This is a genomic window from Erythrobacteraceae bacterium WH01K, from assembly GCA_027941995.1.
Classification (GTDB): domain Bacteria; phylum Pseudomonadota; class Alphaproteobacteria; order Sphingomonadales; family Sphingomonadaceae; genus CAJXSN01.
Genome location: CP115966.1, coordinates 971,364 through 1,027,593, shown reverse-complemented (window position 1 = coordinate 1,027,593; position 56,230 = coordinate 971,364). Strand labels below are relative to the sequence as shown.

The window sequence follows — 56,230 nt, the reverse complement described above, 5'->3', positions numbered from 1 at the left end:
GGAACAGCTGGAAGCCCAGGATGATTGGCAGCACCGCCAGCATCACCGTGCCCGTGCTGGCCGGTGCGCCGGTGCTGATGGAGATATACCACTCGATTGCCCCGAACACGCCGCCAAAAGCGAGCAGGATCAGGCCGAGCAGCAATTGGGCGGAAGCGAGATTGAAGTCGCGCAGGAAGTAGGTGTAGAAAATCCGCTTCGACAGTTCGCGCATATGCTTGGTGAAGAACTGGCCCAGCACGCTGCGGATGTGGAGATTGCTGGTCTCGTCGCCATAGACCGCTTCCATCGGCACATCGGCAACCACGGCGCGCGCATTGCCCAGGTTGATGAGCATGTCGGTCTCGAAGAAATACCGCTCCGAAATGTTGCGGAATTCCAGCGCCTGCGCGGCTTTTGCATGGATCGCGGTATAGCCGTTGGTGGGATCGAACACGCGCCAGTAGCCGCTCGACAGCTTGGTCAGGAACGACAGCGCGGCATTGCCCCACAGGCGCACGCGCGGCATCTGGCGCACGTTCCACAGCGAATGGAACCGGTTGCCCTTGGCATAGTCGGCATGGCCTTCCAGCACGGGGCGGGCGATGGTTTCGATCAGCGCGGGGTTCATCTGCCCGTCGCCGTCCAGTTTGACGATGACATCCACCCCGGCCGCTATCGCGGCGGTATAACCGGTCATCACCGCCCCGCCGACGCCCTTGTTCTCCTCGTGCCGGATCACGGTCACGCGCGGGTCGGTGCAGCGCTGCTCGACCAGGGCGCCCGATCCGTCGGGACAGCAATCGTCGACCACGTAGATGGAGTGGACTTCGGGCCCGATCGCCTCGATCACGCCGAGCACGTGATCGGTCACCTTGTAGCTGGGAATGACCACAGCCAGGCGTTTGTCGAAGCGTACGGGAGCGATGCGGCTCATGTTTCAGGCGGTTCCGATGCGAATGGCTCGGCCCCGCCCTAATCGGGCCACGTAAACAAACCGTGTGGAAGGGTTAATGCAGGGGGAAGGATGGGGCCGGCGCGGGCCTGCCGGCATTCATCGCCGGGCGCGCACCCAGCGTTCGGTCAGCCAGAGGACGAAAGCGTAGGAGAGGACCATCACCACTCCGGCGAATATCACGCCCGGTACGAGACTGCCGTTCTGGTTTTCCGGCGGAACGAGCAAAGGTGTCAGCGAGATTGCGACGAGAAACAGCACGAAAAGAAAGGGCATCACAAGCGTTATCAGACGGCGCGGACCCATACGAGTGACGTGGCCGCCGAAACCGTAATGGCCGGGGAGCTCGGCAAAATCGCCATAGCGCCGCTCCGCCCAGATACCGGCGGCGAGCAAAATGGCGGCGAAGGGCAGTGTCACCACGAATGGCAACCACTGCCCTGCCATGTCAGGCCGCTTCTTCTTTCTTGCCCTTGTCCGCGCTGACCACGCGGACCGGTTCCTTGCGCCCGTCGACCACGTCCTTGTCGATCACGACTTCGGTCACGTCGTCGAGATCGGGCAGGTCGAACATCGTGTCGAGCAGGATACCCTCGACGATGGAGCGCAGGCCGCGTGCGCCCGTCTTGCGCTTGATCGCCCGTTCGGCAATCGCGCGCAAAGCCTCGTCGGTGAAGGTCAGTTCGGTGTCTTCCAGCTCGAACAGCTTGCCGTACTGCTTCACGATCGCGTTCTTCGGCTCCTGCAGGATCGTGACCAGCGCATCGACATCGAGGTCGTGCAGGGTCGCGATGACCGGCAGGCGGCCGACGAATTCGGGGATCAGGCCGAATTTCAGCAAGTCTTCCGGCTCGCTCTTCTCCAGCAGCTCGCCGACGCGGCGCTTGTCCGGATCGGCGACATGCGCACCGAAGCCGATCGAACGCTTCTGCAGACGGTCGGCGATGATCTTGTCCAGCCCGGCGAACGCGCCGCCGCAGATGAACAGGATGTTCGTCGTGTCGACCTGCAGGAATTCCTGCTGCGGATGCTTGCGCCCGCCCTGCGGCGGGACGCTGGCCGTGGTGCCTTCCATCAGCTTGAGCAGGGCCTGCTGCACGCCCTCGCCCGACACGTCGCGGGTGATGGAGGGATTTTCCGCCTTGCGCGTGATCTTGTCGATCTCGTCGATATAGACGATGCCGTGCTGCGCCTTGTCGACATTGTAGTCGCTGGCCTGCAGCAGCTTCAGGATGATGTTTTCCACGTCCTCGCCCACGTAACCCGCTTCGGTCAGCGTGGTGGCGTCGGCCATGGTGAACGGCACGTCGAAGGTGCGCGCCAGCGTCTGCGCCAGCAGCGTCTTGCCGCAGCCGGTGGGACCGACCAGCAGGATGTTCGACTTCGCCAGTTCAACATCGCCGGATTTCCCGGCGTGCTTCAGGCGCTTGTAATGGTTGTGTACGGCAACGGACAGCACGCGTTTCGCGCGTTCCTGCCCGATCACGTAGTCGTTCAGCGTGGCGAAGATTTCGGACGGCGGGGGAACCTCGCCTTCCTTGCGGCCGGTCATTCCGGCCTTCGTTTCCTCGCGGATGATGTCGTTGCACAGTTCCACGCATTCATCGCAGATGAACACGGTAGGTCCGGCAATCAGCTTGCGCACCTCGTGCTGCGACTTCCCGCAGAAGCTGCAGTAAAGGGTGCTCTTGCTATCGGTTCCGCTCAATTTCGTCATATCCTGTATCGTCCCCGATCCGGCAGCAGATGGTGCGCGCGGATTCGGCCAACCTATCGCTGGTTTTCCATATTACAACCTGCCCCGTAGTAGCAGGCGCGCCTTAGCCACGCCTGAAGGGGCCAGGTTGCCAAGTTCTTATGCGCCCGTCCCGATGCGGGGCGGAAGCGCGCGGGCCGCCCCTTTCTTACGAAGGAGCGCCGCCCGAACCCTTGTCCTCGTCAGCCGTCGGCTCTTCGCCTTCGGGACGGGTTTCGAAGACCTTGTCGACGAGGCCGAACTTCATCGCCTCTTCCGCCTCGAGGAAGGTATCGCGGTCCATCGCCTTCTCGATTTCGTCGAGGCTGCGGCCGGTATATTTCACGTAGAGGTCGTTCATGCGCTTCTTGATGCGCAGGATCTCGCGGGCCTGGATCTCGATATCGGAGGCCATGCCGCGTGCGCCGCCGGACGGCTGGTGGACCATGATGCGCGCATTGGGCAGCGCGATCCGCATGCCCGGCTCGCCCGCGGCCAGCAGGAAGCTGCCCATCGATGCGGCCTGCCCCATGCAGACGGTGGAAACGCGCGGCTTGATGTACTGCATCGTGTCGTGGATCGCCATGCCGGCCGTCACCACGCCGCCGGGCGAGTTGATGTACATGCTGATAGGCTTGGACGGGTTCTCGCTTTCCAGGAACAGCAGCTGGGCGGTGATGAGCGATGCCATGCCGTCTTCCACCTGCCCGGTGACGAACACGATGCGTTCGCGCAGCAGGCGGCTGAAAATGTCGAAGCTGCGTTCGCCGCGGCTCGTCTGCTCGACAACCATCGGGACCAGCGCGCCGGTCAAGGGATCGCGGGTGAACTGTCCCTGGGTTGCATGTGCGTCGGAGCCGAAAAGATCGATCATGGGGTCAAGTGTCCTTGGGAAAACATGGGAATGCGAACAGCCATGTCGGACCTCGCGCGCCGATGTTCAAGGGGCTTAACCTTCCCCCATCGGTGACGGTGTCGGGGACGGTGTGAAGTCACGCCGATTTCGCCCGAGGTTTCGGTTGCATCCTGCCATCGGTATCGACACTGGTCGCGGCGACGGGCCGCTACGTCGAACAGGCGGTGACGCAGCGTTCGCGCGCGTCCAGAGCGTCCGCCAATTCCGGGAGAGAATGTTTGCGATTTCGTGTGCCGACCTGCGTGCTTGCCAGCGCATCCGCCCTGGCGATCGGCGTGACCTGCCCTGCCGCCGCGCAGGATACCGCAGCCGTACCCGAAACGCCGGAGGCAGGGGCGGACGCGGACGACACGGTCCTCCCGACACCGGGCGGCACGGCAGGCGTGTTCGAGCCTGCCTATTTCACCCAGTTCGCCCCGCGCAACGCGCTCGACATGCTGCGCCGGGTTCCAGGCTTCACCATTTCGGACGACGACAATGGCCGCGGGCTGGGGCAGGCCAACCAGAACGTCATCGTGAATGGCGAACGGCTGGCCAGCAAGTCCGACAGCCTGCGCGACCAGCTGCGCCGCATCCCCGCCGACACCGTGCTGCGGATCGAGATCGTGGAGGGCAATTCGCTCGATATTCCGGGCCTCAACGGACAGGTCGCGAACATCCTGACGTCCAGCACCGGCACGTCGGGCCAGTTCACCTGGCGCACCGGCTTTCGCGCCTACAACACGCAGGCCCAGCTTTACGGCGGGGAAGTTTCCGTCACGGGCAGCAGCGGACGTCTCGATTACACCGTCGCGCTCAGCAACGACAATAACCGTTTCGGGGCGGATGGGCCGGTCATCATCACCGATGCCTCGGGCGCGGTGATAGAAGTCCAGAACACGAAGTTTTCCGGCCGGTTCGACAATCCGAAGCTGGCGACGAACTTCAACTACGATTTCAGCGACAGCGTCACGGCGAACCTGAACCTTGCCTATGGCGAGGACTTCTTCACCCGCAGCGAACCGGAAATCGGCACGCCCCTGACCGGCCCCGTCCGCACACGCGATGCGCGGCGCGCGGAAGACGGCCCGGAATACGAGATCGGCGCCGACATCGAATTTCCCGTCGGCCCCGGACAGATGAAGCTGATCGGCCTGGAACGTTTCGAACGCGACAATTTCGAATCCCAGGTCGTGGACAGTTTCGGCGACCTGTCGCCATCCCGCGGGTCCCGCTTCGTCCAGTCGAGCGGAGAGGGCGAACGGATCGGCCGCTTCGAATATGGCTGGTCCCTGTGGGATGCGGACTGGCAGTTGTCGGGCGAGGCGGCCTACAACCGGCTGAACCGCGTCGCCGGCCTGTTCGAACTGGCCCCGGATGGCGAATTCGTGGACCTGAACTTTGCGGACGGCAATGGCGGCGTGACCGAAGACCGCTACGAAGCGATCCTGAGTTTCGGCAAGCAGCTTACCCCCGCCCTCGCCCTGCAACTGACCGGCGGGGCGGAATATTCGAAGATCGCGCAGACCGGGGCCGGAGCCAATGCGCGGTCCTTCCAGCGGCCGAAGGGCTCGGTCTCGCTGTCGTGGAAACCGCGCGAAGACCTCGATATCGCGGGCGAGATACGGCGCAGCGTCGGGCAATTGTCCTTCGGCGATTTCCTCGCCAGCGTATCGCTCGACGATGACAATGAACGGGGCGGCAACAACGAACTGGTCCCGAACCAGAGCTGGAATTTCGATCTCGAGGTGAACAAGGGACTGGGCGCCTGGGGCTCTGCCAAGCTGGAACTCAGCCACGCGCAGTTCGAGGACTTCATCGACTTCTTCCCACTCGCCAATGGCGGGGAAGCGCGCGGCAATATCGGCGATGCGACGCGCACCCAGCTGGAACTGAACACGACGCTGCAATTCGATCCGCTGGGCTGGACCGGGGCGCGGCTGGAAATACAGACGATCAAGCGCTGGATGAGCGTGATCGATCCGTTCACCGGCGAGGACCGCCCGTTTTCGGGCGACCTGATCGACCTCCTCGAAATGGACCTGCGGCACGATGTACCGGGCACGGACTGGGCGTGGGGCGGCGGCATTTTCACGGACAACAACGCTCCCTATTCCCGCCGGTTCGAGACGGGACGCGAGAGCGAGGGGCCGGTGTTCGCCAACCTGTTCGTGGAGCACAAGGACGTGTTCGGTCTGACCGTCAACGCGACCTATGCCAACGTGCTGAACGCCCGCAACGACTTCGTCCGCACCGTCTTCGACGGGCCGCGCCCCACCGCGCCCGTGCTTTTCCGCGAGGTCCAGGATCGCCGGATCGGGCCGATCTTCCGCTTCGCCGTCAGCGGCAGTTTCTAGGGCCTGCAAGCAGCGGCGCCCGCCCGGCGCCCTGACGCCGCGAAACGGGGGAGCAAGTGGGCGGCTCGCACGTTATACCTCCTGCAATCTTGCGCTTTGGGGGGTAACCGGCGTTCATGGAACTCGATCCGCGTATCTTGATGTTCGTGCTGTTCGGCATCGGCCTGATGGCTTCCGTCGGCCTGGAAAAATGGCTGTCGGACCGGTTCCTGTCGCTGCCGATCCTGTATGTCGGCATCGGCTGGGCGGTCTTTTCGCTCCCGCTCGGTCTGCCGGACATCAATCCGACCGACGACGCCTTCGACGCGCAATCGCTGGAATACATCACCGAATTCATCGTGATCGTCTCGCTGATGGGCGCCGGCATCGCCATCGACCGGCCTGTCAGCTGGAAGAACTGGCGGCAGATATGGCCGCTGCTCGCCATTGCCATGCCGATCACCATCGCCGCCATTGCATGGCTCGGCTGGTGGTGGGTCGGCTTTGCGCCTGCCAGCGCCATCCTGCTGGGTGCGGCCCTCGCCCCGACGGACCCGGTGCTGGCGCGCAGCGTGCAGGTGGGTCCGCCCGGTGAGAACGAGCGTCACGACCTGCGTTTTTCCCTGACGGTGGAGGCCGGGCTGAACGACGGTCTCGCCTTCCCCTTTACCTATCTCGCCATTGCAGCGGTGGGCATGACGGCTATCGGCGGCTGGACGCTGGAATGGTTCGCCTTCGACTTCCTTTGGCGCACCTTCGCCGGATGCGCGATGGGCTACATCGTCGGACGGGTCGGTGCCTGGTACGTGTTCGAACGCAAGGCCGACGAGGGCTACAAGGGCATGGACGAGGACGACAGCGTCGAGCGCGACGCCCTGCCGCTCAAATATTCGACCTCGGAAGGGCTGATCGTTCTCGGCATGCTGTTGCTGGCCTATGGAGCGGCCGAACTCGTGGAAGGATACGGTTTCCTCGCCGTGTTCATCGGCGCGGTCACCGCCCGGCAGAGCGAGAATGCCAGCCGTTATCACAAGATCAGCCACCATTTCATCGACCAGATCGAGAAGATCGTGCTGGTCGCCGTGCTGTTCGCTTTCGGGGGAATGCTCGCCAGCGGGGTGCTGGACGCACTGACCTGGCCGGCCGCGATCCTGGCACTGGTGCTGATCTTCGTGATCCGGCCGCTCGGCGGGCTCTTGGCCGAAAGCCTGAGCGGCCTACCCCTGCCTGGCAAGCTGGCGGTCGCCTTCCTCGGCATTCGGGGAATGGGGTCGATCTATTATTTAGCCTACGGGCAGAACCACGCGGTGTTCACCGAATTGTCGCTGCTATGGGCAACGACATCCTTCGCCATCCTCGCCTCCATCGTGGTCCACGGCGTGCTGAGCGCGCCCTTCATCCGCATGGTGGAGGAACGCGGGGCGCACATCCATTTCGGCACCGACGGGACGATGGCCGCCTTCGAGGAGCGTCCGGTAGAGGCGAACGGACAGGCCGACAGGTCCTGAATGCAAGAAGGCCCGGCCTCGCGGATGCGGGGCCGGGCCTCCTGGTGTCTTGCCTGAAGCGGCGGCCTACTTGCTGGCCGGCTTCTTGGCCGGAACCTTCTTCTTTGCCGCGGGCTTCGCGTCGGCCTTGTCGTCGCCAGCCTTGTCAGCGGCAGCCTTCTTGGCGGGCGCCTTCTTCGAGGCGGGCTTTTTCGCCGGAGCCTTCTTGGCCGCAGGCTTCTTCGCCTCGTCCTTGTCGCCGGCGCCCTCTGCCTTCTTGGCCGTCGTATTCTTGGCGGCAGCTTTCTTCGCCGGAGCCTTCTTCGCGGCGGGCTTCTTCGCCTTCGCTGCTTCTTCCTCGGCGTCGGCTTCGATCGCGGCTTCCAGTTCCTCGCGCGTCACTTCGCGGTCGGTGATTTCGGCCTTGTCGAACAGGAAGTCGACGACCTTGTCTTCATACAGCGGCGCGCGAAGCTGTGCTGCAGCCATCGGGTCCTGCTGGACGTACTGGAAGAAACGCTCGCGGTCTTCCTCGCGGTATTGCTGGGCAGCCTGCTGCATCAGCATGTTCATTTCCTGCCCCGAGACCTCGACGCCGTTCTTCTGGCCGATTTCCGACAGGAGCAGGCCAAGACGCACCCGGCGCTCGGCGATCTTGCGGTAATCGTCCTTCTCGGCTTCGATTTCCTTCAGCGCGGCTTCGGTATCTTCCTCGCCCTGCGCTTCCTGCTGGAGCTGGGCCCAGATCTGCTGGAATTCCGCGTCGACCATGCCTTCCGGCACGGCGAAATCGTGGCCGGCGGCCAGCGTGTCGAGCAGCTGGCGCTTCATCTGGGTGCGGGTCAGGCCGGCGGTTTCCTGCTCCAGCTGGCCGCGGACCAGTTCCTTCAGCTTGTCGAGGCTGTCGAGACCGAGCGATTTCGCGAAATCGTCGTCGATCTTGCCTTCCGCCTCGACCTTCACGGCCTGCACGGTGACATCGAATTCGGCTTCCTTGCCGGCCAGGTGCTGCGCCTGATAATCTTCGGGGAAGGTGACGGTGATGGTCTTTTCCTCACCGGTCTTCACGCCCGTCAGCTGCTCTTCGAAGCCGGGGATGAACGTGCCCGAACCGATGACCAGCGGCGTGCCTTCGGCCTTGCCGCCTTCGAATTCGGTCCCGTCGACGCGGCCGACGAAATCGATGATCAGCTGGTCGCCGTCCTTCGCCTTGCGGGTCTTGGCAGCGTCCTTGTAGGTCTTGTTGCCTTCCGCGATGCGGCCCACGGTCTCGTCGACCGCTTCGTCGCTGACCGGGACCGTCAGGCGTTCCAGCGTCAGGCCGTCCGTATCGGGTGCCTCCACGTCCGGGAGCACTTCCAGCTCGACCGTGACTTCGGCATCCTTGCCCTGTTCGTACCCTTCGCCCAGCGAAATTGCGGGCTGCATGGCCGGGCGCAGTTCCTTTTCCTTCATCAGTTCGTCGACGGAACTGCGGATGGTGTCGTTGATGACCTGCGCGTGCAGCTGCTCGCCGTGCATCTTGCGCACCAGGTTGGCCGGGACCTTGCCGGGGCGGAAGCCGGGCATCTTGATCTGCGGAGCCACCTTCTTGATTTCCGCATCGATCTGCTTCTCGATGTCGGCGGCGGGGATGGTCAGCGCATAGGCGCGCTTGAGGCCCTCATTGGTGGTCTCGTTGATCTGCATGGGTCGTGCCTTTGAACCTTCAGGTAAGTATCGATTCGATGCGGGTGGCGTCGCGACCGGGCCTGGGGCGGCGTAACTGGTGCGGGCGAAGGGACTCGAACCCCCACATCTTGCGATACTGGTACCTAAAACCAGCGCGTCTACCAATTCCGCCACGCCCGCATACCCGAACGAAGCCGCGCGCGAACCGACATGGTCCGCACGCGTGAACGAGCGCCTGTAGGCGGCGAGGGCTGAAAGGGCAAGCGCTTGCACGAATGCGCGCGCCCTCGCCTCGTCCCGAACCGTCTCGTACCGGCCTTGGCGCGCGCGTCGCCGGGGAACGCTGTGACCCCGGGCGGCGTTGCAAGGGGTGAAAGGACCACATCATGGGACAATACGACAAACCGCGCATCCCGCCATCCACGCCGCCGGTCATCGCGCCGGACGCGGACGAGGAAGAAGCCGCGCACGCGCCTGTCGATGGAGACAGCGCGAAGAGCGGCAGCGTGGAATCAGCACACTCGCCGCTCGATGCGGATGCAGCAGACAGCACGGGCGACCCGGATGCCCGCAAACTCGCCGGTCGCAATGCCCTCGATGGCGGGGGCGAACAGACCCTGGACGAAACCGACCCCGATCATGAGCCGGTTACCGGCCCGGAAAAGAAATAGAGGAATTCAGCATGGCAACCCAGCCCGATCCCGGTCCCGACACGATCGAACCCGTAGCCCCGCCCGAGCATACGCCGGATTCGCTGCCGGAAGCACCGCCCTCCCATCCGGGCGAAATCCAGCCGCCATCGCCCGATATTGCCGAGCCGGGCGTCCAGCCGCAGGAAACACCGCCTCCGGCGCAGTAGGAAGGCGGGAAAACGGGGTCGCCGCGTAACGCCGGGATTGTCACCGGGCGCCAGCGGCCTTATCCGCGCGGGCCATGAGTGAAGAAAACACCTCCCCCGACACCGACACCGGTCCAGCCGGCAATGCAAGCGACACCCCGCCGATGACCCTCTCGGTGCATCCCCGCAGCAAGTTTTTCGACCAGGAAGCCCTGCAGCGCGGCGTCGCCATCCGCTTCAAGGGCAAGCAGCGCACGGATATCGAGGAATATTCGATTCCCGAAGGCTGGGTCCGGGTGCAGGCAGGCAAGACCGTCGACCGCAAGGGCAATCCCCTGCTGCTGAAGCTGAAAGGCCCGGTCGAGGCGTGGTTTGAAGACCTGGGCGAAGATGCCCCGGTGGCCAAGGCCGACTGAGCGAGCACCGGCCCGCCAGTTGGCGGGCCTCAAGCCTGGTTTCTAGTCGTAGCGCGCAAGGACCTGCGCGATGGGATCGCGTGCCTGCGCCCCGGTCCGCTGGCCCTGCGATTTCCGCTGGCTTTCCTGTTGTTGCGGCGCAAGCGGTTTTGCCTGCCTGTAACCGCGCTGAGGCGGCAGCGGCTTCGCCTGGCGATAGGTGGCGGGCGAAGCACCGCCGCGAATCGCATCGAACGCGCTGACAAACTGTCTGGAAGGCGCCCGCGTCACCGCGACATGGGTCGGCGGGGAAACGACGCGCGGACGGGCGGCGGGCGCGCCATCGCCGTAGATGAAGCCGTGAACCGGCCAGCGCGTCTTGCCCAGAGCCTGAAGCGGGGCATACCAGACACGCACTTCGCTCCAGTCGTTGCCCGGCGACACGTCGATCGCCTTCACATCGCGTTCGATCTGTCCGCGGCGGCCATTGATCGGCGACCAGTTCGCATGATCCAGCAGGACAGTGCGCGAATCGATGACCTTCGACACCGCAGCGACATGGCCCAGCTTCATCTTGCGATGAGGTTGGAATGCCATCACCGCGCCGACACGGGGCCGGTTGCTACGCTCGTACCGCGATGAGGCCTGGCTCCACCAGGTATGGGCATCGCCGAATATCCGCACACCGCTGACCTCGCGGGCATAGGGCACGCATTGGAGGTAGGCGGGCAGTTCCCGGGCCTGCAATGCGCCTCCGCCCGCGCCGGACGGCAGCGGGATCGCGGGCGCGCCGAGCAATGCGGCACCGATGGCTAGGGGTATGATCAGCTTCGACATGGGCGTACCAAATGCGCCGGTAACCTTCACACGCACCTTCGCGTTACGGTTAACGCGATTTTACGATTGGCGACCGATATGCCGCCAGTGCTTGCCAACGGCGTCCGGAGGGGCCACCTGCGGCAGCATAATGCGCCCGACAGTCATCATCATCGGCCGGCCCAATGTCGGCAAGTCCACCCTGTTCAACCGGCTGGTGGGCAAGAAGCTCGCCCTGGTCGACGACCAGCCCGGCGTCACGCGCGACCGGCGCATGGGCGATGCGGAACTGGCGGGGATGAAATTCACCGTCGTCGACACCGCCGGCTGGGAAGACGAGGACCGCGAGACACTGCCCGGCCGGATGCGCGCGCAGACGGAGGTCAGCGTCGAAGGCGCGGACGCTGTCCTGTTCGTCATCGACGCGCGCGCCGGGCTGACCCCGCTCGACGAGGAAATCGGCCGCTGGCTGCGAACCGTGGACGTGCCGGTCGTGCTGGTCGCCAACAAGGCCGAAGGCAAGGCGGCCGAGGCGGGCATCCTGGAAAGCTATTCGCTCGGTCTCGGTGAACCGGCAGGCATTTCGGCCGAACACGGGGACGGCGTGGCCGACCTGTTCGAGGGGCTGTGGCCGCTGATCGGGGAAAAGGCCGACGCCGAGGAAGAGGCAGCCAGCGCGGCCCGCATGGCGGACGATGGAGAGGATGACGAGGTTGCCCCGCTCGGCCCGCTGAAGCTGGCCATTGTCGGGCGGCCCAATGCCGGCAAGTCCACGCTGATCAACCGGATGCTGGGCGAAGATCGCCTGCTGACCGGGCCGGAGGCGGGCATCACCCGCGATTCCATCGCAATCGACTGGAAATGGACCGATCCCAAATCGGGCGAGGAACGCGACATCCGCCTGATCGACACCGCCGGCATGCGCAAGAAACGCAATGTCACGGAAAAGCTGGAGAAGCTGTCCGTCGCCGATGCCCGCCGCGCGGTCGATTTCGCCGAGGTCGTGGTGCTGCTGCTCGATGCGACGCAGGGGCTGGAGCACCAGGACCTGAAGATCGCCAGCATGGTCCTGGAAGAAGGCCGCGCCCTAATGGTCGCGATCAACAAGTGGGATATCGCAGAGGATCCCAGCGCGCTGTTCAACGGGATCCGCGCCGCGCTGAACGACGGGCTGGCGCAGGTGCGCGGTTTGCCGGTGCTGGCTGTCAGCGCGAAGACCGGCAAGGGTATCGACCCGATGCTGACCGCCGCGTTCGAACTGCGCGAAAGCTGGTCGAAACGCGTGCCGACCTCCGCGCTCAACCGGTGGTTCGACGATGCGATGGAGGCGAACCCGCCCCCCGCCCCGGGTGGTCGACGGGTCAAGCTGCGCTATATCACGCAGGCGGGGACGCGCCCGCCGCGCTTCGTCATTTTCGGCACGCGGCTGGAATCGCTGCCTACCAGCTATGAACGCTATCTCGTCAATGGCATCCGCGACAAGCTGGGCTTCGACGCGGTTCCGGTGCGCGTCGTGCTGAAAAGTCCGAAGAACCCCTACAACGCCAATCGCGGCGGGGGCGGCAATTACAGCACCGGGTCGAAGCGGGACTGACCACGCGGGATCAATCGGCCGATCACGGCCAAGCGGAACTGGATATGCTCGAGATACTGGCCGAAATCGGTATTGCCGACGAAATCATCCAGCGCACGTCCAGCACGGCGCGCGTGCAGCAGATCGTGCAGCTAAGCCTTGCGCCGGCCTTCCTGCTGGCAGGTATCGGGGCCATCATGAACGTCATGACCAACCGGTTGATCTGGGTTGCCAACCGGATCGAGCGCATCACGCGGCTGGACGAGGAAGGCCGTGCCGGAACGCTGGTAAGGGACCTGCCTTCGCTCGAAAAACGGCGCAATTACGCGCAGGGTGCCGTGATGTTCAGCACGCTGGCGGCCCTTACCATCAGCGTGGTGATTGCCCTGCTGTTCATTTCCGCCTTCATCCGCCCGCAGATCGGGACGCTGACTGCCATTGCATGGATCATCACCATGGCATTCCTGGTGATCGGCCTCGCCATGTTCGCGATCGAGACGCGCACAGCGGCGCATCGCAATCATGAGCGGTTGAAGGAAGCAAAGGCCCGTCGCCGCATGGACCGGGCGGAGGCCGAAGCCGAGGCCGCCGCACAAGCCGCCTCGGCGCGCAAGACGGGTTAGGCGTTGTTGGCGCCCGGTGCGCCGGCGCCCGTGTGGCCCTCGCCTGCCGGGCTGCTCTGCAACTGGACGTAGTTCTGCAGGCCCATCCGTTCGATCATGTCGAACTGCGTTTCGAGGAAGTCGACATGCTCTTCCTCGCTGGCGAGGATGTTCTCGAACAGCTGGCCGGACACGAAGTCCTTCACGCTCTGGCAGTAATCGGCCGCCTCGCGCAGGAGCGGGATTGCCTCTTCCTCCATCGCCATGTCGGCGCGCAGGATTTCCTCCACCGTCTCGCCGACCTTCAGCTTGTGGATCGCCTGGAAGTTGGGGAGGCCGTTGAGGAAGAGAATCCGCTCCGCCAGCCAGTCGGCGTGCTTCATCTCGTCGATCGATTCGTGGCGCTCGTATTCGGCCAGCTTGTCCACGCCCCAATCGGCCAGGACGCGGTAATGCAGCCAGTACTGGTTGATGGCTGTCAGCTCGTTGGTGAGAGCCTTGTTGAGATAGTCGATGACCTTGGAATCGCCCTTCATGGCGCTGCTCTCCGATATGGCGGAACGGGGGGTGCGTGCGCCGTATCATGGGCGCGCGCCATGGATTCTGACAAGCCTGAAAATTCTTGAAAATGGCGGAAAACGGCCATTTGCGAATGGTTTTCAGTAGCGCCGAACCCGCTCAGGCCGCCGCCGGCTGCAGGCCCAGTTCGCGTTCCTCGAACAGGATGGCGTCGGCCTCGTCGAGGCACGACCCGCAATTGGGCCGCTTGCCCAGCGCGGCATAGGCCGCTTCCGCATCGCCATTCGTACGGCGCGCGACACGGCGCAGCTCTGTCTCGCGGATGGCATTGCAGATGCAGACATACATTGGGGCGCGTCTCCTGCGATTGATTCGCAAAAGCATAATTATGCGAATACTTCGCAATAGCAAGCCCAGTGAGGCAATTCGCCCCGGCTGTGTGCGCCGTCCCTCAACGACGGAGGGGAAACAGCTTCCCATAAGTCAGGCAGCGCCACAGCCATTCGAGCGGGCCGTATCGGAACCGGGCAAGCCACGGCGCCGACCACGCCAGCATCGCCGCACAGCCCAGAAGGGCGACCCCGTACAGTTCCGTCCGCCCGAGCTCTCCGAACTGGCCAAGGCCCCAGCCGTGGAATAACAGCATCATCACGGCCGATGTGCCGAGATAATTTGTGAAGGCGGCGCGGCCCGCAGCGCTGACCCGCGAGCCGAGCCAGCCGGCCGCGTGCGGGGCCGCCAGAGAAAGCAGCGCGGCGAGCCCCAGGACCATGGGGAGCCGGGGCAGGAAGGAGAAGCCGACCATGGCCGCCTGCGTGCCGTAATAGGTGAAGCCGTTATCCCTGACCCACAGCCCAATCAGCAGCGAGACCGCTCCGCCGCCCAGCAGCCCGATCCAGCCCCACATTCGCTGGCGCCCGGGATCGAAGCCGCCGCTGAACAGCCCCATCCGGTAAAGCGCCATGCCGACCAGCATCAGGGGAAGCGTCTCAAACAGCCAGATGAAGATGAAGAATCCCAGGTCCGCCGCGTGCGTGCCGACCATGTGCGCGACGTAATCCCCGTAGTCGCCGCCCCGGATCAGCTCCGTCTGCACGGCGCCGTCGTCCAGGGCGATCTGCTTTCCTTCCTCCAGCGACGGGGCGACCATTTCCAGCGCGCCGCCTTCCTCGCCCATCGGGGTATCGGCGGCCAGTGTCAGCGGGGCCATCATCGCCCCGTACAGGATCGCACCGGCGACATAACCCAGCAATCCCAGCACCAGTTGCTTGTGCGCCTCCATCCGCAGGAAAGCGAGCGCGACAAAACCGCAAACGGCGTAGGAAAACAGGATGTCGCCGCGCCAGATCAGGAAATAATGCAGCAGGCCGAACAGCATCAGCCAGAACAATCGCCGCGCCTGCAGGCCCCTGCCCTGCCCCCGCGCCCACGCCTTTTCCATGAACAGCATCATCCCGGCCCCGAACAGCAGGGTGAACAGACCGCGCATCTTGCCGTCGATCAGAACGAACTGGGCAACCCACATCCAGTCCTCCGCATCGGAGTGCGGGACGATGAAGGCATCGGGATACATGTAGGCGGCGAATGGCTGGCCGAAGGCGACGATATTCGCCCACAATATGCCCATCACCGCGATCCCGCGAATGAAGTCCAGGCTGGCAAGGCGCTGGGTGTCGCCCGCGGCGATCGGCTGCACCTGGTCCGGCGGGACCCGATCCGGCGGGGCCCGATCCGGCGGGGCGTTGTCCGTCAGGCCTGCAAGCTGCGCATCTGTCGTCATGGTCACCCCCACTCTGCCGACTGCTCTAGCAGTCCGGGGGCGGGAAGAAAGTCATTTGGCGGCGTAGGCCCCGCGCTTCGTCCGCAGCGGTCCTATCGGGTGACGAGACACGCCTGCCCGGTGCGTTTGAGCGCATTGCAGGCGCTCTGTGCATCGCCGCGCGAGGCATAGCCGCCCGCCTGCAGCTTGGTCAGCCGCCCTGCATCCACCAGCAATTTTTTTCGCCCGGAAATCTCGCTGCGCGAGGAAAGCCGCGTCCACAGGCGCTCGGCATTGTTCCTGACGGAAAAGGCGCCGAGCTGCACCTTCCACGGACCGGTGGCTGCCGGGGCGGGTGCGGGCGCCGGTCCCAGGTCCGGTTGCCCCTCCGGTTTCGGGTCCGTACGCGGCGCGGGCGTGGCGGCAGCGATGGTCGTGGGCGCAGGCGCGGGCGCAGGGGCCGGTGTCGCCGCTGCCGTGCCGGTCGCAGTGCGGACCGGAGGCCCGCTGACAGGCCTTGCGTAATCCGCACCGGCCAGCGCCGGGCTTTGCGTCCCGGTCACGCGCTGGGCCTCTGCCACGGCAGCCTGCGCTGCAGCCACGGACGGTGCCACGCTGGTCGTCGGAATGGGCCGGGGTATGGCAGCCGCGCCGCCAGTGGCGCGTGCTGTCGGCATGGTCGCTGCCGCGCGGACGGCTTGCGGGGCAGCGGCGGCCGGAGGCGGCGCAACGCTGTTTGCCGTGCCGCCGGCAAGGTCTGCTGCGGCAAGCTGGCTGGCGCGCCGCGCATCGGCATCCCGCTTTATCGTCGTGGCGACAGTCTGCGCCTGTTCGCGCTGCTCCAGCGGGATGAACTCGTCCATCTGCGTGATGGCAGGTGCGGCCTGCGGCAGGCCTGCGGAATTGGCGAGCGTGAGCAGCGCATAGGCGCGCACCCAGTCCTTCTCCACCAGGTCGCCGTTGAAATGGGCGATGCCCAGGAGATACTGCGCACGCGGATCGCCGCGATCGGCGGCGGCGCTGACATAGGGCATTGCCTCCTGCCGGCGTCCGTCCTGGAACATCAGCAGGCCCAGATTGTCCGCCGCTTTCAGGTGGCCCTTCTCGGCTGCCTTGGCGTAGAACACTTCCGCCTGTTTCTCGTTCGCCTCCACCCCGCGTCCGAGGCGGTACGCCTGTGCGAGGTTGAACTGCGCGTCGGGGTCGCCCTTCGCCGCCGGGCCGCGCCATTCGGCCACGGCCGTGTCGTAGTCGCCCCTGCTCCATGCATCGACGCCCGTCTTCACGTCGGCAAGCGCCGGCGCGGCAACGGCCAGCGGCGTCATCGCGATACATGCCATGGCGGCAAGGCGGAAATGTGCTCTGGCAGCCATGATCGGCCCTTTTCTTCCCGGGATTCAGCAATCGAAGTAGCCTGACATAGTGAACAGCCCGTTAGCAAAGCATTTATGTCCCCGTGCCCGCACCGAGCTTGTCCTTAACGGACCGTCATCGCTGCTCCCGGCACGCCAGTCTTAACCCAAAATTAGGGGTATCCTGCGATTTCCCTCCGCAGACCTCCGGCGACAGGCGCTGGGGACCGTTTTGGAATTTATCAGGGGGACCAGGCCTTGCGAGTACTGGCATTGGCATCGCAAAAAGGCGGATCGGGCAAGACTACCCTGTCCGGCCATCTGGCTGTTCAGGCACAGAGGGCCGGAGCCGGCCCGGTCGTATTGATCGACATCGATCCGCAGGGCTCGCTTGCCGACTGGTGGAACGAGCGCGAGGCGGAATATCCCGCTTTCGCCCAGACCACCGTGGCCCGCCTTGCAACCGACCTGCAGGCGCTGCGCCAGCAGGGGTTCAAGCTGGCCGTGATCGACACGCCACCCGCCATAACCATGGCCATCCAGTCGGTCATCGGCGTGGCCGAACTGATCGTCGTCCCCACCCGCCCCAGCCCGCACGACCTTCGCGCTGTCGGTGCAACGGTCGACCTGTGCGAACGCGCCGGGAAGCCGCTGGTGTTCTGCGTGAACGCGGCAACGCCCAAGGCGAAGATTACGTCCGAAGCCGCCGTCGCTCTCAGCCAGCACGGCACCGTCGCACCGATCACCCTGCACCACCGCACCGATTTCGCAGCCTCGATGATCGATGGCCGCACGGTCATGGAAGTCGATCCCAACAGCCGCTCCGCTGCCGAAGTGACCGCCCTGTGGGGTTACCTCGCCGACCGGCTGGAAAAGAACTTCCGCCGCACCGTGTTCGCCGCGCCGACCCAGGCCGCCGCGCAGCCCGGCACCTATCGTCCCGCAGGCGGTTTCGGCCGCCGCGTCGCGTCCTGATCGCCGCGGAGGGAACAGGGACACAGCCATGACAGAAACCAGCTTCGCCTCTCTCAGCCCGACGCTGCTGGCCCGCAAGGGCGGCGCGAAGCCGGCCATGCGTCCGCAGATCGCGCCGCTTCATGGAGAGAAACCTGCCGGGGCCGCAGCACTGGCCGCCAATCTGGAGGACCTGGGATGGAACGACATGGGCGAGCCCTATGACGACCGTCCGCAGGAAACCGGCGGCTTCGCCGGCCTGACCCCCGCTCCCGAGCCCGTCGAGGACGCGGACGCCGCGCATACCGCCATCGCCAAACCCTCGCCCGCCAAGGTGCAGCAGGAAGAACTGGCGAGCCGGATCTCCGCCGCTGCCGAACCTTCCGACCATAACGCCGCAAAGGCACGGGATGATGCTGACCCGAAGACCGAAGCACGCATCGCCTCGTCTTCGCAGCAGCGCCGTTCCGCGATTTCGCAAGGCAAACGGGCCGCCTTTACGCTGCGCCTCGATGCAGAGCGTCACCTCAAACTGCGCCTTGCAAGCACCGTCAAGGGCCGCAGCGCCCAGCAATTGGTGACCGAAGCGCTGGACCGCCTGCTGGGCGAAATGCCCGAAATCGATTCGATGGCCGCGCAAGTGGCCAACAAGTGAACGCCCGAAGAAGCACTGCCCGAAGGGGAATGACAATGATCCGCAAGCAAAGCTTTACCCGCCTGGCCCTCACGAGCGCGGTTGCGACCGTCGCTCTTGCCGGGTGCACCTCTGCGGGCGGACAGCGCGCAGACCTCGCCGCCAGCGACGCCCGCACCGCCATCGCCTCGGGCGAGGCGCAGGCTGCCGTCGCCAGCGCCGAAAGCGCCGTCGCGCAGGAACCGCGCAACGCAACCTACCGCGCCGTCCTGGGCGCAGCCTATCTCGACGCCGGACGTTTCCAGTCGGCAGCCACCGGGTTCGAGGATGCGATCACCCTTGGCGACACCAGCCCGCGCACCGCGCTCGGCTATTCGCTCGCACTGATCGGCGCCGGTGACCAGAACGCTGCACTCGGCGTGCTGGAGGACTGGCGCGACAGCATTCCCGCCGCCGATCGCGGCCTCGCCCTGGCACTGGCCGGCGATGCGGATCGCGGCGTCCATGTCCTTGCCAGCACCCTGCGTGCCGGAAACAACACCGCGAAGGTTCGCCAGAACCTCGCCTATGCCTATGCCCTGCAGGGCAATTGGCGCGCAGCCCGCGTCATGGCGGCAGAAGACGTGCCGGGCGACATGCTCGACGCACGCCTTTCCGAATGGGCCAAGACATCCACCGGCGATGCCCACCGCGAACGCGTGGCAGCGTTGCTAAACGTGCCGGTACGGCGCGATGGCGGAATGCCTGCCGCGCTCGCCCTGAACGTCGCTCCCGGTGCCGAGCAGCAGATGGCCGAAGCCGCCGCGATGGCGCCTGCCCTTGCCGAAGCGTTCGAGCCGAAGGCCGTGCCTGCGACTGCCAGCGCCTCGCGCGAATTGCCGCCACTGGCCGAAATTCCCGCGCCGCGCGGTGATACTGAGCCTGCGCGCGCTGCTGCGCAGCCCGTTTCGCAAGCTGTCCCGCAGGTCGCCGCCGTCGTGCCACCTGCAACCAAGCCGGAAAGTTTCGAGGACGCCTTCGCAGCGCCCGCTCCGCAAGGTGCCACGGTCGCGCAGATCGCTCGCAGTGCCATCGAATTCGTCACCAGCCCGGTCGTCCAGACCATGCCCGTCCGCAATGGCGCAAAGCCGGAACCGGTCCGCAAGGTTGCTGCCCAGGCGTCGATTGCAGGCGGCGACAGCCACCTGGTGCAACTCGGCAGCTTCAATTCCGAAGCGGGTGCGAAGCGCGCATGGGGCATCTACGCCCAGCGCTATTCCCAGCTGTCCGACCACCAGATGGTCATCACCAAAGCCCGCGTTCGCGGCAAGATCTATTATCGCGTATCGGCGGCCGGCTTCGACAATGCCGGTGCCCGCTCCATGTGTTCCAGCGTCAAGTCCAACGGACAGGGCTGCATCACCTGGGCCCGCAACGCCCCGCTGCCCGGCGCCATCGATACGGGCGTCCGCATGGCGAGCCGCTGATACCGGACACGGTACCCTGCATCCTTACGCAAGGGGGTTCTATCGCCCCTCCCGGCCCATATGCCGGGAGGGGCTTTTTTTGCCTATGGATGAGATGGGCGGACAGGCTACCTAGAGGCGGCTGAAATCGAGATCGGCCGGCGGCTTGTCCGAAAGCTTCGTGCACATGTGCTCGAACACCGAGATGTGAAGCGGCTCGACGAATTCCACGCCGTTGACCTGGTTGTCCCACCAGCGAACCACGGCCGGGATCGGGCCGAACGTACCCAGCCTCAGGGTGATCGGCGTTCCGGCCTTCATGGTGCCGAAGCGGTCGTAGAAACGGCATCCGGTCTGCGAAAGGTCGGTAATCCAGACGTCCTTCGGAACGCCGGAGCCACGGCGATACCGCCCTTGCAGACCGACTTTCTGCCGATCCTGCCGGCGTCGTCCGATATCCGGATTGTCGCCATCATCGCGGGGATCATCATGTCCGGTCATCATCGCGGTGTATCCGTTCCTGTAATCCCGAGAGGTAAACGACGTTGGTTAAGGCTTTAATCTCTTGCCGCCGGTCGCGATACCGCCTTTCCACGTAGCGATGGACCGGCCCTGCATCGGCTGGCCGTCGAACGGCGTGTTTCCTGCAGCCGCTTCCATCTTCCGGCTGTCGACGACCCAGGGCTTGTCCGGATCGACCAGGGTGAGGTCGGCTTCCGCCCCTTCGCGCAGGACGCCGGCCTCGGCGCCGAGCAGGCGGGCCGGGGACCCGCAGAGCAGGTCCGCCATGCGCGGCAGGTCGATGAGGCCGTCGCGTACGAGTGTCAGCGTCAGCGCAAGCAGCGTTTCGGCCCCCGCCATCCCGGCGGCAGCATCGGCATAGGGCAGGCGCTTGTCCTCCGCCCCGCGCGGATCGTGACCGCTGGAGATGACGTCGATCGTACCGTCGGCAATGGCGGCGCGCACGGCCTGCCGGTCGCTCTCGCTGCGCAAGGGAGGGGACAGGCGGGCAAAGGTCCTGAAACCTGCCGTCTCGAGGTCGGACAGCATGAAATGCGCCGGGGTGACACCGGCCGTCACGGCCACGCCCCGCGCCTTCGCAGCCCGGACCAGGTCGAGCGCGGCGGACGTCGTGACCTGCCGGAAATGAAGCCGCGCACCGGCCAGTTCCGCCAATGCGATGTCGCGCGCAACCGCAATCGCTTCCGCTTCGGCAGGCGCGCTCGGCAGGCCGAGGCGGGTCGCCATTTCGCCTGCCGTCGCCGCGGCGCTTCCGGCCAGGCTGGCATCTTCGGCATGGGCGACCACGACCATGTCCAGCATGGCGGCATATTGCAGCACGCGCAGCATGGTCGCGCTGTCGGCGATCCATTGCCGCCCGGTTGCGATCCCGCGCGCACCAGCCTCGCGCATCAGGCCGATTTCGGCCAGTTTTTCGCCGGCTAGACCGCTGGTTGCAGCGGCCAGGGGATGGACCCAGAGGTCGGGCTTCCCGCTCTTGGAAATATAGCTGACCCGGCTCGGCAGATCGAGCAGCGGCGACTGGTCGGGCATCAGCGCGGCGCGGGTGATGCCTCCGAAATGAAACGCGGGCTTGTCCACCGCGAAGACGCCGAAATCGACGAGGCCCGGCATCAGCGTGCGGCCACGCGCGTCGTGAATCTCGTCGCCATCGGCCGGGGCCACATCCCCGACCGCAGAGATCAGTCCCCCGGCGCAGCGCACGGCGCCTTCGGCGATACCGGCGGGGGTCACTACCTTCGCATTGGTGATGGTGAGCGCGCGCACCTGCTTCATACCCATTGCCCCCGGCCCCGCTCGCCCGACCAACCCTCCACCCCGCGCGCGCGGCGCGTCAGGATGTCGAGGCACGCCATGCGGATCGCCACGCCCATTTCCACCTGCCGCGTGATAATCGACCGGTCGAGCCGGTCGGCCACGTCGCTGTCGATTTCCACCCCGCGGTTCATCGGTCCGGGGTGCATGACCAGCGCGTCGGGCGCGGCGCGGTCCAGCCGGGCCTGCGTCAGCCCGTAAAGGTGGTGATACTCGCGTTCGGACGGGATGAACTGCCCGCTCATCCGTTCCGACTGGAGGCGCAGCATCATCACGACATCGCTGCCGTCCAGTGCCGCGTCGAAATCATGGAACGCGGTCGCTCCCATCCGTTCGATGGCGGCGGGCATCAGCGCGGGCGGCGCACAGACCCGAACGCTGGCCCCCATGGCCTGCAGGCACAGAATGTTGGACCGGGCCACGCGGCTGTGCAGGATATCGCCGCAGATCGTGACGGTGAGGCCGGTGAAATCCTCAGCCCCTTCGCCGCGTTCCTCCAGCGCATGGCGCAGGGCCAGCGCATCGAGCAGGGCCTGCGTCGGATGCTCGTGGCTGCCGTCGCCGGCATTCAGGACCGGGCAGTCCACCTTGCTCGCAATCAGGTCCACCGCCCCGCTCGACCCGTGGCGGATGACGATGGCATCGGCCCGCATGGCATTGAGCGTGATCGCCGTATCGATCAGCGTCTCGCCCTTCTTCGTGCTGGAAGTGGCGGCGTGCATGTTGACGACGTCCGCCCCCAGCCGCTTGCCCGCGATTTCGAAACTCAGCAGCGTGCGCGTGCTGTTCTCGAAGAAGGCGTTTATGATGGTGAGACCGGCAAGCTCCCCCGAATGCTTGTCCGCCTGGCGATTCAGTTCGACCCACTGTTCCGCCTCGTCCAGCAGATAGAGGATTTCGTGCCGTTCCAGCTGCGCGATCCCGGTCAGGTCGCGGTGCGGGAATGCGTGCGCGCCCGCCGGATAGCGGTCGCCTTGGGGGGAGGAGCCTGCCGATGTCATCAAAGCGATGCCACTAGTCGAGGGCTGTGGCCCGCTCAAGGGGAAAGCGGTGGCGCGCCCGCGCCTTCCGTCCTATCTTTGACGAAAGACGGGCGCACGGGTCGCTGCCGGCGCCGTCCAGCAAGGAAATCCAATGGCATTCGCAAAATCGGTGTGGCGGCTCCTCGTGGGGGTGAAGGATGCGCTGGTCCTCGTCCTCCTGCTGCTGTTCTTCTTCGCGCTCTACGGCGTGCTGACCGCCCGCCCCTCGCCCGCGCAGGTCACCGAAGGCGCGCTGCTCGTCGAACTGAACGGCTACGTCGTGGAGGAGAAGACACCGGTCGATCCGTTCGATGCCCTGCTGTCGGGCACGGCCCCGGTCGGCGAATACGACGTGCAGGACGTGGTCCACGCGCTGGACACGGCGGCGACCGACGAGCGGATCAGTTCGGTCGTGCTCGACCTGTCCGGCTTCCTGGGCGGCGGGCAGGCTCACCTGCAGGATATCGGCGCAGCGCTGGACCGCGTGCGCGTGGCGGAAAAGCCGGTCCTGACCTATGCCGTCGCCTATGCCGATGACGGAATGATGCTGGCGTCCCACGCATCGGAGGTCTGGCTCGATCCGCTGGGTGGTGCCTTCATCGCCGGTCCCGGCGGTGAGCGGCTGTATTACGCAGGCCTGCTCGAACAGCTGAACATTAATGCCCGCGTCTACCGCGTGGGCACGTACAAGTCCGCCGTGGAGCCCTATCTCGAAACCGGCATGTCGGAGCCTGCGCGGGAAAACTACACCTCCCTCTACGAGGCCTTGTGGGAAGAGTGGCAGGCCCATGTGAAGAAAGCGCGTCCCCGCACCGACATCGCCCGCGTCACGGCCGATCCCGCCGCGTGGGTCGAGGCATCGTCCGGCGATCTGGCGACAGCGGCGCTACAGGCCGGTCTGGTCGACAAGCTCGGCAACAAGGTCGAATTCGGCCAGCGCGTGGCGGAAATTTCCGGCGAGGACCCCTATGGCGATGCGCCCGGCAGCTACGCCTATTCCGGACTCGATCCCTGGCTGGCCGACAATCCGCGCGATACGGGTGGCAGCGCCATCGGCGTGGTTACGATCGCGGGCGAGATCGTGGACGGGGAAGCCGGCCCCGGCACGGCCGGCGGCGACCGGATCGCCACCCTGCTGGACGATGCGCTGGAAGACGACCTCGCCGGTCTCGTCGTGCGGGTGGATTCGCCGGGCGGGTCCGTCCTCGCCAGCGAACTGATCCGGGAGGCGATCCTGCGGCACAAGGCGCGCGATATTCCCGTCGCGGTCAGCATGGCGAATGTCGCCGCAAGCGGCGGCTACTGGGTCTCGACCCCCGCCGACCGCATCTTTGCAGAGCCGGAGACGATTACCGGCTCGATCGGTATCTTCGCCGTCATCCCCACTTTCGAGGACCTGGCGGCGGAATATGGCGTCAATTCGGACGGGGTGCGCACCACGCCGCTTTCCGGACAGCCGGACCTGATCGGCGGTTTCACGCCGGAGGTCGATTCGATCCTGCAAAGCTCCATCAGCGATGGCTACACCGATTTCATCCGGCTGGTCGCCACCTCGCGCAATTTGTCGGAAGAACAGGCCGACCGCATCGGCCAGGGCCGCGTATGGGACGGCGGCACGGCGCGGCAGATCGGCCTCGTCGACCAGTATGGCGGCCTGGACGAAGCCGCCGAATGGGTCGCCGCGCAGGCTGGCGTTGTCGATGACGGCTGGCATCTCACATTCCTGGGCGACGGGGAGGCGACCTACGACACGCTCCTTCGCTCTCTCGTCATGCCGGAGGCGGCGCAGGCCGTTCCGCAGGATGTCTTTGCGCTGATGGCAAACCGGCAGGCAGGCACGCTGGACCGGCTGGAGGCGGACGCCTCGCGCTTGCTGACGACGCGCGGAATGCAGGCCTATTGCCTCGAATGCCCCACTCCGCCCGCGCGTGTTACTTTGCTGGCGGCGGCCGGATCGCGCCCAGGTTTTTGGCAGAAACTGGCGGCCCTGCTCGACTAGGGCGCCAAGCCCCCTTGCCATTCGCGCGCCGCAATGCCATTGGCGCGCCCTTCGCCGCGTGCATCGGCACAGCGAGCGGGCGCGTAGCTCAGTGGTAGAGCACACCCTTCACACGGGTGGGGTCGCAAGTTCAATCCTTGCCGCGCCCACCATTTGCCGGTCCGGCCGGAACGGCGAATTCCTTCGACCATGACCTTTACTGCGGGGCGCTTTCTTCTGCCGGAGTGCCGCTATCGGTGCGGTATTTTTCGAACCAGGCGAGGGTGTAGTCGGTCTTTGCATTCAGCAAAGACGGACGGGCTGCGATGCCGTGGCTGGTTCCCGGAATCCGGACCATGGCGCTGGGTATCCGGCGCAATTGCAAGGCCTGGTAGAATTGCTCCGTCTCCGAGATCGGCGTGCGGTAGTCGATTTCGCCGGTGATCAGCATGGTCGGCGTTTCCACGTTCCCGACCAGCGACAGCGGCGAACGCTCCCAGTAATGGTCCAGATGCTCCCACGGAGGGCCGGGGAACTGGTTGGCGATCTGTCCGATATAGCTGTCCGCCGTAAGCACCTTCGATACCCAGTTGATGACCGGCTTGGCCGCCACGGCAGCATTGAACCTGTTTGTCAGGCCAACAGCATAGGCGGTCGCTATCCCGCCGGCAGAGCCGCCTGCGATGAACAGGTTCTGCGGGTCGGCGAAGCCGTTGTCGATCGCCCAGTCCACGGCCGACATGTGGTCGGCAAAATCGTCGGGGCTCGAATATTTGTATTTCAGCAGGTTCGCGAATTCGCTGCCGTAACCGATGGAGCCGCGGTGATTGTCGTAGACGACGACGTAGCCTTCAGCCGCCATGCGCTGCAATTCGGCGGAGAAGTGCGGCCCGTAGGCGAGATGCGGCCCGCCGTGGATCTCCAGTATCAGCGGATAGGCCCGGCCTTCGACATAGCCCGGCGGCGTGATCATCCAGCCCTGCACCTCCAGCCCGTCGAGCGAGGAGGCGTAGGTAAACGATCTTACATCGCCCAGATCGCGCTGTGCCAGCAGGTCCTCGTTCAGCGACGTCAGCCTGCGCGTCCGGCCCCCGCGATAGGAATAGAGGTCCGCCGGACGCTGCGCGCTGCCCTTCGTATAGACCAGCGCCCCGCCGCGCCCGGCATCGTAGGTTCCGCTGACATAGGGCCGACCGACCGTGGTGCCGCCAATGCCTTCGACCAAGGTCGAGCGCCTGCCATCGGTGCGGACCGTGCCGACATTGTTCTCGCCCCGGTTCTGGTAGGTGAAGGCGATTTCCCGGTTACCGAGCCATTGCAGGTCTCCAGCGCGGCGGTCGAGATCGGGCGTCAGGTTGCGCGCATTCCCGCCGCTACGATCCATCAGGTAGACATCGGTCGGCAGGAAAGGCTCAGCCTCGTTCCCGGTCCTGAGATAGGCGACGAGGTCCCCGCCCGGCGAGACGGCGGGGCTTTCCTCCACCCCTGCCTCCGCCGTCAATTGCCGCAGCGCGCCCGTCGCCACATCGACCGAAAAAATGTCCGCTTCGCGCGATTGCAGTTCCCAACCGGCATTGCGGTTCGCCGAAAAGAGAATCTCGCGCCCGTCCGGGGTGAAGGACAGCTGGCCGGTATGGTTGAAATCGCCGCCGGTCAATTGCCGCGCCGTGCCTCCGTCGGCGGGGATGACGAACAGGTGGTCGTAGGCGAGTTCGAGGAACCCCTCCCCGTTGGAGCGATAGCGGGCACGGTCGATGACCTTGGGCGGCTCTGCCCAGCTTGCACCGTCGGGTTTCTTCGGCGCCCGGACCAGCGTCTCGCTTTCGCCCTTCACCGCCATGGTGAAGGCAAGAGCGGCCCCGTCGGGCGACCATGCCAGATTGCCCGGACCTTCCTCGAACGTCCCCAGAAGAGCGTCCCTGCCGCTGTCCAGGTAGTGCACGTAGAGGCCTGTGCGGCCCGATGCGGACTTCAGATAGGCGATGCGTTCTCCATCGGGTGCCCATCGCGGCGAGCGATAGGAACCGCCATCGGCAAGCAGCGGCTCGTGCGAGGTGCCGGCAAGATCGACGATCCAGACCTGCGACACAGTGCGGTCGGTCATGATATCGTTGGACCGGCGGACATACAGCGCGCGGTCGCCATCGGGTGAGATTTCCGGCTCGTCGGCCCATTCCAGCTCGAACACGTCCTCTGCCGTGAACAGGCGCGGGGCCTCTTGCGCGGAGACCGGCGCAGCCATCGCGGCAGCGAGACAGGCAGCCGATGCTGCGGCGGCAAAATATTGTTTCATGATCGTCCCTAGACCCGAATGTCCTATTCTCTCTCAAAGCGAGGGTGCGGCATGACTGCCGCCATGGCAACAGGCCCGTGCCGGGCTTCGGGGGATGGAGAGATTCCTCAGGTGGCCGGCGAAAGGCGGGCGAGGTCTGCTGCTGTGTCGATGTCGGCCAGCATCCCGCCAGGTCCGCCATCTACCGGCGCAATGGCCTGCGCCCCCGGCAGGTCGAGCGATGCCGCGCCCTTGTCGCCGGTAATGGACATGAGTGCGCCATAGGTCTCGGGCGGGAATGCCGCCGGGCAGCCACGACGCCCGTCCGGATAGCGTGTGAACAGCGTGCCCTTACCTTCGGCCAAGCGGGTAAGGTGCGCCGCCGTAACGAAGGGCATGTCGCCGAGCGCGATCACGATGCGGCTGCACGTCGTCAAGGCATCGACCCCGGCACGAATGGACGTCGCCTGCCCCTCTTCCGCGCGAGGGTTCACGACAACCTGCCAGCCTTTGGGCGTGTCCAGGGCACCGTCCTCTCGCACCACCAGTACCTTGCGCGCGATGCCGGATTCGCCGCACGCTTCCATCGCCCATGAAAGGAGCGGCCGGCCGCCAAGGGAAGCGCTCATCTTGTCGCCCCCGAACCGGCCGGCCTTGCCTGCGGCGAGCAGGATCAGGCCGACCCCGCCCTCATGCGCCATCGCGTGGTCGGTCCTTTAGCGCCTCGTATTCTCCGACGATTTCCGATAGCACGGAAAGGGCGAGCGCTTCGGGCGTCTTGCATGAGGGGATAAGGCCGACGGGGCTTCGCATGCGCGCGAGGCCGCCTTCATCGACGCCGCGCGTCAGCAGGTCGACTGTGCGGCCGATACGCGCATTCTCGCCGCCTTGTGCGCCGATATAGAATGCACCTCCCTTCAGCGCTTCTTCGATCAGGGCGAGTTCCCATTCGTGATCGTGGAACAGGAACACCGCCGCAGTCCATGGATCGGCCGGGGGAAGGCCCGAAGCCTTGCCGAGCGTCAGGTCGTCAGGCGCAAAGAACTCGATCCCGATATTCATGGCATTGCCCAGACGGGCGAGCATCTCCAGCTCGGCTCCCTCGCCGAACGCGCGGATTGCCAGGCTGGGAAGGTAGCGTCGTTCACTGAGCGGCGAGACCTGCGGAAGGGGAAGCGTGGCAATCCGCCGCTCTTCCAGATCGCGCATCGCCCTCCGGCAGGCCCCGCGGTCCGGTGCCGGGTCCAGTACGATGTCCAGGCCGCCGCCGCACGGCAGCCGGAAATCGATGAGGTCGGAGCCGCGTCCGTAACGGCGTAGCACCGGCTCGCGCAGTTCGAGTACGTCTACGGCGAGTTGCCGGTCGAGGCACCTGTCGGCCAGACTGCCTGCCGTCCGCCCGTCAGGATAGACGGCCAATTGCGCCCCCGGCCGGCGAGAGAAGCTGCCGTCGATCCCGGCCACGGTGCAAAGGGCGACGCCTTCCTCACACGCCGCTGCCAACGCTGCATGGTCACTGTCGGCGCGGTTGTCGGCGACACGCGGCCGTTGTGCAGCCAGCGTGCTCATTTCGGCATGGCAGCGAGGACGCGGTCGGGTGTCATCGGGTATTGGTACAGCCGAACCCCGGCGGCATTATAAATCGCATTGGCAATTGCCGCCGCGCCGCCGCACATTCCCAGCTCGCCGATACCCTTCGCCTGTATCGGGCTGGCAACCGGATCGCGTTCCTCGACCATGACGACTTCGACATCGGAAATGTCGCGGTGCACGGGCACGTGATATTCGGCAAGATCGCAGTTCACCAGATGCCCGTCTACGGGATCGAAATGCAGTGCTTCGGTCAGCGCTAGCCCAATGCTCCACGTGATACCGCCAAGGCATTGCGAGCGCGCAGTCTTTGCATTCAGCACCCGCCCGAATCCGAAAGCGCCCAGCATCCGGTCGACGCGGGTTTCCCCGGTGAAACGGTTGACCCGCACCTGCGCGAAGAATGCACCGAAGCCGGAGGTGGTGTAGTCGTCCGCGATGTCGCCGGGCTCGTAATGGCCTTCCTCGGACAGGTCCGCGCCATCCAGCAATGCGACAAGATCCTTCCCGCCTTCGATGGATCCGTTCGAAAGCTGCAATTCGTCCGCCGATATGCCGGCCTTTTCCGCAATGGCATCGCGGAGGCCCCGGCAGGCGAGATAGACCGCCGACCCAGCCGACGCTGCGCCCCAACTGCCGCCGGAACCCGGCCCGCGTGGATGAGCGGTATCGCCAAGGTCTACCAGCACCTTGTCCACCGGCAGGCCCAGCATCTCCCCGGCAATCTGCGCCAAAATGGTATAAGTTCCGGTGCCGATATCGGTCATGTCGGTCTCGACGATGGCGGTCCCGTCCGCCTTCAGCGTGACACGGGCCTTTGCCTCCCCGACACTGTGGACGCGGGCGGCGCTGGCCATGCCGGTACCGACCCACCATTCGCCTTCGCGCGTGTGGCGTGGGCTGCGCGGACCGCTATCCCAGCCGAAAGCCTCGGCGCCCTGCTGAAGGCATTCGGCCAGCTTGTGAGAGGAAAACGGCAGGCCCTGCTCGGGATCCTTCTCCGGAATGTTGCGCAGGCGGAATTCCACCGGGTCGACCCCGGCTTTCTCCGCCATTTCGTCCATCGCCGCTTCGAGCGCCGGCATCCCGACTGCCTCACCGGGCGCGCGCACGGACCCTGCGGTCACGCGGTGAATGCGCGCAAGTTCCAGCTTCAGCGCGCGGTTCGGCGCGCCGTAGAGGAAATGCGAGGATTGCAGGACGGGCTCGGCAAATTCCTCGCCGGGCAGGTTCGATACCAGCGCTTCATGGCCGAACGCCGTCAATTTGCCGTCGCTGCCACTGGCAAGCCGCAGGCGCTGCTTCGTTTCGGAGCGCCGCATAACGGTCTGGAACACCTGCTGGCGGCTCATCACGACGCGCACCGGGCGCCCAAGCTGCATTGCGGCGAGCGAAGCCGCGACCGTTTCCTCGCTGACCCCCAGCTTCGACCCGAAGCCGCCGCCGACGAAGCGCGAGAGGATACGAACCCTGTCTTCTTCCAGCCCCACCGCGTCGGCGAGTTCGGAGATGTTGTAGTTCAGCATCTGGAGCGAGGCGTGAACCGTGAGGTTTTCCCCGTCCCATTGCGCGATCGCGGCGTGCGGCTCCATCGCGGCGCTTGCATGGCCCGCGGTCTCGATCGTTACGTCGATGCTGTTTTCCGCGGCGGACATGGCACCGGCGAAATCGCCCTGGTCGACGGTATCGCCGTCCTGTTCTTCCGGCTCGACTGCTCCGGGGTCGATCGCGGCGCCTTCTTCGGCGTCGTATTCGATCTCCAGATGCTTTGCAGCATCGCGGGCCTGTTCGAACGTCTCGCCCACGACGAGCGCGACCGGCTGCCCCCAGTAGCAGACCGTGCCGGGTTCCTGCTTCGGCGCTTCGTTCGCTGTGCCCTGGGCAGCGCGGGTGGTCATGCGCTCGTCCTCGATCACCGCGATAACCCCCGGCATGTCCATGATGCCCGGCGCATTGATCGATTTCACTGTCCCTCGCGTGATGGTGGAGGTGACGATCACGCCTTCTGCAAGGTTCTCCACCGGGTATTCGGCGGCATAGGGGGCCGTGCCTGTCACTTTGGCCAGCCCTTCGACACGCGGCAACGGCTTGCCGACGATGCCCTGCTTCATGCCGTCGAGGCGGTTGGCGCTGTCGGGCTCGTCCTGTTTGAGATGCGTGGTCATAGTTCGGTCTCCGTCGCCTCTGCCAGAACCGCTTTCAGCGTGCTCCGGGTCAGCGGAATCTTGAAGTCGTTCTCGCCATATCCCTGCGCGTCTTCAAGCAGCAGGTCCGCAGCCTCGTCGAACAGCGCTTCGGACGGCTCTTTCCCGATGAGCAGCTCCGGGAGGCGGGCATCGTGCCACGGCTTGTGTGCAAGGCCGCCGAAGGCGAGGTCGGCGCGGGTGAAGCGCCCGTCCTCCAGCGCCACGATCGCGGCAATCGAGACGAGCGCGAATGCATAGGACGACCGCTCCCGCACCTTCCGGTAAAGCTGCTTGCCCGGAACAGGTGCCGGCAGGATCACGCCGGTGATGATCTCGCCATCCTCCAGTACATTGTCCTTCCAAGGCGTATCGCCCGGCAGGCGGTGAAAGTCGCGGACCGGGACCGAGCGGCCCTCCCCGCTCTCGCCTGCGATCTCGACAGTCGCATCCAGCACGGACATCGCCACGGCCATGTCTCCGGGGTAGGTCGCGATGCATTCCCGGCTCGTGCCCAACACGGCGTGGAGCCGCGCAATGCCCGGGATGGCCCCACACCCGCTACCCGGCTCGCGCTTGTTGCAGGGCTGGTCGATATTCGTGAAATAGAAGCAGCGGGTCCGCTGGCACAGGTTTCCGCCCGTTGTTGCCTTGTTGCGTAATTGCTGGGTCGCCCCGGCAAGGATGGCGCGCGACAGGACGGGATAGTCGGCCCGCACCCGCGCATGGTTCGCTGTGGCCGTATTGGTCGCCAGCGCACCGATACGCAGGCCGCCATCGTCCATGTCCTCGATGGAGGTCATGCCTAGCCGGCCGATATCGACCAGCCGCGATGGTGCTTCCACCTGCAGCTTCATCAGGTCGAGAAGATTGGTCCCGCCGGCAATCGCCATGCTGTCGCCGGTTGCGGTGAGCTGCGAACCATGTTCGAGGCTGTCGGGACGCTGGTAATCGAAAGGCCTCATGCCGCGCCCTCCTTCGCCGATGGGCCGGCCGCCGTGTCGCGAATGGCCGCAACGATATTCGCATAGGCCCCGCACCGGCACAGATTGCCGCTCATCCGCTCGCGTATTTCCTCGTCCGTCGCATCGACCGACCCTTCGAGGTCGCCCGTCGCATCGCTCGGCCAGCCATTGGCGATCTCTTCCAGCATGGCCGTCGCGGCACATATCTGGCCCGGCGTGCAATAGCCGCACTGGTACCCGTCATGTTCGACGAAGGCTTTCTGCAAGGCAGAGGGGTCGTCCGGCGTGCCCAGTCCCTCGATCGTGGTCACCTCTTCGCCGTCATGCATTGCTGCAAGCGTCAGGCAACTGTTGATCCGCATCCCGTTGACGATGACCGTGCACGCACCGCACTGGCCGTGATCGCAGCCCTTCTTCGTGCCGGTCAGCTGCAAATCTTGCCGCAGGAAGTCCAGCAGCGTCGTCCGGGGGTCGCCTGGCAGGGGATGGGCTGTGCCATTGATACTGACGGTCACGAAAATCTCCTTCGTGAACCTAACCTGCAAAAGAGCCCATGGGTCCGGCGCGAACCAAACTTTTTCGCCGCACCGCCCACAAACCCGTCATCCGGCGGATCACATACGAATGCAGATGGACGCTGGCCGAATTTGGAATACCATCATCGATACAAGACAAATCATGGCGGCAGTCCCGACTGCCCGAGGGGGAAGATCATGGCACTGGCACCTGATGTCGCGGCAAACAGCGATTCCGATCCGGCACGCAAGGGCGACACACCGATCAACGCGCCGGGCCTGCAATATTTCGTCTTCGGCCTGTTCTTCATCTTCGGCGGGATCACCTCGCTCAACGATGTCATCATCCCGAAGCTGAAGGAGCTGTTCACGCTCAATTACACGCAGGCCATGCTGGTCCAGTTCTGTTTCTTCGCAGCCTATCTCATCATCGGGATACCGGGGGCGAAGCTGGTCAAGAAGATCGGATACATGCGCGGCGCGGTGGCGGGCCTGCTGACCATGATGGTCGGCTGCCTGCTGTTCATCCCGGCCAGCCAGACGGCGACCTACGCCATCTTCCTGTTCGCCCTGTTCGTGCTGGCGAGCGGAGTCGTCATCGTGCAGGTCGTGGCCAATCCGCTGATCAGCCTGCTGGGCCCGAAAAAGACCGCGCATAGCCGCTTGACCTTCGCGCAGGCGTTCAATTCGCTGGGCACGACCGTCTTCCCCATTGTCGGCGCGGCCGTCATCCTGGGCAGTCTGGCCAATGTGTCCGCAGACCAGCTTTCCGGGGCGGAACTGCAGGCCTATCGCCAGGCGGAAAGCGAGGCGATCTGGCAGGGCTATCTCGGCGTTGCCGTCCTTATCGCGCTAGTCGCGGCTGCCGTATGGATGTTCCGCAACCGGCTACAGGGCGAGAAGCACGAGGCATCGTCCGGACTGGCCGGGCTGGACCTGCTGAAGCGCGGACGCTTCGGATACGGCGCGCTGTGCATCTTCCTCTATGTCGGGGCCGAGGTTTCGATCGGGTCGATCATCATCAACTATCTCGCGCTGGAACGGGTGCTGGGCCAGCCGGAAAGCGTCATCGGGTGGATGATCGGGCTGTATTGGGGCGGCGCGATGGTCGGGCGTTTCATCGGCTCCGCATTCCTGCGCATATTCTCGCCCGGCAAGATCCTCGCGTTCAATGCGGCCGGCGCAATTGCCCTCATCGCGATCAGTTCGCTCACCACCGGCACGGTGGCGGCCTATTCCCTGCTGGCGGTCGGCCTGATGAATTCGATCATGTTCCCGACGATCTTTTCGCTGGCTTGCGAGAAGCTGGGACCACGCGCAGCGGACGGATCGGGCATCATCAATGTCGCGATCTTCGGCGGCGCGGTCGTGCCGCTGCTTTACGGGATTATCGCAGATGTCAGCGGCAGCCTGACCTTCGCCCTGGTCCTGCCCATCGCCTGCTATCTCGTCATCGGGGGCTTCGGCATTTTCGCCCGGCGCCCGGCCTGAGCCAAGCTCGCATAAAAAAGCCCGCCTTCCATAGTGGAAGACGGGCTTTTGGCGTTGATACTGCCTGCTTGATCAGACAGCGGCCTTCGGGAAGTCGCCGTTCGCCGTGTCGACCTTCTCGGTGGGCGAGGTGCGCTCTCCGTTGTCGAGAACCTTCTTCATGATGTAACCGCCGGCAGCCATCGCGGCCATTGCCGGCAGGCTGATGCGGCGCAGCACCATGGGCGCGATCACGCCGAGCGCTGCACCGGCGGGGCCGCCGATGGCGCTGGTTTTCTTGGCAGCCTGGCCGCCCACATATGCTCCGATAATCTTGCCGATCATTGTCGTATCTCCTTTGCCCTATCAACGACTTCGTCCTGATCAGGTTCCGGATCGGGCCCGCCGCGCACGGCGATTTTCTTCCGCTTCCGTGCTGAAGCTGCGCGGCGCATCGGTCCAGTCGCCGCGTGCATGGACGACGATGTCGCCTACGGCCACGTCGTTGGCCGCATAGACGTCCCAATTGCGATGGATCATGTCGGGCGGTCCGAAGACGCGCACCGCATTCCAGTACCGGTCGTCCCTGAACCCCACGAAATGCACCAGCCGCGCTTGGGCCGGACGGGGCCGCACACGCTCCGGAGCGCCCTCAGCGAACCCGTGCGGCACGCCTGTCATTGCCCGCACCGAAGGCGTTCTCCATCGGGACATCGAACGCCTCGATATAGGATCGCATGCGCTCCAGAACCTCGTCCGGCGTCAGCCCGAACATTTCGAGGCTGTAGCGGTGGGGTCTGCGCTTGAGCGCCTTGGCCCGTTCGACATAGTCTTCCATCGCTGGCAGGGCCGGTTCGATTTCGAGGTCGAGGAAGCGGTAGATCCGGTCCATGGTGCCGCGCCAGTCGCGGTCCATCTCGTCATACTGGACGTCGATCATCCGCTCTGCGGGAATGGATTTTCGCGCCTCCATCATCCGTTCGACCTGCAGATGGGTCTTGCGCAGCCATTCCCGGCCGATGGCACCTGGCTCGACATCGTCGGAATAGATGATGGTCTGGTTCCAGGCCAGGCTGGCGGCACTGCCCGTCACCTGCCGCGGGTCGCGGTGGGTGAAGATCAGCCGCGCATCGGGGAAGACGTTCAGCAGGGCGGGCAGGTCCAGCATGTGCTGCGGGGTCTTGAGGATCCAAGGGCGGATGCTGCTGACCTGCTGGCTCCACCCGATCAGGCGGAGCTGGTCGGCCAGGTAGGCGTAGGCAGGCGTCGCATCCACGCTCTCGCACCATCGGCCATAGCTTGGCACCTGCCACTGCGCCTCGTGCTTCATCCCGTACATGCTGGCGACAAGCAGGCCGAGCTCTTCCTCGGGTTCCATCGGGCCGGTCGGGTGGATCGACAGCGTGCGCGGATTGGCCAGGCGCGCGACCCGCATGATGCGCCGGGCAAGAACGGGGCGGACATCTTCTGCGCGCCCTTCCAGCACATCCTCGAATTCGCGGCGCGGCACGGGGCTGATCGTCTCGAAACTGCGCATGTGGCTGAAGCGGTGGTCGCTGGCCAGCAGGCGGTGCAGCCGGGTCGTACCGGACCGCATGGGGCCGACGATCACCACCGGGCTGCGCATCGGGCGTTCCAGGATTTCGGGATGCCGCTTGTACCAGTATTCGCTCAGCAGGCGGTGGAACAGGACCTGCCGGAATTGCAGCATGGCGGAAAAATCACCGGCGGCATTCAGCTTCGCCTCGCCCTCGATCGCCTCCAGCAGCTTCGCCAGTGGCTTCTCGAACCATGGGTCGCCGAAGTCGTCCAGGCCGCCTGCCTGCTCGATCGCCTGCGCCTTCAGATGCTCTGCATCCAGCCGCGCAGGCGCGACGGCGCCCATCTTGCGGCCAAGGCGCACGCCCTTTTCCACGATGTCGATGAACGGGGTCCGGCGGGGCGGTACTGTAGGATTTGTTGCCAAGTATTCGTCCCTGCCTGAGCCAAGGCGCATTGCCATAGCCATAGAGGGCCAGCGTTCAAGGGCAGGCTATGTTCCTGCCAACAGGGCTTTACGCCGCACTTTTCATTTCACCGCTTGCGCGCCATAGCTTCGCGCCATGCATGATATACGCCTGATCCGTGACGATCCCGCCGCTTTCGACGCCGCCCTTGCCCGCCGGGGGCTGGAACCGCAATCCGCCCACCTGGTCGGACTGGACGAGAAACGCCGCGCGCTGACCACGAAGGTGCAGGAAGGCCAGGCCCGCCGGAACGAAGCATCCAAGGCCATCGGTCAGGCGATGGGACAAGGCGATACGGACAAGGCCGAAAGCCTGAAGGCCGAAGTCGCGCGGCTGAAAAAGGACATGCCCGCGCTGGAGGAAGAGGCGAAAGTGCTGGACGCTGAGCTTCGCGATGCGCTGGCCCGCATTCCGAACCTGCCGGCGGACGACGTGCCGCAGGGCGAGGACGAGGCGGACAATGTCGAGCTGTCTGCATGGGGCGAGAAACCGCAATTCGACTTCGAGCCGAAGGAACACGCCGATTTCGCGCCCGCGCTGGGCATGGATTTCGAAACCGGCGCGAATATCTCCGGCGCGCGCTTTACCTTCCTGCGCGGCGACTTGGCGCGGCTGCACCGGGCGCTGGGGCAATTCATGCTGGACCGCCAGACGCGCGAAAACGGCTACACCGAATGCAACCCGCCCGTGCTGGTCCGCGACGAGGCGATGTACGGCACCGACAAGCTGCCGAAATTTGCCGAGGACAGCTTTCGCACGACCGACGATCGCTGGCTCATCCCCACATCCGAAGTCAGTCTGACCAGTTCTGTCATGGGCGAAATCCTGGGCGAAGATGCCCTGCCCCGGCGGCTTACCGCGCTGACCCTGTGCTTCCGATCGGAAGCCGGCAGCGCGGGGCGCGATACGCGGGGGTTCATCCGCCAGCACCAGTTCGAGAAATGCGAGCTCGTCTCCATCGTGAAGCCGGAGGACAGCGAAGCCGAGCACGAGCGGATGACCGAGGCTGCCGAAGGTATCCTGCAAGCGCTCGGCCTGCCCTATCGCAAGATGCTGCTATGCACCGGCGACATGGGTTTCGGCGCGCGCAAGACCTATGATCTGGAGGTCTGGCTGCCGGGACAGGACGCCTACCGCGAGATCAGTTCCTGCTCCAATACGGGCGATTTCCAGGCGCGGCGGATGAATGCGCGCTACCGGCCTGAAGGGTCGAAGAAGACCGAATTCGTCCACACCCTCAACGGCTCCGGCCTCGCGGTCGGACGCACGCTGGTCGCCGTGCTGGAGAATTACCAGCAGGCCGATGGCAGCGTTGCGGTGCCCGAAGTGCTGGCCCCCTATATGGGCGGTGTCACGAAGCTGGAGCCGCGGGCATGAAGATCCTGCTGACCAATGACGACGGCATACGCGCGCCGGGGCTGGAAGTGCTGGAGGCCATAGCGCGCGAATTTTCCGACGACATCTGGATCTGCGCCCCGGACGAGGAACAGTCCGGCATGGGCCACGCCCTCACCCTCACCCGCCCGGTTCGCCTGCGCCAGCACGGGGACAAGCGATTTTCCGTCACCGGCACCCCGACCGACAGCGTGACGATGGGGATGCGCAAGGTGATGGACGGCCCGCCGGACCTGATCCTCTCCGGCATCAATCGCGGCGCCAATCTGGGGGACGACGTCACCTATTCGGGCACGGTATCTGCCGCGATCGAGGGCGCGCTGGCCGGTATCCGATCCATCGCGCTGAGCCAGGTGACCAGCCGGGAGGGCGCTGCCGACAGCGACACGTTCGATGCCGCGCGCAAATGGGGCGCGAAGGTCGTGGCCCCGCTGCTGGAGACACCGCTTCCCACGCGCACGCTGATCAATGTGAACTTCCCGCCCCTGCCCGGAGCCGAGGTGAAGGGAATTCGCGCCGTAAGGCAGGGTTTTCACGACTACTCGCGCGGAACGGTCGTCGAAGGGCGTGACCCGCGCGGCTTCACCTATTACTGGTTCGGATTGCAGGCGATCGAGCACACGCTGGATCACGGCACCGACCTTGAAGCCATCGACGAGGGGTATATCGCAGTGACGCCTTTGCAACTGGACCTGACCCACCACGCCTCGCTCGGCGATCTGGGGGAGCGTTTCTCGTGACGCTGCGGCCCCTGCTCGCCGCCGCTGCGGCAACCGCGCTGCTGGCAGGCACTGCCGCCGCCAATCCGCGGACCGAAACAGTCCACACCGTCGAGGAAGGCGAAACGCTGGGCGGCATCGCCAACCGCGCCGGGGTTTCAGCATCCGTCATCGCTGCAGCGAACGGGCTCGTCGAACCCTACGACGTGCAGAAGGGGCAGAAACTCGCCATCCCCCGCCAGCGTATCTACACCGTGAAGAGCGGCGATACGCTGGGCGGCATTGCCAATCGGACGGGCGTTGCGGCGCAGAACATCGCCATTGCCAACGGTCTGGACGATGGCAATGCGATCCGGGTCGGCCAGAAACTGATCATCCCGGCGCAAGTATCCATCGCCGTGCGCCCGCAGGCGCCGCGATCCGAACCCTATTTTCGCTGGCCGCATGACGGGCGTGTAATGCTGGGCTTCGGACGCGGGCATGACGGGATCGACATAGAAACCGGCATGGCGGACATGGTGCGCGCCGCGGCCAGCGGCACGGTCGTCTTCGCAGCGCCTGAGAAAACCCGTTTCGGCCGGCAGGTGCTGATCGATCACGGCAATGGCTGGCAAACCAGTTACGGCCACCTTTCGCGCATCACCGTGAAGAAGGGCGACGTCATCAAGACGGGCGAGCGGATCGGCCTGTCGGGCGATGCCGGTATCGCCACCCGGCCCGAACTGCATTTCGAAATCCGCCACAATGGCCGCGACGTCGATCCCGCAAGCAAATTGCCGCGTCGTGGCAATTGAGCTAACCGCCTGCGAATGGCGGTGAAACCCGAATGAGCGACCAGATCGAGCAGATTGGCGAAGGCGCCGGGCGGCGTCACTACAAGGGCCCGCGGTTCCAGCCGCTGCGCCGCGCGGTCGACTTACCCGTGTGGGGCGATCTAGGCATCCGGCTCGGGCTGGCGATCTTCCTGATCGCAATCGTGGTCATGATCCACTGGTGGGACCGCGGCGGCCTGGTCGACAATCTCGACGGCGAAGTCAGCTTCACCGACGTCATCTATTTCACCATGATCTCGATCACCACGACAGGTTTCGGCGACATCGCGCCGATAACCGACCGCGCCAGGCTGGTGGAGGCGGTGATCGTGACGCCGATCCGTTTCGCGGTGTTCTTTATCTTCGTCGGCACGGCCTACAATTTCATCATCAAACGCAGTTGGGAGAGCTTCCGCATGGCGCGTATCCAGGAACAGCTATCGGATCATATCGTCGTTCTGGGCTATGGCGTCTCCGGCTCCGAAGCGGTGGCAGAACTGATCGAGCGGGGAACCGACCCGGCGCAGATCGTGGTCGTCGATCCGAGCGAGGAACGGCTGGCGGAGGCCGAGGCGCAAGGCTGCAACGTCATGACCGCCGATGCCACCCGCGACGGCACGCTGCGCGCCGTGCGGATCGAGAAAGCGCAGAACGTGCTGGTTTCGGCAGGGCGCGACGACACCTCGATCCTGATCGTGCTGACCGTACGGGCGCTCGCCCCCAACGTGCCGATCAGCATGGTGGTGCGGGCCGACGACAACGAGCACATCGCCCGCCAGGCCGGGGCCAACAATGTCATCAACCCCGTCCGCTTTACCGGCCTGCTGCTCGCCGGCAGTGCCAAGGGCGCGCATATCGCCGAATACCTGGCCGATCTCGCTTCCGTCTCGGGACGGGTCCAGCTGGTAGAGCGGGAAGTGACGGACGAGGAATGCGGCTGCGCTATCAACGATCTGCCCACGGGCGGCCGCGGCCTGCGCGTCTATCGCAACGGCAGGGCACTGGGCTTCTGGGAGGACGAATGCCAGAACCTGCAGAAAGGCGACATCATCGTGGAAATCGTGCCCACCCCCTCGGGCGAGGAACGCGGCGACGGCCACAATGGCCGCCCCGAATGACGGGCTCCTAGTTCATCAGGGCGAACACCGCGCCCATCGCGGTCATGCCCAGCACGAAGTGCCCTGCATCGATAAGGAAGAGCGCGCCGCTCTTGCGAAGATAGAGGTAATTGATCCCGATGGCAGGGATCATCACGCCCAGAGCAAAACCGACCGAGATCATCATGATCGCCCGGTCGCTGGCTCCGGTCATCGCGAACTGGTGGGCAAGGACGGTCGCTATCAGCAGTTCGAACAGCAGGGTCAGGCCGAAAATCTTCAGCATGTTGCCGGACCGAACCTCGGCATCGTCCAGCCCCGCGGCCTTCTGCCAAGCCTTTCCGAACAGCACACCGTACCAGAGCGCGCCAACGACGAAGAACGCCAGCCCTGCCAGAATGATCGTGAAGAGGCTGGTGTCGCCCATGATATGCCTTCCTGCTCGTGCAATCGCCTGCCCTATAGCGCGTGCGCCCTTGCAGGTGTAGGGGCGCTGGCATCATGAGCAATGCCACCCCCGTTTCCCCGACCACCCTGCCCGACGCCAGGAAAGTCGGCATGGTGTCCCTCGGCTGCCCCAAGGCGCTGGTCGATTCCGAACGCATCCTGACCCGCCTGCGCGCCGATGGCTACGCGATGAGCGCCGATTACGCGGGCGCCGACGTCGTGCTGGTCAACACTTGCGGATTCCTCGACTCTGCCAAGGAAGAAAGCCTGCAGGCCATAGGCGAAGCGATCGCGGAAAACGGCCGCGTCATCGTGACCGGGTGCATGGGCGACGAGGCAGATGCCATCCGCGCCGCCCATCCGCAGGTCCTGGCCGTGACGGGCGCCCACCAGTACGAACAGGTGGTGGAGGCGGTGCACGAACACGCCCCGCCCGGCCAGGGGCCCTATGTCGACCTGATCCCGCAGCCCGACGTGAAGCTGACGCCGCGACATTACAGCTATCTGAAGATCAGCGAAGGCTGCAATCACTCCTGCGCCTTCTGCATCATCCCGGACCTGCGCGGGAAACTGGTCAGCCGCCGGATCGATGCCGTCCTGCGCGAGGCCGAGAAGCTGGTCGCGGCCGGGACGCGCGAATTGCTTGTCATCAGCCAGGATACCTCTGCCTATGGCGTCGATACGCGTCACGAGGTGCGAGGCTGGAAGGGGCGCGAGCCCCGCGCCCACATGACCGATCTGGCACGCGAACTGGGGCAACTTGACACAGGTGACGGTACGCCGCCCTGGGTGCGGCTGCATTACGTATACCCCTACCCCCATGTCGATGCCGTCATCCCGCTGATGGCGGAAGGTCTGCTGACCCCCTATCTCGATATCCCGTTCCAGCATGCGAGCCCGTCCGTCCTGAAACGCATGAAGCGCCCCGCCAACGAGGCGAAGGTGCTGGAACGGCTGAAGGGCTGGCGGGACATCTGCCCCGATATCGCCGTGCGCTCCAGCTTCGTCGTGGGCTTCCCCGGCGAGACGGTAGACGATTTCCAATACCTGTGCGACTGGCTTGAAGAGGCGCAACTCGACCGGGTGGGCGCGTTCCGCTTCGAACCGGTCGAAGGCGCGCAGGCCAATGCCCTGCCGGATCCTGTGCCCGAAACGCTGAAGGAAGAACGCTACGCCCGGCTGATGGAACTGACCGCGCGGATCAGTGCGGAGAAGCTGGCGGCCAAGGTCGGACGCACTCTGCCCGTCATCATCGACGAGGTGGGCGAACCGGACGAGGACGGCGATATCGGCGCCACGGGCCGCAGCCAGGCCGACGCGCCGGAAATCGACGGCCAGGTCTTCCTGCGCAATGTCGCCGCCGACCTGTCGGCCGGGGATATTCTCGATGTGCGGATCGAGGACGCCGATGCGCACGACCTGTTCGGAGTTCCGGTGCAGGCGGGCTAGTCCGGTCTACAAACCCCGCGCAATGGCAGCGACCCGGCCGAGGACCGCGTCGGTCTGGTCCTGCATGACGAAACTGCCCGCATCGGCAATGAACTCCGGCGCGCCGAAGCCGAAATGCGTGCAGGCGCGGACCGCCTCGGCGCGGGCGATGGTCGCATCCTCTTCGCCATACAGCATGTGGACCGGGACGGTGATCCCGCTGCAAAGCCTGCTCCAGTCGGCAGACCACGTTACCATCGTTTCCGCCGTGCCGACAAACCGCCCGCGCACGACATAGGTCGCCGCGCTTCGCAGCATCTGGACCATGCCGGGCCGCTGGATGGCTGAAAGCTCGCGCGGGCAGCCCTGGTAGAATTCTTCCACGAAGCGGTGAAATTCGCCCGTCCCGATGGTCGCCAGCATGGCGCGCTGGTATACCTTGGCAAAGGTCGGGACGAGCCGCACCAGCCTGATCTGCCGGCGATGGGTCGGCCTGAGCGATGCCATCGCCGTCTTATCGAAGATCGGCAGGAAAGCCCCGATGCCGATGGCCGCGTCGATCATGGCGGGCTGTCTCTGCGCGAAGGCGAACATATACGGCGCGCCTGCATGGGTGGTGATCGCCGTGCAGCGGTCCACCCCAAGATGCCGCAGGAAAGCCGGCAGGCGGTCGGCGAACTCCTCGGCTGCAGCCAGTCCATGCGCCGCAGCCGTGGTCGCACCATGATGCGGCCGCCACGGAGCGATGATGCGCAAGCCGTGGCGGCGGGCCGCATTGGCCACTTCGGGCGTCAGCAGCGCGCCTTCTATCGGGTGGAAGAACAGCACCGGGTGGCCGGTGGGATCGCCATGTTCCTCCCACGCGATGCAGCCGCCCTGTTCCTCTTCGTAATGCAGGCGGCAATGATGCGTCTTGATGCCGGGCCGCTCCGCCGGGATTTCCAGCGAATGGACGAAACCTGCGTAGAGCAGCAGCAGCTCTTCCTTGGAATTGACCGACAGTTTTCGCTGCAGGGCCTTCATCTGGTTGCGCGCCGTCCCCAGCGAGCGCCCGCGCAGTTCGGCAAATTCGCGCACCGTCCCGCCCGACACCATGTGCCGGACCAGCGCGACCTCTGTGTCGGTCAGCCGCAGCGCCTCGCTGAAGGCCTTGCCGCTCCGCTCGCTCCAGCGGAGGCGCACGGCGTCGAAGGCGACCAGCGCGCCTGCATCCCCCTGCTCCAGCCGCGCAGCGAACCACCAGCCCTTCTCGTCTTCTTCCGAAGTGTAGAAATGGAAGAACCCGCCGAACCCTTCCTCGTCCGCGCCTGCGCCTGAAAACAGTTCGGCCAGCCGCTGGCGATCGGCCCGTTCGCTTCCCGGTTCGAACAGCCAGTCGGGCAGTTCCCCGCCGGGCGCGATATCGTCTGCTGCGAAGACCCCGGTATTGCACTGCGCGATCCGGAATGCAGGCCCGATCGCCAGGTCGCATGTAAGCGTTTCAGCCTTGCGCGTGTTCAGGAAGCTGTGGTCGATCCGGTCGTTGGGATAGACATTGTCGAGGATTTCCGCCGCATTGGCGAAATGGCGTTCGGCCCGGTCGCCCAGATCGCCCGACGCGCTTTCGAACGCGCTGAGATCTTCCAGGATGTCGACGAAGACATCGGGCCGGGCAATCGCGCTGTATGCGCGCGCAACGATGGATTCCAGATCCGGCTCTTGCCCCGCCACCGTCAACGCCCCGCTCCCAATGCCCTGTCCGCGACCGGCTTACGCTGCGCCCGGAAAACCTCAAGGGGGAGCCCATTTGGCAAGAGGGCGCGCCCGGCAGGCGCGCCCTCCTCTCTGGCAAGATGCCCGGGGCATCGCCAGATGGTCATTTCACGCAATATTTGCCGCTGGTCTTGAGACCTGTCGGGCAGTCGCCGTCGCGCACTTCGGCATAGTCGCCGCTGTCGCCGACGCAGTATTTCGCCGAGGATTTGAAGCCGCTGGGGCAGGAGCCGATTTTGGTGATGGCAACCTTGCCGCCGGTCGAGACACAGGACGATCCCTTCGACTTGAAGCCGGTGGGACACGACCCGTCACGGTCGACTTCCGCCCCGCTCGACTGGGCCATTGCCGTCTGCGGCATGGTCCCGATGGCAAGGGCAGCGGCGAAAGCGGGTATGAGAAATTTCATGGTGTTTTCCTTCGATTGTGATGATGGGTTGGCCCCGCCCGCGGTGGAGGCGGGGCCTGGACAGGAGGTCTGAACATGGGGTCTGCTCCGACTGCCCCGGTCAGGCGCGCGGCCGGTACACTTGGAGATACCGTCCGCGCGCCCGGTAGGACCGGAAGGGATCAGACCCCGGCGCTACCCCCTGTCTGTTCGTGATGGACGTGCGACGCGTGCGACGCGCAATTCATCAGGTGCGGCCGGCGCTCAGGCGCCAGTGGAACCCGACCAGGCTGGTGCCCGTCTTGCGGTTGTAGAACTGGCAATAGTAATCGCGGCCCGATTCCTGATGGTAATCGTGCATCGTGAACGAAATGGCGGTCTTGCCGCGCTGCTTGAGCTTCTTCTGATAGGCCGTCTGCCGATCGCGGTTGCTGCCGGTCGCGCATTCGGCGATCCCTTCCGAATTGCCACAATGCAGCAGCATGTTGCGGCCCTTCACGCTGTTCATTGCCGGCTCGAGCGTGATCTGGTCCCACGGTTCGCCCGTCAGGGAATCGAGGCACTGCATGTCCCAGTCGTCGCTATTGCCCATGGCCTTGTACTGCTGCTCGTCCACCTCGAAATAGATCGAGTCATAGGTTCCCATCGACGGCAGGATGCATCCGTCGCTTACCGCCGCAGGCTCACGGTCGATGAGGCCGGTCCGCTTCTGCGTGCTGATGCCTTCCTGGTAGGTATATTCGCCCAGCCGTCCCATCATGACGTTGGTCAACTCCAGAGTGGAGCATTTCGTCATGGCCGTGTATTTCGCCGGCGCAGGCCCGGCGCGTCCGCCATGTCCCTTGCCCTTGGCGGTGCAGGCAGAGGCGCTGGAACTGCCGCTGTGCGATGAGAAGCAGCCGCCACCGCTGCTCGAAGCGGCCGATCCGGCGATACCGCTCAGTATGCTGCGGCCCTTGGTCCGCTCCGCATCCTCGACCGCGTCCTTCACGCGCTTGGCATCCCTGGCGGTCTGCTCGACCGAGCGGGCGGCCTTCTTCAGCTTGTCGAACGGGCCGGCCTGGGCCTCGGCAGGCATGGTTGAGATGAGCGCCATGCCGGTCGCTGCGAGAATGAGGTTCTTCATGATCGTGATCCCTTGCACATCGTGTGTCGGTGCAAGCGGAGTATGCCGGGCGGCTGAGTGCCTGAATGTCCCACATGGTACAAAAGGCAGGGTTTTTCGTATCCTGCGCCGTGCGCCCGCAACGTAAGCGGTTTTCACGCGTTGGTGCCCCATGCCCTTCAAGATCAACGCCAGCTTCGCATTCGAAGCCAAGCAACCGACCGATGTCCTGCTCCAGTTCGAGGCGGCGGCGATCCCCGAACAGCGCTTCCTCTCGACCGATACCTGGTTGACGAAAAGCGAACAGTTCGCCCGCGTGCCGGCGCAGGAAAATATCGGGGAACGCATCTGGGTCCGGGCCGAAGGGCACTTCAAGGTAGACTATACGTGCGAGATCGAGGTCGACCGGATGCTGACCGAGATCGAGCCGCTGCGACAGATGGACGCGCACGACCTGCCGGGCGAGACGGTGCAGTACCTTTTCGACAGCCGATACTGCCAGGGCGACCGGTTCCAGTCCTTCGTCGATGCCGAATTCGGCGACCTCGTCGGCGGCAAACGCATCATGGCGATGCACGACTGGGTGGCCGATCATTTCAGCTACGTCCCCGGGGCCAGCGGGCCGCAAACGACTGCGCTCGACAGCTTCGTGGAGCGGCGCGGTATCTGCCGCGACTATGCCCATGTGATGGTCACCCTCGCACGGGCCAGCGGTATCCCTGCCCGTTTCGTCAGCTGCTTCGCGCCCGGCGTGAACCCGCCCGACTTTCACGCCGTGGCAGAGGTCTTCCTCGAAGACACGAGCACCCCGGGCGGCGGGGCATGGTACCTGGTCGATGCGACCGGCATGGCAAGTCCGTCCGACATCGTGAAGATCGGGGTGGGACGCGATGCCGCCGATGTAAGCTTCATGACCAGCTTCGGGCTGACCGATTTCCTCGAGAAAACGATCAGCGTCGAAGAGACGAACAAGGAATAGCGGCGCGCCGCCGAAAGCAGCTCCGGCGGCGAATAGCTATGCGGCAGGCTGGTCGATCCGCGCAGGCACTGGTATCGCTGCTGCCATGAACACGCCCAGCACCACGCAAGATATCGGCGCCCTGATGCGCGCTGCTCCGGTCATTCCCGTCATCGTGATCGACGATGTGAAGCAGGCCGTCCCGCTTGCCGAAGCCCTGGTCAAGGGCGGCCTCCCGGTCCTCGAAGTGACGTTGCGGACCGACGCGGCGCTGGACGCGATCGCGGCGATGAAGACGGTCGAGGGCGCGATTGTCGGCGCAGGCACGGTGACCGGACAGGCCGACCTCGCAGCTGCGCTCGATGCGGGAAGCGAGTTCATCGTTTCCCCGGGGCTGACCGAACCGCTGGCAAAGGCCGCCATCCGTGAGGGCGTGCCGTTCCTGCCGGGGGTGTCGAGCGCCGGCGACATCATGCGCGGGCTCGACCTCGGGCTCGATCATTTCAAGTTCTTTCCGGCCATGGCGTCGGGTGGCCTCCCAGCGCTCAAGGCGCTCGCCGCGCCGTTCCATGCCTGCAAATTCTGTCCCACGGGCGGCATCGGTCCCGATAATGTGGAGGAATGGCTGGCTTTCGATCCGGTGCTTTGCGTCGGCGGCAGCTGGGTCGCCTCGCTGACGTCCGCTGCCGGTTCGGCCGACTACATCGCCATAGCCGAAACGGCGCGCAGGGCCTCGATGCTGGGCAAATGAGGCAGTGACGCGTCGCCGCACGCGGCGTTAAGAACTCGCCGCGGCGCGTCTCTCTGCGGGACGGTGCAATTCGCCCCATTGGCAAAGAGCGGGTTCAGGGCGCATACCGCATTTCATGAACCCTATGCTCAAATGGATTGGCGGTGCGACCGCCGCGACGCTGCTGGTCTTTGGCGGGGCGACCCTCGCCAGCACCATGCTGGATTCCCAGGCTGCCGCCGGCGCTGGCGACGGTGAAGATGCGGCAATGGACACGGTGACCGCGATCGACCGCGCGATACCCGTCGACGAAGCAAAGCTCGATGGCGGCAACGCCCCGGCGCAGAGGCTGTCCAGCGAAACCGTCCCGTCAAACGCCGCCTCGGGCCCTGCCGGGCAGGCCGATGGCGAAGCCCGGTTGCAGCAGGCATCGGCCAGCGATGCGAAGGACGATGATTTCGTCGTGAAAAGCATTCTGCCGATCCACGGCCCGATCAAGTATGGCGAATATCACTGGGATGCCAGCCGCGCGCCTGCCGATGGCAAGCTGGTGATGACGGTCGACTTGCAGGCCCGCGTCATCTCCGTCTTCAAGGGCGGGCACGAGATCGGCGCTTCGGCTGTCCTGCTGGGCACGGACAAGCACCCCACCCCGCTCGGCACGTTTCCGATCCGCTACAAGATGCGTCACAACGTGTCGGAGAAATACAACAATGCGCCGATGCCCTATTCGATGTTCCTGACAACCGACGGCATTGCGCTGCACGGGTCGGATGTCGAGAACGGCAATGCCAGCCACGGCTGTGTCGGCATGCCGGACGAGTTCGCAGCGAAGGTCTTTGCCCTTGCGAAGAAGGGCGACAAGGTCATCATCACCGATGGCGAGACGCTGGAAATGGGCGAGCAAATCCTCTGAATGCAGAGCTAGCGGGCTAGCCTGTCCTGCGGGGCGGCTCCCGTTCGAATTTCCACGCATCGACGCTGCCGCCGGGCGCTTCGGAATAGTGCGCCCGCTTTGCAGCCACACCGCCGAGCGAACCGGCACCGTGCGCGTATAACCGCTCCACCAGACGTGCCGTTGCCGATCCGCGTGCGCTTGCATCGAACATGCGCAAGATCCGCTGCACGACCTCGATCTCGACCGCGCGCGGATGGCCGAATTCGAACCAGACAACGCCATCGTCCTGATCGGCATCCTGCCTGTGAACGCAGTCACGCCATGCTTGTGCGACCACCTCTTCGACGACCGGTTCGGCGTCCTGCAGGTTGCGCGCACTCATCGCGATCGCCAGGGGGTCGATCCACGGGAGGCCGGCCAGCACCTTGCGGACCTGTACGCGGTCGAAACGCTCATCCTCGTTGGACGGGTCGCGTACCGGCGTCAGTCCGCATTCGGCCACGATCCCGGCGAGTTCGTCCCGCCGCCAATGAAGCAATGGCCGCACGACCAGATATTCCTCCGCCCCGGAAGGTAGGGGTCTGACCGAGCGCGCCCTGATTCCGGCCAGCCCCGCCAATCCGCTGCCGCGGTTCAGCCGCATGAGAACCGTTTCCGCCTGGTCGTCGGCATGGTGCGCCGTCGCAATCGCGTCGATACCCCGGGATGCGAAATGCTGTGCCAGCGCGTCATAGCGCACTAGCCGCGCACGGTCCTGCAAATTGCCGGGGCCGACATCCACGGTCAGCACGCCGCACGGAATGTCCCGGGTCTCGCAGAGCTGCGCCACGAACGCGGCCTCGCTCGCGCTTTCCGCGCGCAGTCCGTGATCGACGCTGGCGACCTCTATTCGCCCGGGCACGGCAGCATGGGCAAGGACCAGCAACGCAAGGCTGTCCGGTCCCCCCGATACGGCGAGGCCGAGGCGGCCGTCCTTTCCATCGGGGCCGTGCCCTTCCTCCCACACGCGCAGCAGGTCGGCGCGAAATCGCGCAACCAGTTCGGTGGAAGGGGCCTTCAGGTCAATTGGTGCAGGTTACCTTGGCGCGGTTCGCCTCGTATTGCGATTGCAGTCTGCCGGCCGCGACCGCCGGATAGGTCTCGCCGAACTCGGCCAGAGCAATGCAGGCCCGGTCGGTATCCCTGAGCGCAATCATCGATTCCGCGAGATAAAGCAGGCTGTCCGGCGAGCGTGCCGCGTTGCGGTCCGCCTGGTAGTTATTGAGGAACCACGGTGCCGCTTCGCGCGCCTTGCCATCGTCGAGATAGGCACGGCCGAGCAGGTTGCGGCCATAGGTCGCGCGCCAGTGGTCGGGGTACTGCTCGACAAACAGGGTCAGCTGCTGCTGAGCCTCCGGATAATAGCCGGCGTCCCACAGGCGGAAGCCGTAGGAATATTCGTCGTCTCCGGCATCGTCCGTCTTGGGCTTTGCGATGGCCTGGACCGCCGCCAGACGCTGGCTGCTGGGTCCGCTGGCCGCAGGCGCCGGACGTGCAGGCTGCGACGACGCGCCGCCGGTCATGGCGGTCAGGTTGTTGGCCGTGGTGGTCGAAGTCTGGCTTGGGGAGGACGCGGTGGGCGTCGGGGTCGGAGTCGAGGCCGAAGCGAGGGTCGGCGCAGCGCCGCCCTGCTCGAGCGCGGCCATGCGGGTGGTCAGGCCCTGCAGCGTATTGGCGTTGACCTCTACCTGCCCGGTCAATGTCTGCAGCGATGCCTCCATCGCATCGAGCCGGGCGAGAATATCGGTCAGGGCCGTGGTCGAAGGCGTTCCCGCCGTGACCGTGGTCCCCTGCGACGTTCCGCCGATTTCGGGTTCGAAATACCGGCCGTCACCGCCCGGGAAGACCCGGCGTTGCAGGGCGCTCACCTCTGCTTCCAGCTTGCGAATACGCTGCTGCTCGTCGCTCTGCGCGAGAGCGGGTGCGGCGGGCAGCAGGAGCCCTGCCACGATAGCGGCAGAGATCACGTTGCGGGCGCGGGTCGTCATGGTCAGGCTCCTGTCGATTTTCGGCTCAACATGGCGCATTGCGGTCGAACCGCGAATGAACAGCCACGCACCATCGGTTGGCAGGCTTAGGCGCAGTGGCGCGCATGTCCACATCGCAAAGCCGGTTTTTCGGGGAAATGCCCCCATGCGCTGTTGGTCCGGGCGCGGCGTCAGCCGGCGGTCGTGTCTGTATTGGCAGCTTCGGCATCGCCGGCAGCATCGGTGCCACTGTCCGGCGCCCGGCCGCGTGCAAGCAGGGCTTCGGCGGAAACCGGCACGTCCTTCATGATCTCGTCTTCCTCGGACAGCTTGGGCACTTCCTGCCCGCCGACCGTGATGGCGAGGGCAAACGGGCGGCCGGTCCATATCTGCGGACCATCCGCGTCCGCCGGAACGGTATAGGTTTCGCCTTCGGACATTTGCTTCTGCATCAGCTGGTCGCCATTCGCATCGTAGAACTTGACCCAGGTATCGTCCTGCAGCGCGGTGAAGACCACCGGACCGCCGGTCGGACCGTCTGCGGCTGCGGCATCGCCTTCGCCCCGCGCGGCCAGCCTTTCCTCCAGCGCTTTCGCTGCGGCTTCGCGCTGCTGTTCGGCCGTCAGGATCGAACCCGGACCGGAACCGGCAATGAAATAGGTGCGGTAGAACAGGAAACCGCCCGACAGCAGAAGGACCAGGGCCAGCGCGGACAGCAGGACCAGTCCGCGCGACGGTACACGCGCAGGGTCGCCCGGTTCGAACTTGCCATCACGGTCCGCGCGCCGTTCCGACGGGTCTTCCGCCCCCAGCTCTTGCCGCACCTGATCGACGATCTCGCGGGAATCGAGTCCGACCTGCTTGGCATAGGTGCGAGCAAAGCCGACGGCATAGGTACGTGCAGGGAGATTGGCGAAATCGCCGGTCTCGATCGTTTCGAGATGCCGCTGCGGAATGCGTGTCTCGCTCGACAGCTGTTCGAGCGACATTCCGCGTGCCTCGCGGGCAGCCTTCAGGCGTCCGCCCGCCGTGCGTGGAGCGGTCTCCCCTACATGCGCGGCTCCATCGTCAAACTCGCTGTCCGGCGCCGACATGTCGTGCACCCCCTCATCATTCTGTACCATGATTTCCCATCGACCCGTTTTCTTAACCCTCTTTTTCCGCCCTGAGAGGGTCTCGTGTCAAGCGCGCGAACAGCCGGAAACCGTGGTTTCATCGACCTGATGCCTCGTGTGGGCGCGAAGGCACAAAGGCGTGTGTCGCGTAAGTGGCTCAGTCGACGTCTATTTCGCGTTCCTCGGCCCAGGCAGTCAGGGCCTCGCGGATGGACGCAGGCGGATGCAGGAGCCAGCCGTTCATGGCCTCCTCGATCTCGCCCAGGTCCACGCGGCGGATCAGTTCCTTGATCGGGCCGACGGAAACGGGCGTAATCGACAGGCGGCGATACCCCAGCCCTAGCAGGGCCAAGGCTTCCAGGCGGCGTCCGCCCATTTCCCCGCAGACCCCGATATCGACCGGATGGCCAAGGGTCGATCTGGCGATTCTCTGCAGGAAACGCAGGATCGACGGGCTGAGCCAGTCGTATCGCTCGGCCAGCTTGGGATTGGACCGGTCGGCTGCGAACAGGAACTGGGTCAAATCGTTGGTCCCGACCGACAGGAAGGAAAGCTTCGGCATCAGCAGGTCGAGCACTTCGGCCAGCGAGGGAACCTCCAGCATTGCGCCGTAACTGATGCTTTCCGGCAGGACTTTCTTCTGGCTCCTGAGGAATGCGAGCTGGTTTTCGAATACGTCCTTTGCCGCGTCGAATTCCCACGGTTCGGACACCATCGGGAACATGACCGAAAGCGGCCTGCCCGCACTTGCCTCCAGCAAAGCGCGCGCCTGCGCCTTCAGCAGGCCTTCGCGGTCGAGCGCGAGGCGAAGCGCGCGCCAGCCCATCGCCGGGTTCTCGTCCCCCTCGATCGTTTCGTCCGCAAGATAGGGCACGGCCTTGTCGCCGCCGATATCGACCGTCCGGAAGATGACCGGCTTGCCCCCGGCGGCATCCATCACGTCCTTGTAGAGGCGGGTCTGCCGCTCGCGCTGGGGCAGGGTTGCGGAGACGAGGAACTGGAATTCGGTGCGGAACAGCCCGACCCCGTCCGCCCCGACAAGGGGCAGGTTCGCCATATCGTCGCGCAGGCCGGCATTCATCATCACCTGTATGCGCGTCCCGCACCGCGTGAACGGTTCGACATCGCGCATCTCTGCATAAGCCGCCTGTTTCTGGCGGGTTCTGGCGAAGCGTGTCTCGAAAGCCTCGAGCAGAGAAGGTGCCGGCCGGACATGGACCTTGCCCGCATTGGCATCGACCAGCACGTGATCGCCTTCCGCGACCATGCCGCGCAGGCTGCGGGTACGGCCAAGGACCGGGATACCCATGGCCCGCGCCACGATGACCACGTGCGCGGTCAGCGATCCTTCCTCCAGCACGACGCCTTTCAGTCGCCTCTGGTCGTATTCCAGCAATTCGGCCGGTCCCAGATTGCGGGCGATCAGGATAGCATCCTTGCGCAGGCCCTGCGTCGCCGCCGTGCCAAGCTGGCCCGACACGATCCGCAGCAGCCGGTTGGACAGGTCCTCCAGGTCGTGCATCCGGTCGGCCAGCAGCGGATCGTCGATCTCGCGCATCCGCATCCGGGTTCGCTGTTGCACGCGCTCGATCGCCGCCTCGGCGGTCAGGCCGCTGTCGATCGCCTCGTTGATGCGGCGGCTCCAGCCCTCGTCATAGGCGAACATCTTGTAGGTCTGGAGCACTTCCTCATGCTCCGTGCCTGCGCCGAATTCGACATCGCGCGCCATTCCGTCGATCTGGTCGCGCATCTTGGCGAAGGCGCGGTAGACACGCTGCCGCTCGACCTCGATATCCTCCGCCACCACCTGGTCGATTGTCACCCGCGGCTGGTGGAACACGGCCATGCCGGCGGCCAGCCCCTTCACCAGCGTCAGGCCGTCGATCGTCTGCGGCCCGGTCGGCTTGTCGTCGAGATCGGCCACCGCCTCCCCGTCGACCAGTTCGGCATTGGCGATCAGTTCGGACAGGACCATGGCGGTGGTCTGCAGCGCCTCGATCTCGACCTCTTCATAGCGGCGGGGATCGACATGTTGCACGTTGATCGCCCCCACCGCCCGTTCGCGGTAGACGATCGGGACCCCGGCGAAGGAATGGAATTTCTCCTCCCCCGTTTCCGGCCGGTACTGGAAGTCGGGATGCGCCGTCGCTTCTGCCAGGTTCAGCGTCTCGTTGTTCGCAACCAGCGTGCCGGTCAGGCCTTCGCCCATGGCCATGCGGGTGACATGGACGGCTTCCTTGTTCAGACCCTCGGTCGCGAACAGTTCCAGCATCCCCTCCCGCAGGAGGTAGATCGAGCAGACCTCGCTATCCAGAGCCTCTCCGACGATCTTCACCACGCGGTCCAGCTTGCCCTGCGCATGCATGCGCGAGGCCATGACTTCGTGGAGGCTGGTCAGTATTTCCCGGGCGGATGCAGCTGCTGTCATGGGACAAAGTCCCTAGACCATGGGACTGCATATGGGAAACGGCTCTTGGCTCCGGACAGGATAGAAAAACAGCCGATGCCTGGCAGAGACGCGGCGCGCCCTATTGCGCGGCGATCTCTTCCTTTATTCGCAGCTTTCGGCGCTTGAGCGTCTGGATCGTCGTTTCGTCAGGCGCCGGTCGGTTCATTTCTGCCGCGATGGCCGCTTCGAGGCCGGCATGCTTGGACTGAAGGGCGTTGACGTGGGACGATGCCATAGAAGTGCTCTCCTCATGTGAAAGCGACTCGCCCGGTCGCGGGCGGGCCGCGTTTCGATAATGAACCACAAAACATGGTGCATGCGAAGTCCTGACAAATCCCTATGCGACGGGTAAGGCCGGACGCGCGACGAATTGAGACGCGGCCAGACAAGGGATTTTCTCCAGCCATGACCGAAGCGGAACTGCGCAAGCGGCTGGAAACATTGAGGACGGAGCACCGCGACCTCGATGCGGCAATCAACGCGTTGACGGAAACGGGCTCGACCGACCAGCTCCAGATCGCGCGGCTGAAAAAACGCAAGCTGCAATTGCGGGACCAGATCGGCATGGTCGAGGACGAACTGATTCCCGATATCATCGCCTGAAACTGTCCCGAAACAGGACACCCGTTGTTCCGGTACGGGATAGTACGAATCTGCCTCTTCCCGGCCCGGTCCGGCGAGTCTAGCCCGGCATGACCATGGGGCACACGGCAGACATGAACCCGGCCATAATCGAGGCACTGTACGGTGAGGCGTTGCTTCTTGCCGACGATGTTCGCGCCGCCTTCGACCTCGCACCGGCGAAAGAGACGGGGCTGCCGCGCGACCACTGGCGGATTGCCCTGTCGGCGGAAGGGCTGAAGGCGACCACCCGCGTGATGCATGTCCTGGCATGGCTGCTGAACCAGCGCGCCTATCTGAAGGGCGACATGACGGAATTCCAACTCAAGCGGACGGGACAGCTGCCGCCCGACCGTGCGCCCAATCCGGAATCGCTGATGATGCTGGAGCCGATGACGCGGGAGCTGATCGTCGATACGCAGCGCCTGCACACACGTGTAGCCCGGCTGGATGCCGCATGGCGCGCCGAAAACGGCGGGGAAGGCAGCGCCGTCCACAGGCTTCGCGAGCGTCTCGGCAGGGCAGTCGAGGGGCTCTGACCCCTGCCACCAGCTTCCTGGCGCAGGTGTCAGGCTGCCGAGAGCGCGCGCTTCCACCGCGCAAGACGCGCCCCGCGAATATCCTGGCCCATATCCGGCTCGAACACGGTCAGCCCGCCCCGCATGGCTTTCGCTGCGGATGGCAGGTCAGGATGCAGTCCTGCACCGACCGAGGCGGCGATGGCTGCACCAAGGGCCGTCGTCTCGACGAAATCGGGACGCTCGACCGCCAGTTGCAGCATGTTGGCAAGGTCCTGCGCCATCCAGTTGTTGACGCTCATCCCGCCATCGATCCTTAGCGTCTTCCAGTGTGCGCCATCGGCCGCAAAAGCCTCGGCGAGATCGTGGGTTTGATGCGCCATCGCCTCCAGCGCGGCTCGGGCGATCTGCGGCTTGCTGCTATTGAAGCTGAGGCCCGCGATCACGCCGCGCGCGTCGGCGCGCCAGTGCGGAGCGCCCAACCCGGCTAGCGCGGGCACGATCACGACCTCCCCGCTATCCTCGACCGACCGGGCCAGCGCCTCGGTCTCCGCCGCCGACCCGATGATGCCGAGAGAGTCGCGTAGCCACTGAACGAGGCTGCCGGCGACGAAAACCGATCCCTCGATGGCGTAGGTCCGCGTCCCGTCCTGCTGGTACAGGACGGTGCCCAGAAGCCGGTGCTGCGACCGGGGCAAAGCCGTACCATTATTGGCGAGGATGAAGGCGCCGGTGCCATAGGTCGCCTTCGTGTCCCCGGGGGCGAAGCAGCCCTGGCCGATAGTGGCCGATTGCTGGTCGCCTACCAGGCCGGTGATGGGAATGGCTCTGCCGAAATGGTCGGCCGACGTCTTGGCGAGACGGCCCTGCGTATCGGTAACCTCGCCCAGTGTGCCGGCCGGCACGCCAAGCAGCTCGCACAGTCCGTCATCGAACCCCTGTCCATCGAGGGCGAGCAGCATCGTGCGGCTGGCATTGCTGGCATCGGTCAAATGCGCCCCGCCCGACAGGCGCGCGACCAGCCAGCTCTCCACCGTGCCGAAGGCCAGCCGCCCGGCGCGCGCCGCATCGGCGACCCCCGGTTCGTTGTCGATCAGCCAGCGCATCTTCGTGCCGGAAAAATACGGGTCGAGCAGGAGGCCGGTCGCGTCCTGCACGGCCTCTTCGTGCCCCGCTTCATTCAATTCCTCGCAGAAGCGCGCGGTCCGGCGATCCTGCCACACGATCGCACGCGACAATGGCTCCAGCGTCGTGCGATCCCATGCCACGACCGTCTCGCGCTGGTTCGTGATGCCGATGCAGGCAATCCGGTCGACGCCTGCCCTTGTCACCAGTTCCTGCGCGCAGGCCAGGGTCCGTTCCCATATCTCCGCCGCATCGTGTTCGACCCAGCCGGGCCGCGGGTAATGCTGCGTCAGGTCCTTCTGGGCCGTGCCTTGCACGCGTCCGGCCAGGTCGAACAGGATTGCCCGCGTGGACGTGGTGCCTTCGTCCAGGACGAGGATGAGGTCGGCCAATTTATCTCTCCCGTGACAGCTGCGCAGCGCGGCCATAGCGGGCCCGCGTCGCAGTCGGAGGCGTGGACATGGCGCACCCGTGCCCCCATATGCAAGGCCATGGCTGAAATCCCGCCCCGACCGTGGCCGACCGGCAAGGTCGAGCGCCCTGAACCCCTCGTCGCCCGGGTCCTTGCACCCAACCCGTCGCCCTACACCTTCACCGGCACACAGACCTATATCGTCGGGACCGGCGATGCGGTCGCCGTCATCGATCCCGGGCCGGACGATGCGGATCACATTGCCGCCATCATGGAAGGTGTGGGGGATGCGACAATCGCCGCCATCATGTGCACGCACACCCACCGCGACCATTCGCCCGCCGCAGCGCCGCTGGCTAGGGAAACCGGTGCGCCTGTCGTGGGCTGCGCGCCGCTGGTGCTGGCCGATAACGGCCCGCGCGCCGACGAGAGCTTCGATACGACCTACATGCCCGACCGTGTGCTGGAGGATG

General features: G+C 65.2%; 56 protein-coding genes and 2 tRNA genes (2 of these 58 only partly in view). 25 read left to right on the top strand and 33 right to left on the bottom strand.

Annotation, left to right across the window (positions count from 1 at the left end; genetic code table 11):
- From PF049_05075 to PF049_05060, 4 genes are all read right to left on the bottom strand, one after another.
- Nucleotides 1–916, bottom strand: the 5' portion of a protein-coding gene (locus tag PF049_05075) for a glycosyltransferase family 2 protein (GenBank protein WBY17525.1). Its footprint begins 125 nt before the window's first position; the window shows 916 of its 1,041 coding nt (coding positions 1–916); its start codon is at nt 914–916; its stop codon lies off the left edge, out of view.
- Between the two features lie 117 nt (nt 917–1,033).
- Nucleotides 1,034–1,357, bottom strand: a complete 324-nt coding sequence (locus tag PF049_05070) for a hypothetical protein (protein WBY17524.1) — start codon at nt 1,355–1,357, stop codon at nt 1,034–1,036.
- Nucleotides 1,358–1,382: 25 nt separating this feature from the next.
- On the bottom strand, nt 1,383–2,651 hold the full coding sequence (gene clpX, locus PF049_05065; GenBank protein ID WBY17523.1) for an ATP-dependent Clp protease ATP-binding subunit ClpX: 1,269 nt from the start codon (nt 2,649–2,651) through the stop codon (nt 1,383–1,385).
- 187 nt (nt 2,652–2,838) lie between these two features.
- On the bottom strand, nt 2,839–3,543 hold the full coding sequence (locus tag PF049_05060) for an ATP-dependent Clp protease proteolytic subunit (GenBank protein ID WBY17522.1): 705 nt from the start codon (nt 3,541–3,543) through the stop codon (nt 2,839–2,841).
- A gap of 272 nt (nt 3,544–3,815) precedes the next feature.
- On the opposite strand from PF049_05060, the gene PF049_05055 reads away from it, so the two are divergent.
- Both PF049_05055 and PF049_05050 read left to right on the top strand, forming a co-directional pair.
- A complete protein-coding gene (locus PF049_05055; protein ID WBY17521.1) occupies nt 3,816–5,921 on the top strand; it encodes a TonB-dependent receptor plug domain-containing protein in 2,106 nt (701 codons plus the stop codon).
- 116 nt (nt 5,922–6,037) lie between these two features.
- Nucleotides 6,038–7,408, top strand: coding sequence for a cation:proton antiporter (locus tag PF049_05050; protein ID WBY17520.1), 1,371 nt, complete (start codon nt 6,038–6,040; stop codon nt 7,406–7,408).
- Nucleotides 7,409–7,474: 66 nt separating this feature from the next.
- Here PF049_05050 and tig read toward each other — a convergent pair whose 3' ends face one another.
- Nucleotides 7,475–9,076, bottom strand: coding sequence for a trigger factor (gene tig / locus PF049_05045; GenBank protein WBY17519.1), 1,602 nt, complete (start codon nt 9,074–9,076; stop codon nt 7,475–7,477).
- 77 nt (nt 9,077–9,153) lie between these two features.
- Nucleotides 9,154–9,238 (bottom strand) — tRNA-Leu (locus PF049_05040).
- Nucleotides 9,239–9,444: 206 nt separating this feature from the next.
- On the opposite strand from PF049_05040, the gene PF049_05035 reads away from it, so the two are divergent.
- The 3 genes from PF049_05035 (at nt 9,445) to PF049_05025 (ending at nt 10,312) form a co-directional block, all read left to right on the top strand.
- Nucleotides 9,445–9,729, top strand: a complete 285-nt coding sequence (locus tag PF049_05035) for a hypothetical protein (protein WBY17518.1) — start codon at nt 9,445–9,447, stop codon at nt 9,727–9,729.
- An 11-nt stretch (nt 9,730–9,740) separates the two neighbouring features.
- A complete protein-coding gene (locus PF049_05030) occupies nt 9,741–9,917 on the top strand; it encodes a hypothetical protein (protein WBY17517.1) in 177 nt (58 codons plus the stop codon).
- Nucleotides 9,918–9,991: 74 nt separating this feature from the next.
- Nucleotides 9,992–10,312, top strand: a complete 321-nt coding sequence (locus PF049_05025; GenBank protein WBY17516.1) for a DUF3297 family protein — start codon at nt 9,992–9,994, stop codon at nt 10,310–10,312.
- A 42-nt stretch (nt 10,313–10,354) separates the two neighbouring features.
- On the opposite strand, the gene PF049_05020 is transcribed toward PF049_05025, so the two are convergent.
- Complete coding sequence (locus PF049_05020) at nt 10,355–11,119, bottom strand: CHAP domain-containing protein (protein WBY17846.1); 765 nt, start codon at nt 11,117–11,119, stop codon at nt 10,355–10,357.
- Nucleotides 11,120–11,258: 139 nt separating this feature from the next.
- Between PF049_05020 and der the strand changes: the two genes are divergently transcribed.
- Together der and PF049_05010 are read left to right on the top strand one after the other, a co-directional pair.
- Nucleotides 11,259–12,701 (top strand): ribosome biogenesis GTPase Der, encoded by a 1,443-nt coding sequence (gene der / locus PF049_05015; GenBank protein ID WBY17515.1) that lies wholly within the window; start codon nt 11,259–11,261, stop codon nt 12,699–12,701.
- 44 nt (nt 12,702–12,745) lie between these two features.
- Nucleotides 12,746–13,303 carry a DUF2721 domain-containing protein gene (locus tag PF049_05010; GenBank protein ID WBY17514.1) on the top strand — a complete coding sequence of 186 codons (558 nt, stop codon included), beginning with the start codon at nt 12,746–12,748 and terminating at the stop codon, nt 13,301–13,303.
- On the opposite strand, the gene bfr is transcribed toward PF049_05010, so the two are convergent.
- A complete protein-coding gene (gene bfr, locus PF049_05005; GenBank protein ID WBY17513.1) occupies nt 13,300–13,818 on the bottom strand; it encodes a bacterioferritin in 519 nt (172 codons plus the stop codon). The two genes, PF049_05010 and bfr, sit on opposite strands and share 4 nt — an antisense overlap.
- On the opposite strand from bfr, the gene PF049_05000 reads away from it, so the two are divergent.
- Entirely contained in the window at nt 13,817–13,948 is a 132-nt protein-coding gene (locus PF049_05000; GenBank protein WBY17512.1) for a hypothetical protein, read from the top strand. The two genes, bfr and PF049_05000, sit on opposite strands and share 2 nt — an antisense overlap.
- 12 nt (nt 13,949–13,960) lie before the next feature.
- On the opposite strand, the gene PF049_04995 is transcribed toward PF049_05000, so the two are convergent.
- From PF049_04995 to PF049_04985, 3 genes are all read right to left on the bottom strand, one after another.
- Nucleotides 13,961–14,149 (bottom strand): (2Fe-2S)-binding protein, encoded by a 189-nt coding sequence (locus tag PF049_04995; GenBank protein WBY17511.1) that lies wholly within the window; start codon nt 14,147–14,149, stop codon nt 13,961–13,963.
- A 103-nt stretch (nt 14,150–14,252) separates the two neighbouring features.
- Nucleotides 14,253–15,581, bottom strand: a complete 1,329-nt coding sequence (locus tag PF049_04990; protein WBY17510.1) for a DUF418 domain-containing protein — start codon at nt 15,579–15,581, stop codon at nt 14,253–14,255.
- A gap of 92 nt (nt 15,582–15,673) precedes the next feature.
- The gene (locus tag PF049_04985) at nt 15,674–16,933 is read right to left on the bottom strand and encodes an SPOR domain-containing protein (GenBank protein WBY17509.1); all 1,260 of its coding nucleotides are present in this window, start codon (nt 16,931–16,933) and stop codon (nt 15,674–15,676) included.
- Nucleotides 16,934–17,170: 237 nt separating this feature from the next.
- On the opposite strand from PF049_04985, the gene PF049_04980 reads away from it, so the two are divergent.
- From PF049_04980 to PF049_04970, 3 genes are read left to right on the top strand one after another with little or no spacing between them, the layout of a single operon-like run.
- Entirely contained in the window at nt 17,171–17,887 is a 717-nt protein-coding gene (locus tag PF049_04980) for a ParA family protein (GenBank protein ID WBY17508.1), read from the top strand.
- A 28-nt stretch (nt 17,888–17,915) separates the two neighbouring features.
- Nucleotides 17,916–18,521, top strand: a complete 606-nt coding sequence (locus PF049_04975; protein WBY17507.1) for a hypothetical protein — start codon at nt 17,916–17,918, stop codon at nt 18,519–18,521.
- A gap of 35 nt (nt 18,522–18,556) precedes the next feature.
- Complete coding sequence (locus tag PF049_04970; GenBank protein WBY17506.1) at nt 18,557–19,966, top strand: SPOR domain-containing protein; 1,410 nt, start codon at nt 18,557–18,559, stop codon at nt 19,964–19,966.
- Between the two features lie 111 nt (nt 19,967–20,077).
- Here PF049_04970 and PF049_04965 read toward each other — a convergent pair whose 3' ends face one another.
- From PF049_04965 to PF049_04955, 3 genes are read right to left on the bottom strand one after another with little or no spacing between them, the layout of a single operon-like run.
- Nucleotides 20,078–20,449, bottom strand: coding sequence for a PilZ domain-containing protein (locus tag PF049_04965; GenBank protein ID WBY17505.1), 372 nt, complete (start codon nt 20,447–20,449; stop codon nt 20,078–20,080).
- A 45-nt stretch (nt 20,450–20,494) separates the two neighbouring features.
- The gene (locus PF049_04960) at nt 20,495–21,742 is read right to left on the bottom strand and encodes a dihydroorotase (GenBank protein ID WBY17845.1); all 1,248 of its coding nucleotides are present in this window, start codon (nt 21,740–21,742) and stop codon (nt 20,495–20,497) included.
- Complete coding sequence (locus PF049_04955) at nt 21,739–22,782, bottom strand: aspartate carbamoyltransferase catalytic subunit (protein ID WBY17504.1); 1,044 nt, start codon at nt 22,780–22,782, stop codon at nt 21,739–21,741. Before PF049_04955 ends, PF049_04960 begins: the two co-directional genes overlap by 4 nt.
- Before the next feature lie 133 nt (nt 22,783–22,915).
- Here PF049_04955 and sppA point away from each other — a divergent pair, with 133 nt between their 5' ends.
- Together sppA and PF049_04945 are read left to right on the top strand one after the other, a co-directional pair.
- The gene (sppA, locus tag PF049_04950) at nt 22,916–24,802 is read left to right on the top strand and encodes a signal peptide peptidase SppA (GenBank protein ID WBY17503.1); all 1,887 of its coding nucleotides are present in this window, start codon (nt 22,916–22,918) and stop codon (nt 24,800–24,802) included.
- Between the two features lie 77 nt (nt 24,803–24,879).
- Nucleotides 24,880–24,954 (top strand) — tRNA-Val (locus PF049_04945).
- 44 nt (nt 24,955–24,998) lie between these two features.
- Here the strand turns inward: PF049_04945 and PF049_04940 are convergent.
- The 6 genes from PF049_04940 to PF049_04915 all read right to left on the bottom strand — a co-directional run bounded on the left by PF049_04940 (nt 24,999) and on the right by PF049_04915 (nt 32,306).
- A complete protein-coding gene (locus PF049_04940) occupies nt 24,999–27,074 on the bottom strand; it encodes a S9 family peptidase (protein ID WBY17502.1) in 2,076 nt (691 codons plus the stop codon).
- 107 nt (nt 27,075–27,181) lie between these two features.
- Nucleotides 27,182–27,754: a nucleotidyltransferase family protein gene (locus PF049_04935; protein ID WBY17501.1), complete on the bottom strand. Its 573-nt coding sequence runs from the start codon at nt 27,752–27,754 to the stop codon at nt 27,182–27,184.
- Nucleotides 27,744–28,622, bottom strand: coding sequence for an XdhC family protein (locus PF049_04930; protein WBY17500.1), 879 nt, complete (start codon nt 28,620–28,622; stop codon nt 27,744–27,746). Before PF049_04930 ends, PF049_04935 begins: the two co-directional genes overlap by 11 nt.
- Nucleotides 28,619–30,808 (bottom strand): xanthine dehydrogenase family protein molybdopterin-binding subunit, encoded by a 2,190-nt coding sequence (locus PF049_04925; GenBank protein ID WBY17499.1) that lies wholly within the window; start codon nt 30,806–30,808, stop codon nt 28,619–28,621. Before PF049_04925 ends, PF049_04930 begins: the two co-directional genes overlap by 4 nt.
- Entirely contained in the window at nt 30,805–31,791 is a 987-nt protein-coding gene (locus tag PF049_04920) for a xanthine dehydrogenase family protein subunit M (protein WBY17498.1), read from the bottom strand. Before PF049_04920 ends, PF049_04925 begins: the two co-directional genes overlap by 4 nt.
- Nucleotides 31,788–32,306 carry a 2Fe-2S iron-sulfur cluster-binding protein gene (locus PF049_04915; protein ID WBY17497.1) on the bottom strand — a complete coding sequence of 173 codons (519 nt, stop codon included), beginning with the start codon at nt 32,304–32,306 and terminating at the stop codon, nt 31,788–31,790. The genes PF049_04920 and PF049_04915 overlap by 4 nt, the downstream gene beginning before the upstream one ends.
- Before the next feature lie 198 nt (nt 32,307–32,504).
- On the opposite strand from PF049_04915, the gene PF049_04910 reads away from it, so the two are divergent.
- Nucleotides 32,505–33,797 (top strand): sugar MFS transporter, encoded by a 1,293-nt coding sequence (locus tag PF049_04910; protein WBY17496.1) that lies wholly within the window; start codon nt 32,505–32,507, stop codon nt 33,795–33,797.
- 72 nt (nt 33,798–33,869) lie between these two features.
- On the opposite strand, the gene PF049_04905 is transcribed toward PF049_04910, so the two are convergent.
- The 3 genes from PF049_04905 to PF049_04895 are packed head-to-tail and all read right to left on the bottom strand — an operon-like array spanning nt 33,870 to nt 35,742.
- A complete protein-coding gene (locus PF049_04905; protein ID WBY17495.1) occupies nt 33,870–34,121 on the bottom strand; it encodes a hypothetical protein in 252 nt (83 codons plus the stop codon).
- A gap of 39 nt (nt 34,122–34,160) precedes the next feature.
- Nucleotides 34,161–34,457 carry a hypothetical protein gene (locus PF049_04900; GenBank protein ID WBY17494.1) on the bottom strand — a complete coding sequence of 99 codons (297 nt, stop codon included), beginning with the start codon at nt 34,455–34,457 and terminating at the stop codon, nt 34,161–34,163.
- On the bottom strand, nt 34,429–35,742 hold the full coding sequence (locus PF049_04895; GenBank protein ID WBY17493.1) for a sulfotransferase: 1,314 nt from the start codon (nt 35,740–35,742) through the stop codon (nt 34,429–34,431). The genes PF049_04900 and PF049_04895 overlap by 29 nt, the downstream gene beginning before the upstream one ends.
- 136 nt (nt 35,743–35,878) lie before the next feature.
- Here PF049_04895 and serS point away from each other — a divergent pair, with 136 nt between their 5' ends.
- Genes serS through PF049_04875 form a run of 4 tightly spaced genes read left to right on the top strand, consistent with a single transcriptional unit; the run spans nt 35,879 to nt 39,826 of the window.
- Nucleotides 35,879–37,159 carry a serine--tRNA ligase gene (gene serS, locus PF049_04890; protein WBY17492.1) on the top strand — a complete coding sequence of 427 codons (1,281 nt, stop codon included), beginning with the start codon at nt 35,879–35,881 and terminating at the stop codon, nt 37,157–37,159.
- Complete coding sequence (surE, locus tag PF049_04885) at nt 37,156–37,917, top strand: 5'/3'-nucleotidase SurE (GenBank protein ID WBY17491.1); 762 nt, start codon at nt 37,156–37,158, stop codon at nt 37,915–37,917. Before serS ends, surE begins: the two co-directional genes overlap by 4 nt.
- Nucleotides 37,914–38,690 (top strand): M23 family metallopeptidase, encoded by a 777-nt coding sequence (locus PF049_04880; GenBank protein WBY17490.1) that lies wholly within the window; start codon nt 37,914–37,916, stop codon nt 38,688–38,690. Before surE ends, PF049_04880 begins: the two co-directional genes overlap by 4 nt.
- 32 nt (nt 38,691–38,722) lie before the next feature.
- On the top strand, nt 38,723–39,826 hold the full coding sequence (locus tag PF049_04875) for a potassium channel family protein (protein WBY17489.1): 1,104 nt from the start codon (nt 38,723–38,725) through the stop codon (nt 39,824–39,826).
- Between the two features lie 7 nt (nt 39,827–39,833).
- Here the strand turns inward: PF049_04875 and PF049_04870 are convergent, their stop codons facing one another.
- A complete protein-coding gene (locus PF049_04870) occupies nt 39,834–40,232 on the bottom strand; it encodes a DUF1761 domain-containing protein (GenBank protein ID WBY17488.1) in 399 nt (132 codons plus the stop codon).
- Between the two features lie 74 nt (nt 40,233–40,306).
- Between PF049_04870 and rimO the strand changes: the two genes are divergently transcribed.
- On the top strand, nt 40,307–41,701 hold the full coding sequence (gene rimO, locus PF049_04865) for a 30S ribosomal protein S12 methylthiotransferase RimO (protein WBY17487.1): 1,395 nt from the start codon (nt 40,307–40,309) through the stop codon (nt 41,699–41,701).
- A gap of 6 nt (nt 41,702–41,707) precedes the next feature.
- Here the strand turns inward: rimO and PF049_04860 are convergent, their stop codons facing one another.
- From PF049_04860 to PF049_04850, 3 genes are all read right to left on the bottom strand, one after another.
- Complete coding sequence (locus tag PF049_04860; GenBank protein ID WBY17486.1) at nt 41,708–43,390, bottom strand: alpha/beta hydrolase; 1,683 nt, start codon at nt 43,388–43,390, stop codon at nt 41,708–41,710.
- A gap of 145 nt (nt 43,391–43,535) precedes the next feature.
- On the bottom strand, nt 43,536–43,841 hold the full coding sequence (locus PF049_04855) for a hypothetical protein (protein ID WBY17485.1): 306 nt from the start codon (nt 43,839–43,841) through the stop codon (nt 43,536–43,538).
- 226 nt (nt 43,842–44,067) lie between these two features.
- Nucleotides 44,068–44,946: a hypothetical protein gene (locus tag PF049_04850; protein WBY17484.1), complete on the bottom strand. Its 879-nt coding sequence runs from the start codon at nt 44,944–44,946 to the stop codon at nt 44,068–44,070.
- A gap of 151 nt (nt 44,947–45,097) precedes the next feature.
- Between PF049_04850 and PF049_04845 the strand changes: the two genes are divergently transcribed.
- From PF049_04845 to PF049_04835, 3 genes are all read left to right on the top strand, one after another.
- Nucleotides 45,098–45,904, top strand: a complete 807-nt coding sequence (locus tag PF049_04845) for a transglutaminase family protein (protein ID WBY17483.1) — start codon at nt 45,098–45,100, stop codon at nt 45,902–45,904.
- Between the two features lie 85 nt (nt 45,905–45,989).
- Complete coding sequence (eda, locus tag PF049_04840) at nt 45,990–46,634, top strand: bifunctional 4-hydroxy-2-oxoglutarate aldolase/2-dehydro-3-deoxy-phosphogluconate aldolase (protein WBY17482.1); 645 nt, start codon at nt 45,990–45,992, stop codon at nt 46,632–46,634.
- Between the two features lie 115 nt (nt 46,635–46,749).
- On the top strand, nt 46,750–47,529 hold the full coding sequence (locus PF049_04835; protein WBY17481.1) for a L,D-transpeptidase family protein: 780 nt from the start codon (nt 46,750–46,752) through the stop codon (nt 47,527–47,529).
- A 16-nt stretch (nt 47,530–47,545) separates the two neighbouring features.
- On the opposite strand, the gene tilS is transcribed toward PF049_04835, so the two are convergent.
- From tilS to PF049_04810, 5 genes are all read right to left on the bottom strand, one after another.
- Entirely contained in the window at nt 47,546–48,517 is a 972-nt protein-coding gene (gene tilS / locus PF049_04830) for a tRNA lysidine(34) synthetase TilS (GenBank protein WBY17480.1), read from the bottom strand.
- Between the two features lie 55 nt (nt 48,518–48,572).
- Nucleotides 48,573–49,538: a hypothetical protein gene (locus PF049_04825; protein ID WBY17479.1), complete on the bottom strand. Its 966-nt coding sequence runs from the start codon at nt 49,536–49,538 to the stop codon at nt 48,573–48,575.
- 170 nt (nt 49,539–49,708) lie between these two features.
- The gene (locus tag PF049_04820) at nt 49,709–50,641 is read right to left on the bottom strand and encodes a helix-turn-helix domain-containing protein (GenBank protein ID WBY17478.1); all 933 of its coding nucleotides are present in this window, start codon (nt 50,639–50,641) and stop codon (nt 49,709–49,711) included.
- A 148-nt stretch (nt 50,642–50,789) separates the two neighbouring features.
- Complete coding sequence (ptsP, locus tag PF049_04815; GenBank protein ID WBY17477.1) at nt 50,790–53,060, bottom strand: phosphoenolpyruvate--protein phosphotransferase; 2,271 nt, start codon at nt 53,058–53,060, stop codon at nt 50,790–50,792.
- 100 nt (nt 53,061–53,160) lie between these two features.
- A complete protein-coding gene (locus PF049_04810) occupies nt 53,161–53,316 on the bottom strand; it encodes a YdcH family protein (protein WBY17476.1) in 156 nt (51 codons plus the stop codon).
- 170 nt (nt 53,317–53,486) lie between these two features.
- Here PF049_04810 and PF049_04805 point away from each other — a divergent pair, with 170 nt between their 5' ends.
- Together PF049_04805 and PF049_04800 are read left to right on the top strand one after the other, a co-directional pair.
- On the top strand, nt 53,487–53,684 hold the full coding sequence (locus PF049_04805) for a DUF465 domain-containing protein (protein ID WBY17475.1): 198 nt from the start codon (nt 53,487–53,489) through the stop codon (nt 53,682–53,684).
- A gap of 89 nt (nt 53,685–53,773) precedes the next feature.
- The gene (locus PF049_04800; GenBank protein WBY17474.1) at nt 53,774–54,241 is read left to right on the top strand and encodes a DUF1465 family protein; all 468 of its coding nucleotides are present in this window, start codon (nt 53,774–53,776) and stop codon (nt 54,239–54,241) included.
- A 29-nt stretch (nt 54,242–54,270) separates the two neighbouring features.
- Here the strand turns inward: PF049_04800 and PF049_04795 are convergent, their stop codons facing one another.
- The gene (locus tag PF049_04795; protein WBY17473.1) at nt 54,271–55,737 is read right to left on the bottom strand and encodes a glycerol kinase; all 1,467 of its coding nucleotides are present in this window, start codon (nt 55,735–55,737) and stop codon (nt 54,271–54,273) included.
- Between the two features lie 99 nt (nt 55,738–55,836).
- Here PF049_04795 and PF049_04790 point away from each other — a divergent pair, with 99 nt between their 5' ends.
- Nucleotides 55,837–56,230, top strand: the beginning of a protein-coding gene (locus tag PF049_04790) for an MBL fold metallo-hydrolase (protein ID WBY17472.1). The gene runs 491 nt beyond the window's last position; 394 of the gene's 885 nt are visible here — the first part of the coding sequence; the start codon lies at nt 55,837–55,839; its stop codon lies off the right edge, out of view.

Bases quoted from the DNA above. Each gene is read 5' to 3' on its own strand.
- eda (WBY17482.1), top strand. From the start codon at position 45,990: ATGAACACGCCCAGCACCACGCAAGATATCGGCGCCCTGATGCGCGCT.
- PF049_04925 (WBY17499.1), bottom strand. From the start codon at position 30,808: ATGACCACGCATCTCAAACAGGACGAGCCCGACAGCGCCAACCGCCTC.
- PF049_04965 (WBY17505.1), bottom strand. From the start codon at position 20,449: ATGATGACCGGACATGATGATCCCCGCGATGATGGCGACAATCCGGAT.
- PF049_04845 (WBY17483.1), top strand. From the start codon at position 45,098: ATGCCCTTCAAGATCAACGCCAGCTTCGCATTCGAAGCCAAGCAACCG.
- PF049_04940 (WBY17502.1), bottom strand. From the start codon at position 27,074: ATGAAACAATATTTTGCCGCCGCAGCATCGGCTGCCTGTCTCGCTGCC.
- PF049_04900 (WBY17494.1), bottom strand. From the start codon at position 34,457: ATGACAGGCGTGCCGCACGGGTTCGCTGAGGGCGCTCCGGAGCGTGTG.
- PF049_04800 (WBY17474.1), top strand. From the start codon at position 53,774: ATGACCATGGGGCACACGGCAGACATGAACCCGGCCATAATCGAGGCA.
- PF049_04990 (WBY17510.1), bottom strand. From the start codon at position 15,581: ATGACGACAGATGCGCAGCTTGCAGGCCTGACGGACAACGCCCCGCCG.
- surE (WBY17491.1), top strand. From the start codon at position 37,156: ATGAAGATCCTGCTGACCAATGACGACGGCATACGCGCGCCGGGGCTG.
- PF049_04810 (WBY17476.1), bottom strand. From the start codon at position 53,316: ATGGCATCGTCCCACGTCAACGCCCTTCAGTCCAAGCATGCCGGCCTC.
- PF049_04975 (WBY17507.1), top strand. From the start codon at position 17,916: ATGACAGAAACCAGCTTCGCCTCTCTCAGCCCGACGCTGCTGGCCCGC.
- PF049_05050 (WBY17520.1), top strand. From the start codon at position 6,038: ATGGAACTCGATCCGCGTATCTTGATGTTCGTGCTGTTCGGCATCGGC.
- PF049_04930 (WBY17500.1), bottom strand. From the start codon at position 28,622: ATGAGCACGCTGGCTGCACAACGGCCGCGTGTCGCCGACAACCGCGCC.
- PF049_05010 (WBY17514.1), top strand. From the start codon at position 12,746: ATGCTCGAGATACTGGCCGAAATCGGTATTGCCGACGAAATCATCCAG.
- PF049_04825 (WBY17479.1), bottom strand. From the start codon at position 49,538: ATGACGACCCGCGCCCGCAACGTGATCTCTGCCGCTATCGTGGCAGGG.
- PF049_04995 (WBY17511.1), bottom strand. From the start codon at position 14,149: ATGTATGTCTGCATCTGCAATGCCATCCGCGAGACAGAGCTGCGCCGT.
- der (WBY17515.1), top strand. From the start codon at position 11,259: ATGCGCCCGACAGTCATCATCATCGGCCGGCCCAATGTCGGCAAGTCC.
- tig (WBY17519.1), bottom strand. From the start codon at position 9,076: ATGCAGATCAACGAGACCACCAATGAGGGCCTCAAGCGCGCCTATGCG.
- PF049_05000 (WBY17512.1), top strand. From the start codon at position 13,817: ATGGCGCTGCTCTCCGATATGGCGGAACGGGGGGTGCGTGCGCCGTAT.
- PF049_04955 (WBY17504.1), bottom strand. From the start codon at position 22,782: ATGACATCGGCAGGCTCCTCCCCCCAAGGCGACCGCTATCCGGCGGGC.
- PF049_04855 (WBY17485.1), bottom strand. From the start codon at position 43,841: ATGAAATTTCTCATACCCGCTTTCGCCGCTGCCCTTGCCATCGGGACC.
- PF049_04905 (WBY17495.1), bottom strand. From the start codon at position 34,121: ATGATCGGCAAGATTATCGGAGCATATGTGGGCGGCCAGGCTGCCAAG.
- rimO (WBY17487.1), top strand. From the start codon at position 40,307: ATGAGCAATGCCACCCCCGTTTCCCCGACCACCCTGCCCGACGCCAGG.
- PF049_04850 (WBY17484.1), bottom strand. From the start codon at position 44,946: ATGAAGAACCTCATTCTCGCAGCGACCGGCATGGCGCTCATCTCAACC.
- PF049_05035 (WBY17518.1), top strand. From the start codon at position 9,445: ATGGGACAATACGACAAACCGCGCATCCCGCCATCCACGCCGCCGGTC.
- ptsP (WBY17477.1), bottom strand. From the start codon at position 53,060: ATGACAGCAGCTGCATCCGCCCGGGAAATACTGACCAGCCTCCACGAA.
- PF049_04820 (WBY17478.1), bottom strand. From the start codon at position 50,641: ATGGTACAGAATGATGAGGGGGTGCACGACATGTCGGCGCCGGACAGC.
- PF049_04935 (WBY17501.1), bottom strand. From the start codon at position 27,754: ATGGCGCATGAGGGCGGGGTCGGCCTGATCCTGCTCGCCGCAGGCAAG.
- clpX (WBY17523.1), bottom strand. From the start codon at position 2,651: ATGACGAAATTGAGCGGAACCGATAGCAAGAGCACCCTTTACTGCAGC.
- PF049_05025 (WBY17516.1), top strand. From the start codon at position 9,992: ATGAGTGAAGAAAACACCTCCCCCGACACCGACACCGGTCCAGCCGGC.
- PF049_04875 (WBY17489.1), top strand. From the start codon at position 38,723: ATGAGCGACCAGATCGAGCAGATTGGCGAAGGCGCCGGGCGGCGTCAC.
- PF049_05060 (WBY17522.1), bottom strand. From the start codon at position 3,543: ATGATCGATCTTTTCGGCTCCGACGCACATGCAACCCAGGGACAGTTC.
- PF049_04985 (WBY17509.1), bottom strand. From the start codon at position 16,933: ATGGCTGCCAGAGCACATTTCCGCCTTGCCGCCATGGCATGTATCGCG.
- PF049_04970 (WBY17506.1), top strand. From the start codon at position 18,557: ATGATCCGCAAGCAAAGCTTTACCCGCCTGGCCCTCACGAGCGCGGTT.
- sppA (WBY17503.1), top strand. From the start codon at position 22,916: ATGGCATTCGCAAAATCGGTGTGGCGGCTCCTCGTGGGGGTGAAGGAT.
- PF049_05030 (WBY17517.1), top strand. From the start codon at position 9,741: ATGGCAACCCAGCCCGATCCCGGTCCCGACACGATCGAACCCGTAGCC.
- PF049_04835 (WBY17481.1), top strand. From the start codon at position 46,750: ATGAACCCTATGCTCAAATGGATTGGCGGTGCGACCGCCGCGACGCTG.
- PF049_04910 (WBY17496.1), top strand. From the start codon at position 32,505: ATGGCACTGGCACCTGATGTCGCGGCAAACAGCGATTCCGATCCGGCA.
- bfr (WBY17513.1), bottom strand. From the start codon at position 13,818: ATGAAGGGCGATTCCAAGGTCATCGACTATCTCAACAAGGCTCTCACC.
- PF049_04960 (WBY17845.1), bottom strand. From the start codon at position 21,742: ATGAAGCAGGTGCGCGCGCTCACCATCACCAATGCGAAGGTAGTGACC.
- serS (WBY17492.1), top strand. From the start codon at position 35,879: ATGCATGATATACGCCTGATCCGTGACGATCCCGCCGCTTTCGACGCC.
- PF049_04870 (WBY17488.1), bottom strand. From the start codon at position 40,232: ATGGGCGACACCAGCCTCTTCACGATCATTCTGGCAGGGCTGGCGTTC.
- PF049_04920 (WBY17498.1), bottom strand. From the start codon at position 31,791: ATGAGGCCTTTCGATTACCAGCGTCCCGACAGCCTCGAACATGGTTCG.
- PF049_04805 (WBY17475.1), top strand. From the start codon at position 53,487: ATGACCGAAGCGGAACTGCGCAAGCGGCTGGAAACATTGAGGACGGAG.